Here is a 57,102-nt window from a genome sequence, read left to right on the forward strand (position 1 = left end):
TGCCATGGAACTACGACCAGGCAGTGTGACCGGCGCACCGCTTACTTCTTTCAGCGGGGGTGTTGACGAGCTCGGTGATCCGGGCAACCATATACCTACCTTACCGCTGAGTAAGCGGCATAGAGTACGTACGGAAATCACTGACAGCGCAAGCTATCGAGCTTTCTGACTATCACATTGCCGCCGGACAGGCGGAATTCTCCACGAAAGTGGAGATAAAAACGCGGAAAGCCGCTTCGAAAATGAGGTGGCTTTTTTGTTGTGTACGGAGTGGGGTTTCCTTCGCTTACTCCAAAACGATTTTTTCTGACACTCCGACCAATCCTTTTTCGAGCCACGTGTCTCGAAAAAAGAAGGGCTCCGTAGTCACAAAAAATAGTTCTGGAGCCTCTCGCTCAGTGACGATGTGAATGCCCGCTTTTCCGACTAAAGTCGCCGCCATGCCATACTGGCCTGGCGGATGAAAAGCCTATGCGGGCACTCCCATCGTCAACCCCATTCCTGATGGCGACCACGACGGGATGGGTGCTATCGGGAGGGTAATGCAGCCTTTCGTTTCACTGCGTTGCAATCGCTCGATCATTCTAAATGCGAGTCTGCCATGAACGCACGCATATCGCACCAAGTTGACGAAAGTCACTCTCTTCGAGCGGACTCTGACGTCTTCCTGATGCGGTATTCGGCGAGTGACTTCTGGTCATCCCTAGGCGAGCTTGCGCCCTCGGATTTTTCGCCGTGCGACTGCTTCGATCCAAAATTGCCGCAACCCGGCTTAGTGCCAGTGATACGCGAACAATTCAGACCGGGGACATCATAGCCAAGCCTGGAACCAGACCGGTGCCCCCTGTTAGTCTCAAACCACTCCTTAAACTTGTCCTCAACGGCGAGATGGTCCCCTTTCTTTCGACCACGCACCACCGTCATCAAATGCACCCCTTTTGCTGCGGTAATCGCAGCTGCCGTTTCTTCGCGCCAAAACCGATCCCCGCAGTCACGGCAAACCAGTACACCAACCGAAGTCTCAGGTGGGGCCAGCTTGCCTGCGCACCCTGGGCACAAGTTCCGTGCAGAAAAAGACGATACTGTGAGATAAGGTTGCCCGCCCTGGATTGAAGTGTGCCCGAGCATCCTGACCCTGTAGGCAACCCTTTTCTCCAGGGCGGCGTACTGCGCTCGCTGCAAGACGCGACGACGCCATGGCTGATGTGGGCCACCCTTAACCCTCATCAATCCGGACACATCTTCAAAAACGACCCTTGCATTAAACTGACGCGCAATGTCAGCGAGTAAATTTGCGGCTTTGTGGGTCTCTTCCTGAGCTGTCGCTGAGCGAGTTCTGGAGTAGTAGTGCTGCCCCTTGCGTTGCGAGGCTTTCTGATGAGCCTCCTCCCTCTTCTGTAGAGAGAGCAACTTATGGCCGTCCGCACGCCCGCTTGCCAACGGCTTCCCCTGATGATCGGTCACTGTCCACGCTATGAGTGGATCAACACCTCGATGAACCCCCAAGAAATTAGGTGTGTCGACAGCGGGCGCTTCAAACTTGAATGTAGCCGCGATGTAAAAGCCATCTTCGCTTTTGATCAGTCGCATCATCTGGAGCATGCCGCTACGAAGAAACTTATCTCTTTGCCAGGCCCCAAGCTCCAACGGTAGAAGAATTCCAGTGCGAAAAGAACCGCGAACCTCGGTACCGGTTCTAATATCTATCAACCCATCCAGAGTAACGACCCTGCCGCGACGCGCACCGCGCGGAAGGAGATTCATAAAAACAAACAGGCGACCCTTGCCATCTGAGAGCACGAGCGATCCGTCGGTCGGCCGATTTCTATAAAACGATAGTGGCCGCAATGAACCTGCCCGCTGCTGGCGCAACAAGGCATTTCGCGCTTGAATCTCTTCCTTCAAATCGCGGGCATCAACCAGCGCATCTAATGCCGTTTCCTGATGTGCCGCACCGGTACGAATACGTCGTGCGGAAGGATAAGCCTCAGCAACATTCTTATGACGGCTAGCTAGATACCCGTCGATCTGAGCAATCGCGTCAAGCACCACAGAGTGCTTTGCGCCGGATCCAAGGGGCATCGGCTTAACGTACTGTGACATTCGCTGCTGCAACTCCCGTAGCGCAGTCCGGCGCTTAGGAGCTGACAGTTGTATAGCCGCATCAGCGTCATCCGAGAATTTACGTAGCAACTTATCGAAAGCCAGGTGAGAGCGACGCATTGCGTCAAGCAGCAGCTGTCGCTTTCGCAGGGACGGGGCTTTTACCTTCAGCTTTGTCGTCAAATATGTGACGACAGTACTCTCGCTAGACGGAGACGCCTGAGGCGAGACGATCTCTTGAAAGGCCACTGACATCCGAACCCATAATAACAGGAGCACCGCTTAATCCAAACGCGCCACCCAGCCCGCAGCTCCGCAGGAAATGGAACCGTTGACTGGGGGCGCATCTCGACTGGAGGTCGAGAAACCCAATAAATCAGAACCAAACGCACCGGTCTATATCGCTTCAAGCCCCGAAAGCGGTCAATTCGTAAACAAGAGGTTAATGTCAGTGGAGGATGTGTAGCATTTTTGCCACGCCGTCGCCACATCCCCACCCAACTGCCGTCAATTTGGCTACCTAGTGCTTGCCTTCAACCGGTAGGCGATGATTAATGCCTCCGGAAAGAGGGGTGAATCACACGTCTTTTCACGGGGGTCTGGATTACAGGCTCTTCACTTTCGAATGTAAGTTTGACTTTGGAGGTCACACATGAAACTCAAGAGCCTTCTCATCGGCTCCGCAGCTCTCGCAGCTGCTGCCACCAGCGCCCACGCTGCTGATCCGATCATCGTTCCGGAGCCGGAGCCGATGGAATACGTTCGCGTTTGCGACGTCTACGGCGCAGGTTTCTTCTACATCCCGGGCACCGAAACCTGCCTGAAGATCAGCGGTATGGTTCGTTATCAGATCGGCTTTTCCGATGGTGATGTTTCCGACCAGGAGGGGTGGGATAAGTACGGTCGTGCCGAGATCAATCTCGATGCCCGTTCCGAGACGGAGTATGGTACGCTTGGCGCGTGGATCAAGCTGCGCGGCACCAGCAAGTCGACGGCTCCGACAAGCTTTGTCGGTTTGAATGATGGCGATGCTTACTCGCATGGTGTGACCAGTTCGGGTGTGGACCTGCAGCAGGCAGTGATCTCGCTCGGTGGCCTCTCCATGGGTATGTCCGACTCGATCTTCGATACCGGCCTTCACGGCGAACAGGATCTTGGCTTCGCACCGACGTCGCGCGTTCACTTCATTGGCTACAATTTCGCAGCAGGTAATGGCGTCACCTTTGCCGTTATGCTCGAAGAGGCTGACAAGAACTACGACTGGACCCCGAATGTTGTCGGTAAGGTTGGCATTGCGCAGGGCTGGGGCTCTGCAGACCTCTATGCCGCTTACGATGCAACGGCTGAAGAATTCGCAGTCAAGGGTATCGTCAAGGCGAACCTTACCGATCGCTTCTTCATCCAGGGTCTTGCTCAGTATGAAAGCGGCATCAGCTTCTATTCGGTTGATCCGTTTGACGGCGTCGTTCCCTTCGGCGCAAACGTCGGTGCTGAATGGTCGCTGGCTGGTGTGCTTGGCTTCAAGGCTACGCCGAAGCTGACCGCTTCGCTTGGCGGTGCCTACTACAGCGACGTTGCTCACGGTGTGTTCGGAGATGTCGACGCATGGAATATTGGCACGACCATCGACTATGAGATCGTCAAGAACTTCAATGCGAAGCTCGCAGTCAACTACACCCAGTTTGACACGCCAGTAGGCGATGTCGATCAGGTTCACGGCTTCCTGCGCTTCCAGCGCGACTTCTAATCAGAAGCTGCAGTGTTTTGAGAAAGGCTCGGCATTTGCCGGGCCTTTTTCTGTCTGAGGTAAATAGCATTGTTTTTGATTTCAGGTTGGAGATCCGTTGAACTCTAGAATAATTGTCATGCTTGACCTCAGCTAGACTGTGGGCGCTTGGTTTCTTGGCAACTCGCAGCGAGAAATGAAGCAAAAAGAGATCTCCGTACCTCGCCCTTGTTTTTGCTCACGGGTAAGAACGATATCTAGTATCCGCTGCTCCTAAGGGCTCTCAGGTAGGGGGCTTTGAGATGCTTTGAAATGATTCGCGTTATTCGGTAGAAACTCGGTAGGCGTTCGCAAATGGACGAATTTGAGCTCTAATGCGCACAGCCTATTTTATGTTTTTATATTTATTTTCAATTGTTTGAGTGGCGATCCCGACAGGATTCGAACCTGTGACCCTCAGATTAGGAATCTGATGCTCTATCCTGCTGAGCTACGGGACCGCTGACGCCTCTCATAACGCGATGAGGCCGCTTCGCCAAGAATGAAATGGCATGATCCCCCTGTGGCAGGCATTGCCTGCCACAGCCTTTATGGTCATGCGCTTTTCAGGAGCTTCAGGCCGCGAGCGCCTTTTCGGCGAGGCGCACCCAATAGCTCACGCCATGGGGAATCACTTCGTCGTTGAAGTCGTAGCGCGTGTTGTGAAGCGCTGCGCTGTCGCCGTTTCCGATGAAGATGAACGCGCCGGGGCGCGCCTCCAGCATGTAGGAAAAATCCTCGCCGCCCATGGTCGGGGTGACATTGGTGTCGACCTGCGCCGCACCCGCCACGTCGCTGGCGACGCCGCTGGCGAAAACCGTTTCCTCGGCATGGTTGAAGGTCACGGGATAGTTGGAATCATAATACACATCCACCTCCGCGCCATGGGCGGCGGCAACGCCTTCGCAGATGGTGCGCATGCGCTTTTCGGCGTCCGCGTTCACCTCTTTCTTGAGGGTGCGTACGGTGCCGGCAAGCTCCACCGTGTCGGGGATGACGTTCAGCGCATCGCCGGCATGGAACTTCGTCACCGACACGACGACCGAATCAAGCGGATGCACATTGCGTGATGCGATGCTCTGCAGCGCCGTCACGATCTGGCTGGCCGCCAGGATCGGGTCGACAACCATGTGCGGCATGGCGGCGTGTCCGCCGCGCCCTTTCACCGTGATCACGAACTCGGCCGTCGCCGCCATGATCGGGCCGGGGCAGATGGCGAACTCGCCGACCGGCAGGCCCGGCAGATTGTGCATGCCGAACACGCGCTCGATGGCGAAACGGTCCATCATCCCGTCCTTCACCATTTCGTTGCCGCCGCCGCCGCCCTCTTCGGCGGGCTGAAAGATCACCGCAACGCGGCCTTTGAAATTGCGCGTCTCGCTCAGATATTTTGCTGCGCCCAGAAGCATGGCCGTGTGCCCGTCATGGCCGCAGGCATGCATCTTGCCGGGCACGGTGGAAGCCCAGGGCTTGCCCGTCATCTCGGTCATCGGCAGGGCATCCATGTCGGCGCGCATGCCGATGGTGGGGCCTTCGCCGAGATTGCCCTGAATGATGCCGACCACGCCCGTCTGGCCGAGCCCGGTCACCACTTCATCGCAGCCGAATTCCGCGAGCTTCTCCGCCACGAAGGCGGCGGTGCGATGCACATCGAAGAGAAGTTCGGGATTGCGATGGAGATCGCGCCGCCATTCGGCGATTTCCGGCTGCAATTCGGCAGAACGGTTCAAAATGGGCATGACTTGCGGTTCCCTTCAAAATTTTGCCTGCATTCGGATTTCATTGTCGGCCGATTGTGGTCGTTCCGTTGGAATGCCGCATGGCGGGCTTTGCGGTGGCGTGGTTGTCGGATGGCGGCGCGCCCTGCCGGGACGTCTTTCCGAGATCGGGAATAGGTAAGATGTGGCGATGCCTGATTGCAAGCCGATCCGTTTGGACCAGACGGGGCTTTGCGTATTCGGGTATCGCAGGCATCGGCATTTCGGGCGACGGGATGCACGGTTTTTTGCTATAAGCTTCAGCTTCGCGTTAAATGCCCGGGCTGATCTGGACAGGCCGGACAGGATTGACGCCGCCCGTCGAAAAAGTGTCATCGGCACGTAGGACAACGAGAGCGCCTGACGATGCAGGCGGATATGAAATTCGGATAAAGCGCATGTGTTTCTCAAGGGTGGTCACGCCGATCGTGGCCGGGACTGTGGCCGGGACTGTGGCCGGGGCAGTGATGGGGATGGTGGCGGCAGTCGCACCGGCATCCGCCGGGCCGACGATCGTGATCGACGTCAACAGTGGCAGGGTTCTGTCGCATGAAGATGCGTTCCAGCGCTGGTACCCGGCTTCCATTACCAAGCTGATGACGGCCTATGTGGCCTTCGAGGCAGTGCAGAAGGGTGAGTTGCAGTTCAACTCGCCGATCACCATCAGCAAGAAAGCCACCCGCGAGCCCCCGAGCAAGATGGGCTATCCGGCGGGCTCTGTTCTGACCCTCGACAACGCCATCAAGCTGATCATGGTGAAGTCCGCCAACGACGTTTCGACGGCGATTGCCGAGAATGTCGGCGGATCGGTGGGCGCGTTTGCCGAGCGCATGAACGCCGCCGCCCGCAAGCTGGGCATGACCGGCACGAATTATGTGAACCCGCACGGCCTGTTCTCCACCGAGCAATACACGACGGCGCGTGATCTCGCCCTTCTGGTGCGCGCCATTCGCACCGAGTTTCCGCAGCATGCGCATTATTTCTCGATGGAAGCCGTGCGCGCTGGCGACAAGATTCTGCCGAACTACAACTGGCTGGTTGGCCGTTTCCCCGGCGCTGACGGCATGAAGACGGGCTATATCTGCTCGTCCGGGTTCAATCTGGCAGCCACGGCCACGCGCAACGGGCGCACACTGGCGACCATCGTTCTTGGCGCGCCCTCCCAGGTGGAGCGCGGCGAGGAGGCTGCACGCCTTCTGGCTGAAGGGTTCCAGATTCAGGGCGCGGTTGCGCCCTCGCTTCAGAATTTCGCACCCTATGGCAATGGCCGGAACGTCGCTGTCGACCTGCGACCGCAGATCTGCTCGGAAGCTGCGGTGAAGGCCCGTTATGAGCGCGGTGATGATGACGGCATGCTTGTGCAGCGTTCGCCCTATCTCACGGCGATGGATCATGAGCCGCGCGCCGTGACGATCGGTCTGGGCGGAGCGACCGGCCCTGCGCCTTCGGTGCCGCGTTTTGCAGATGTGCCCATCCCCACGCCACGGCCCGATTACCCGTTCAAGAGCGCCACGGCCGAAACGGGGCAGGGTGGCTGAGGCGATGGCCGCAAAAATAGCGCTCACGCTGGTCACCGGCTTTCTCGGGGCCGGCAAGACGACCCTGATCAACCGGTTGCTGCGCGATCCGGCTCTTTCCGATACCGCCGTCATCGTCAATGAATTCGGCGCAGTCGGCATCGATCACCTGCTGGTGGAAGAAGCGTCCGACGGTGTCATCGAACTCTCCGATGGATGTCTGTGCTGTACCGTGCGCGGGGCGCTGGTGGACACGCTTCTCGGGCTTGATGAGCGCCTGTCGGACGGGCGCGCGGATGCGTTGAAGCGCGTGGTGATCGAGACCACCGGCCTTGCCGATCCGGTGCCTGTGCTGCAGGCGCTGGCGGCGCATCCGGCGTTGGCCGCGCGCTTCCGGCTGGATGGCGTCGTGACGCTGGTTGATGCGGTGCATGGGCTGGAAACCCTGAAAGCGCATGAAGAGGCCCGCCATCAGGTGGCGGTGGCTGACAGGCTGCTCCTGACAAAGGTGGACATGGCCGATGCCGCGACCCTGTCTCGCCTGAAGGCGCAGCTTGCCACGCTTGCGCCCGGGCTCGAACCGCTCATTGCCGCCGAGCTGGAGCCGGTGGCGGTCATCGATTGCAGCGCGCTGGATATCGGTGCGCGCGCCGCCGAGGCGATGCACCATCACCATGGCCATGATCATCACGACCACGACCACGACCACGACCATGATCACGCGCACAGCGCGGCGTTCGACACGATCCTGCTCACGCATGACCGGCCTATCGGCGGCGCGGCGCTTGAAGGTTTTCTCGACCTCCTGCGCAGCCAGTGCGGGGCGCAGATCCTGCGGCTGAAAGGACTTGTCGAGCTGGTTGAAAATCCGGAAAGGCCGCTCGTGGTGCAGGGCGTTCGTCAGGTGCTGCACGAGCCGCGTTGGCTGCCTGCCTGGCCCGACGAGACACGCGGCGTGCGCCTGGTGATCATCGGAGCCGGACTGGACGAGCGCTATATACGCGGGCTGTTCTCAGCCTTTGTGGGCGAGGCAAGGGTGGATACGCCCGACAGGGCCGCGCTGGAAGACAACCCTCTCGCCATCGCCGGTTTCCGGCGCTGACAGACGCGCTCTCGCCTTCGATGCCCGATTAAGCGCTGATCGTCCCCCGTGGGGGAGACGGTGCGCGACAGCTGATACAGTGATGTCGTGCGTGGTTCGACAGGCTCACCATGAGGGATGGCATTGGATGAGGGATGGCGCTGGTTGTGAAACCTGCGGCGACGCCTCTGGTTGAGACGCTCTGTCAGGCTCTCCATCCCTCATGGTGAGCCTGTCGAACCACGCACGGCGATCTACAGCAGTTTCAGGAAAAGTGGGAACCGGTTTTCCGTCCGGAATTGCGCAAAAACAATAAATCAGAGCGTTTTCGCAATTCCAGCAAAAGCGGAAACGCTCTAGCCCCGCTCGATGAGAAAGCGGTGCCCGTCCGGCGTCGCTTCGCTCTCCACCAGCAGGTGCCCGCTCTCATTGCAAAAGGCGGGAATGTCGATCACGGCCAGCGGGTCGGTGGTTTCAAGCCACAGTTGCTCGCCCGTCGCCATGCCGGCAAGGCGCTTCCTGGCGCGGAGCACCGGCAAGGGGCAGTTCAGCCCCTTGAGGTCGTATGTTTCGGCGATGACCGTCACGCTCAGCGGCTGAACAGGTTCTGGATGCGCCGGCGCAGCGAGGTGCCCTGACTGCCCGCTTCGGGAGCCGGGACGGATGCCGTGCGTTCGGGGCTGGTGTTCGGCCGTGGTGCGGGGCTTGGAACCGTGCCCGCAGCCGGCGTCTCGGTCGCCGCGGTCGTCGTCTCTTCCTGCTGCTCGCCTGTCACGGCTTCCAGAGCCGTCTGAAGCCGCGAGGCAGGCTCGGCCGTGTAGGCAGAGGCCGTTGCCGCAACGGCTGGCGTGGGCGCTGCTTCCGGTGCTTCGGCAACGGCGGTTGGCGAAGGAATGTTCGGCGGCAGGCGCGAAACCTTCTCGCCGCGCGCGCGGCGCTTGCTCCAGTCAGCCACGAGGCGCGCCTCGCTGTGTCCGGCAATCGTCTCCGACTGCTTGGACGAGGACTGCTTCTTGAGCGCTGCATTGAAGGCGAAGTCGTATTTTGCCTGATGCTGCTTGTAGGCGGTCAGAAGCGATTCCGGCTGGCTCATCGGCGGGCAGGATGCCGCCGGCGAGAATTTGCCGCCATTTGCGGGCTCGCTGTTGAACACGTAGCGCTTGCCGCAGACATCCACCTTTGGCGGAACCTTGGTCAGCTCGAAATGGTCGTAGCCGACCTTGAGCATCTTCCAGAAATCGTAATTCGGGTCGTTGCGGTAGCGCGCCATGTTTTCCGCCGTCATGCGGAAGGGAAACGCCTGAACCTGAAACTCCCGCTGCCCGCCCTTGAAGGAATCGCGGGCAAACGCGTAGATCTCGGAAATCTGTTCGTCGGTCATCGAATAGCAGCCGGCCGAAGAGCAGGCGCCGTGCACCATCAGATGCTTGCCGGTGCGGCCGTTCGCCTGGTCATAGGCGTTCGGGAAGCCGATGTTGAAGGCGAGGTAATAGCTGGACTTCGGATTCATCTGCCCCGGACGGACGGTGTAGAAACCTTCCGGCGCCTGGCGGTCACCCTCGGTGAATTTCGGCCCGAGCTGGCCCGACCATTTGCAGATGTCATAGCTGGCGATGACGTCGTAGCGGCCATTCTGCTTGGCCTTCCAGACTTCCAGCTTTCCCTCTTCCTTGAAGATGCGCATCATCACGGGAGAGGTCTTGCTCATCCCCTTGGCCTTCATCGTCTGAACGACGCGAGACGGCAGCTGCCGCTCGGCCTTGGGCGCGATGTCTTCAAGCGTTTCGTTGCAGGCGGTCAGCGCAATCGCTGCCGACATGAGAAAGGCATATTTGATCAGGCGTGTCATGGGTATTTCGTGTCCCGCCTATTGGCCCCCGCGCGGAGAACTTAGATTGGCATTCTGCTTATAGAAAATGAAGCCTTATGCTTTCTAAAAGATTACCGATCGCACCATGCAATGAAGCCATGCTGTGACCATTTCGCGGCATTTTGTCTGTATTTATGGCCTTTTCGCGGCTTTTAGGCGAGGAAAGGCCTCCGTGCAAGCCTTGTCGTTAGCCGACGGTTGTGCGGAAGCCCGGTTGTCTGCGGGTTTGCGTCGCTATTCTGACGTTGAAAATATGCTCGCCGCTCCGCGCATGGTTGGGTGTGTTTTTCTCCATTTTGAAGCTTTCGACAAAATTTTTGCTTTCTGATTTCGCTGTATCGGCGACCCATAGAAAAATCTTCTCCAATCCCTATTTTCCCGGCACTCATCAATCGGATTGGCGCGCAACGCGCCCTGGAGAACTCAATGCGTAAACTGGCATTTGCAGCAGCCGTCCTCGCCGCCACCGTTTCGGCGTCTCATGCCGAGACGATCCGCGTCGGCATGTCCGGCGGCTATTTCCCCTTCACCTTCGTCAAGCAGGATAAGCTGCAGGGCTTCGAGGTCGATGTCCTGAACGCCGTCGCCGAGGAAACGGGCGATGAAGTTGAATTCGTCACGATGAGCTTTTCGGGTCTGATCGGCGCGCTCGAATCCAACCGGATCGACACCATCGCCAATCAGATCACCATCACGCCGGAGCGCGAGGCCAGGTTTGCCTTCTCGCAGCCCTATGTGATCGACGGTGCGCAGGTGGTGGTGAAGAAGGGCAACGAGACCGAGATCACCGGACCGGAAAGCCTGAAGGGGCGCACCGTGGCCGTCAACCTGGGCTCCAATTTCGAGGCGCTTCTGCGTGAACTGCCCTATGCCGACGAGATCGACATCAAGACCTATGAGAGCAATCTGGAGCAGGAGACGGCGCTCGGCCGTGTCGACGCTTTCGTCATGGACCGGGTCAGCGCCACCCAGGTGATCAAGGAAACGCCGCTGCCGCTGGCGCTCGCCGGCAAGCCCTTCTCCGAACTGCGCAACGCGCTTCCTTTCCGCAATGACGATGAGGGCAAGGCCCTGCGCGACCGCGTGAATGCGGCCATCGCCACGCTGAAGGAGAACGGCAAGCTCACCGAGATTTCGCAAAAATGGTTTGCCGCCGACATCACCCGATAGGTGATCAAGCCTGTCTATAGAGCATGAGAGGCGGGGACCATGAGGCCGCTTGATCTCGAATACATGCTGGGGCTTGTCCCCGTGCTTCTCAAATATGTGCCGCTGACGCTTGCCATGGCGTCGGTGGCCATGATCCTCGCGCTGGTGCTTGCCTCGCTCATGGCCGTTGTCCGCGTCATGCGTGTGCCGCTGCTCGATGGTTTCGTGCAGTTCTTCATCAGCTTCTTTCGCGGCACGCCGTTACTGGTGCAGCTGTTCCTGTTTTATTACGGCCTGCCGCAGGTCTTCTCGTCGCTGACCGCCATCAATGGCGTGACAGCTGCGATCATGGGCATCACGCTGCATTTCGCCGCCTACATGGCCGAGAGCATCCGCGCCGCCATTCTCGGCGTCGACCGCTCCCAGTGGGAAGCCTCTCTGTCCGTGGGCATGACCACGCCGCAGATGATGCGCCGCATCGTGTTGCCGCAGGCCGCGCGCATCGCCGCGCCCACGCTGGTCAATTACTTCGTCGATATCATCAAGAGCACATCGCTTGCCTTCACGCTGGGCGTGACGGAGCTGATGGGCGCGGCGCAGAAAGAGGCCGCCGGCAGCTTTCTCTATTTCGAGGCCTTCATCCTGGTGGCGCTCATCTACTGGGTGATTGTCGAGGCTCTGACGATCGTTCAGCGGCAGCTTGAGGCGCGGCTCGGAAAGGCGGTGGCGCGATGATTTCGGTCAAGGGGCTCACCAAGCGTTTCGGCGAGAACACCGTTCTCGATGGCATCGATCTCGATATCCAGGCGGGTGAACGGGTTGCCATCATCGGCCCGTCCGGCACCGGCAAGTCCACCCTGCTGCGCTCGCTGAATTTTTTGGAAACGCCCGATGCGGGAACGATCACGGTGGGGCCGGTCACGGTGGATGCGGCCAGCGCAAAACCTGCCGACAGGCTCGCCCTCAGGCGGCAGACATCCTTCGTGTTCCAGAACTACGCGCTGTTTGCCAACAAGACCGCGCGCGACAACATCGCCGAAGGGCTGATCACGGTTCGCGGCTGGGAAAAGGCGAGGGCCTATGCCCGCGCCGAAGAAATCCTCGCGACCATCGGTCTTGCCGACAAGGCGCAGAGCTATCCGGCCTCCCTGTCAGGCGGCCAGCAGCAGCGCGTCGGCATCGGCCGCGCCATGGCGGCGGAAGCCGAGATCATGCTGATCGATGAACCCACATCGGCGCTTGATCCGGAGTGGGTGGACGAAGTTCTTCAGCTTCTGAAACGCGTCGCGGATGCGCGCCAGACCATGCTGATCGTCACGCATGAGATGCAGTTTGCCCGCGACATTGCAGACCGCATTCTGTTCATGGATGGCGGGCGGATCGTCGAGCAGGGGCCGCCCGAGGCGATCTTCAGCAACCCGAAAGACCAACGCACCCGCGCATTCCTGCGCAAGGTTTTGCGATAGCCTCGATCCCGAAACCAGAACGGGCCGCGTTTCCATGAAACGCGGCCCGTTCTGTCATTTTCGTATTCACCGGGGGGCGGCAGGTGAGGTCGCCTGACCGCCGGGTGTCTTAGAGCGTGCGGCCGATGGCGAGGAACTTCTCGCGGCGGTGCTCGCGGTAATCCATCTCTTTGCCCGAAAGCTCGGCGAAGCCCTTCTCGATCTGGGCAGCCGTCGCCTCGAGCACCTTCTCCGGCCCGCGATGCGCGCCGCCGATGGGCTCGGGGATGATCCCGTCGATCACCTTCAGGTTCATGAGATCCTGCGCAGTGATCTTCATGTTGGTCGCCGCATCCTTGGCGCGCGATGCATCGCGCCACAGGATCGAGGCCGCGCCCTCGGGCGAGATCACCGAATAGATCGAATGCTCAAGCATGTAGACCTGGTTGGCGGTGGCGATGGCAATCGCGCCACCCGAGCCGCCTTCGCCGATGACGACGGCAATGTTCGGAACCTTGAGGCCAAGGGACCTGGAGGTCGACTGGGCGATGGCTTCGGCCTGGCCGCGCTCTTCCGCGCCAATGCCGGGATAAGCGCCGGTCGTGTCCACTATGCTGATCAGCGGAATGCCGAAGCGGTCGGCCAGGTCCATCACGCGCACCGCCTTGCGGTAGCCTTCGGGACGGGCCATGCCGAAATTGTGCTTCAGGCGGCTCTGCGTGTCATTGCCCTTTTCCTGACCGAGCACCGCAACGGACTCGCCGTTGAACCGGGCAAAGCCGGCGATGACGGCATTGTCTTCGCCATAGGCGCGGTCGCCGGCCAGCGGCGTGAAATCGGTGAACAGGCCGCGCACATAGTCAAGGCAATGCGGCCGGTCGGGATGGCGCGCCACCTGGGCCTTCTGCCACGGCGTCAGGGAGCGGTAGATTTCTATGAGCGCATCCTTGGAGCGCTTCTCAAGGCGTGCGATCTCGTCGGCAACGTCCACCGCTTCACCGCTTTCGGCGAGCTTTTTCAGTTCGAGGATCTGTCCTTCGAGATCGGCAACGGGCTTTTCAAAATCGAGATAGTTGTACATTCACTCGCCAAATCGAACACGAGACACTGCGATAAAGGCATCTCTAGGTTGAACACGGCCTGCCGCCGGTAATGTGACGCTCCACATAACGTTGATGAAGCTAATCGGCAAGCGGATGGTGCTTTTGAACCAGCTCGGCAAGGCGTTTTTCAAGCACATGCGTATAGATTTGCGTCGTTGATATGTCCGAATGGCCGAGCAATTCCTGTACTGCGCGCAGATCTGCGCCATTCTGCAGGAGATGGCTTGCAAAGGCGTGACGCAACACATGCGGAGAGATTTTGGAGGTCTCTATGCCTGCGCGCGCGGCGACTTTCTTCAACTCCCGCGCAAAGACCTGGCGCGGCAGATACCCGCTTTCCGAGCTTGCCGGAAACAGCCAGGTGCTCTCCGCACAGGCCGGTTTTTCGGCTCTTACGGAAAGCCAGGCCTGCATTGCGGTGCGGGCCTTTCCCGAAAGGGGCACGATGCGCTCCTTGCCGCCCTTGCCGCGCACGGCGAAGAAGCGCTCATCGCGCAGCGCAACGGTTACCGGCAGGCTTACCAGCTCCGAGACACGCAGACCCGAGGCATAGAGCACTTCCAGAAGCGCATGCAGCCTGACGGCGGCAAGATGCTCCGGCGCGCCTTTCGCGGCTTCGCGCGCTTCGGTCTCGGCCTGTTCGAGCAGGCGGCCGGTCTCTTCCTCGCTCAGCGTCTTTGGCAGGCCGCGCCCCTTTTTCGGGCTGTCCAGAACGCCCGTCGGGTCGTCGCCGCGCAGACCTTCCGCATAGAGGAACTGAAAGAACTGCCTTAGCGCAGAGAGCTTTCGCGTCTGCGTCGTGGCGGCAAACCCCTGTGCCGAAAGCGCGCCCAGAAAATCGCGCAGTTCGTCCGCGCCCGCATCCTGAAGGGCGTTTCCACCGGCGGCGATGTGCAGGGCGGCGTCTTCCAGATCGCGGCGATAGGAGGCCAGCGTGTTGTCGCTCGCACCGCGTTCGGCCGCCATCATTTCCAGAAAGGCTTCGATGCGCGCGCCGCTGCCGATCTTCATTGTCATTGCGTGGGGTTTAGCCTGTCCACGGGAACGCGTACGCTCATCTCGCCGGTCTCCGGTTCAACGAATGTCGCAAGTGCAATCATGGCGCCGTAAACAAGGCCAACCAGGATCGCCACGATAACCAAAAGCCGAAAAAGTGTCGGCATGCATCAAGACCCGATCTGTTTCTTCTGCCCCTGCGCGTTTTATGGGGTGCCGGCCCATTCATTGCAAGCATGTGGGAAAGTATCTGGACCGCCAGCCTGTCAATCGCTTGACGGATCACGGCTTTTGTGTCGAAACCGGCGCACAGAGGCGCGAGTATGACAGTCACCGAATACCCTTCCGTTCCCGATCCCGAGAAACTGGCCCGCCGGCTGGGCAGGCGGTCGCTTGTCTTCGTCGGTCTCATGGGCGCCGGCAAGACGGTGATCGGCCGTCGCGTCGCCGATGCGCTGAAACTTCCGTTCATAGACAGCGATCACGAGATCGAAACGGTCTCCCGCATGACGGTGCCGGATCTGTTCGCTACCTATGGCGAGGCCGAGTTCCGCTCGCTGGAGCGGCGCGTGATCGCCAGGCTTCTGAAGAGCGGCCCGCGCGTGGTCTCCACCGGCGGCGGCGCGTTCATGAACCCGCTGACGCGCCGTGCCGTTGCGCGCCGGGGCGTTTCCGTCTGGCTCAAGGCCGATCTGCCCACTTTGATGGAGCGGGTCAGCCGCCGTTCCCACCGGCCGCTCCTGAACAACAGCGATCCCGAAGGCGTGATGCGGCGTCTCATGGAAGAGCGCTATCCACTCTACGAGGAATCCGACATCACCGTGCACTCGCGCGATGAGGCCAAGGATGTCATCGTCAGCGAGGTCATCGTCGCGCTCGATGAGCATCTGCGCGAGCAGGCAAGGCGACGGGAAGAAGAAAAGCAGAAGGAAAGCCGGTCATGAACGATGCCACGAAGGCGCTTGCCACCGTCAATGTTTCGCTTGGTGCGCGCGCCTATGACATCCTGATCGGGCCCGGCCTTCTGCAGAGCGCGGGTGAGGAAATTGCACGCCGCCTTCCGGGCGTGCGCGCCGCCATTGTGACGGACAGCAATGTCGCGGAAGGTCACCTCGCCACGCTGCAGGCGGGGCTTGAAGCGGCCGGCATCGAGGCGACCGCCATCACCGTTGCGCCCGGCGAGCGCTCGAAGCGTTTCGCCACGCTTGAAGAGGTGGTGTCCGGCATTCTCGACGCCCGTCTGGAGCGCGGCGATATCGTCATTCCGCTGGGCGGTGGCGTTGTCGGCGATCTCGCGGGCTTCGCCGCAGGCATCGTGCGGCGTGGCATGCACTTCGTTCAGGCCCCGACATCGCTTCTCGCACAGGTGGATTCCTCGGTCGGCGGCAAGACCGGCATCAACACGGCGCATGGCAAGAACCTTGTGGGCGTCTTCCATCAGCCGCAGCTGGTCATCGCCGACACGGCGGTGCTCGACACGCTGCCACCGCGCGAATTTCGCGCCGGCTATGCCGAAGTCGCCAAATACGGGCTGATCGACCGGCCGGATTTCTTCGCCTGGCTGGAGAAGAACTGGCAGGCGGTGTTCGATGGCGGGCCTGAGCGCGTGGAAGCCATTGCGCAGTCCTGTCAGGCCAAGGCCGATGTGGTGGCGCGCGACGAGCTGGAGATGGGCGACCGCGCGCTGCTCAATCTCGGACACACTTTCGGTCACGCGCTGGAAGCGGCCACGGGCTATGACAGCGCGCGTCTGGTGCATGGCGAAGGCGTGGCTATCGGCATGGCGCTGGCGCATCGCTTCTCGGCCAGGCTCAATCTGGCGAGCCCCGACGATGCCGGGCGCGTTGAGGCGCATCTTTCAGCCGTTGGCCTGCCGACCCGGCTTTCCGATGTTCCCGGCGGCCTCCCTGGCGCGGAGCAGCTTTTGACCTATATCGCGCAGGACAAGAAGGTGTCGCGCGGGGCGCTCACCTTCATTCTCACTCGCGGCATCGGCCAGTCTTTCGTGGCGAAAGACGTGCCGACCAGCCAGGTTCTTTCCTTCCTTGAGGAGTCTCTTCCCCAATGACACCAGAGATGTGGATCACCGGCGGCATCATTCTGGGCCTGATCGCGCTCTCTTTCCTGTTTTCAGGAACCGAAACCGGCATGACCGCTGTCTCGCGGGCCAGGCTGCACACCATGGAGGCCAATGGCGACGCGCGCGCCGGTCTTGTCGACCGCCTGATCCAGCGTCGCGACCGCCTTGTCGGCGCATTGCTGATCGGCAACAATCTGGTCAACATCCTTGCCTCGGCGCTCACCACCAGCCTGTTCCTGAAGCTCTTCGGCGATGCCGGCGTGGTCTACGCCACCATCATCATGACCGTGCTTCTGGTGATCTTCGCGGAAATCCTGCCCAAGTCCTGGGCGCTTGCGAAGCCGGAGCAGTTCGCGCTCACCGTGTCGCCCTTCGCGCGCGTCGTGGTGATGATGTTCGGCCTCCTGTCGTCGCTCGCCAACGGCATTGTGCGGCTGCTCCTGTCCATCTTCGGGGTCGATCTGCAAAGCCGCGAATCCATGCTTTCCGCCCATGAGGAGCTGCGCGGCACCGTCGAGGTTCTGCATCGCGAGGGCGCGGTGGTGAAGCAGGATCGCGACCGCGTTGGCGGTCTGCTCGACCTGCACGAGCTGGAACTTTCCGACGTGATGATCCACCGCACCAACATGCGCTCCGTCAATGCCGACGAAGCGCCGGAAGTGGTGGTGCGTGAAATCCTGCGCAGCCCCTATACGCGCATTCCCATCTGGAAGGGCTCCACGGAAAACATCGTCGGCGTCGTCCACGCCAAGGATCTCCTGCGCGCGCTGGGCGATGTGCAGAACGATTATTCCAGGATCGACATTGCCAAGGTCGCTTCAAAGCCGTGGTTCGTGCCCGACACGACAACCCTGCAGGACCAGCTCAACGCCTTCCTGCGGCGCAAGGCGCACATCGCCATCGTCGTCGACGAATATGGCGAAGTGGAAGGCCTGGTCACGCTTGAGGACATCATCGAGGAAATCGTCGGCGATATTGCCGATGAGCACGATGTGGAGGTTCAGGGCGTCAAGCAGGAGGCCGATGGCTCCATCGTGGTCGAAGGCTCCGTGCCGATCCGCGACCTGAACCGCGCGCTCGACTGGAACCTGCCGGACGAGGAGGCAACCACGATTGCCGGTCTCGTCATCCACGAGACGCAGACCATTCCCGACGAGAAGCAGGCCTTCACCTTCTTCGGCAAGCGCTTCATCGTCATGAAGCGCGACAAGAACCGCATCACGAGACTTCGGATCAGGCCGCTCGCCTGATCCGGGCGATTGGACCTGTCAGTGATCGCTGCTCCTAAAATGACCATAGTCATTGCCTATGGTCATTTTCGTCTCTATCTTTCGACAGCAGACGCTGGAATATCGATATGACTGTTGAGATATCCAAATCCCGTTTCAAGGCGCGTGCACTTGAGTATTTCCGCGAGGTGGAAAGAACCGGTCAGCCGATAACCATTACGGATCACGGCAGGCCGACACTGGAAATCCGCGCGCTTGAGAAAAAGACAGGTGCGCGCGACGCGCTCGAGCGCCTCAGGGGATCGGTGAAATCCTACGAGCGCCCTTTCGAGCCCGTCGATGAGGCTGACTGGGATGCGTTGAATTGATCGGGATCGACACGCATGTGCTTGTCTGGTGGGCCAATGGCGACACCGACAGACTAAGCCCGGCGGCGCTTGATGCGCTTGATGCTGCTCTGTCGGGCGGAAAATCTTCATGTCGTCCATCACGGCATGGGAAAACGCCGTGCTGGCCGCCCGTGGCAGGCTCCTTCTATCGGAAGATGTCCGCCGCTGGCTGGATGTGGTCGCGGAGGTCCCTGCCGTCGAGTTTGTGCCCGTCGACAATGAGATCGCGGTTTTGAGCACCCGCCTCGGGGATGGCTTCCACCGCGATCCCGCAGACCGTTTTATCGTGGCGACATGCCAGAAGCTTGCGGTGCCTCTGGTTACAGCCGATGAGAAAATCAGGCGATACCCGCATCTCACCACAATCTGGTGACAACGAGCCTTACCAGCGCGTCGGTTCGCCCGGCGCTGCCGGTTCGATGGCGAGTGCGTGCACGCTGTCTTTCAGCTCTTCGGCGAGCAGTTCGTTGACGGCGCGGTGGCGCTCGACGCGGTTCATCTTCGCAAACGCATCGGCGACGATGCGCACGCGGAAATGCGTTTCGCCCGTGCCGTCGAAATGTTCCTGATGGCCCGCATGCAGGTGGCTCTCATTGATCACGGCAAGCCGCTCCGGCGAAAATGCATCCGTGAGCTTGCTTTCTATCGTCGACTGGATGGACAATGACGTCTCCTCACACCATATGGGGGCTATCCCCAAATTCACGTTCGATTCAAGCGCTAGGTCGAACTTTGGCCAAAAGTCAATTCTTGTATCCCGGCGCTGAGCGGCCATACTTCCACACTGATTTGGTGACACGCAGTCCGATATGAAACCCTACTCGAAATATTTCGAGAAAATTCGCATTCGACCCGACCCGCAGGCGGAGGCGAAATCTCGCGCGCCACGCTGCCAGTGGGATGGCTGTGATGAGCCGGGCATGCATCGCGCGCCTGTCGGGCGTCACGCGGAGGGGCAGTATTTCCGCTTCTGCGTCGATCACGCCCGGCAATACAACAAGGGCTACAACTATTTCTCCGGTCTCAGCGATTCCGAGGTTGCGCGCTATCAGAAGGAAGCGCTGACCGGCCACCGTCCGACCTGGAAAATGGGTGGCAGCGGAGAGACACGGGCTGCGGCTGATTTCTCCACCTATCGGTCGGGCCGCGCGGCCTATCACAACCGGGTGGGCGACCCGTTCAACATGTTTGGCGAGCAGCAGGCCGCGCGCAAGCCGCGCGAAAAGCGGTTGAAGCCGCTTGAGGCCAAGGCGCTCGAAACACTGGGCCTGGGCGCACAAGCGACTGGCGAACAGATCAAGTCGCGGTATAAGAACCTGGTGAAGCAGCACCATCCCGATGCGAATGGTGGCGACCGGGGTTCTGAAGACCGGCTCAGAAGCGTGCTTGAAGCATACCGTCTGTTGAAACAGGCGGGTTTCTGTTAAAGCGGGCGTCTGATAAGACGCGTTGAACAAAGTCTGATGAGACGCTCCGGAAAAACGAACAGTTCAAGCGATGCAGGCAAGGGCCTGGCCGCTGGAGGCATGATGAACAAGATTGACCGCGATATCGCCAATTTGCCCGATACGACCGTTTCGGTGAAAGACACGTTCGGCTTTGAGTCCGACATGGTTGTGCCAGCCTATTCCGTGGCCGATTCCCACGTGCCGGACGTCGATCCCGACTATCTGTTCGACAAGCAGACGACGCTCGCCATTCTGGCAGGCTTTGCGCACAATCGCCGCGTGATGGTTTCCGGCTATCACGGCACCGGCAAGTCGACCCATATCGAGCAGGTCGCCGCGCGTCTCAACTGGCCCTGCGTCCGCATCAATCTCGACAGCCATGTCAGCCGTATCGACCTCGTCGGCAAGGACGCCATCGTGGTCAAGGACGGCAAGCAGGTCACCGAGTTCAAGGACGGTATCCTGCCCTGGGCTTATCAGCACAATGTCGCGCTCGTTTTCGACGAGTATGACGCCGGCCGCCCGGATGTGATGTTCGTCATCCAGCGTGTTCTGGAATCGTCCGGCCGCCTGACCCTGCTCGACCAGAGCCGCGTCATCCGTCCGCATCCCGCCTTCCGCATCTTTGCCACGGCCAACACCGTCGGTCTTGGCGACACGACCGGCCTCTATCACGGCACGCAGCAGATCAACCAGGCGCAGATGGACCGCTGGTCCATCGTTACCACGCTCAACTATCTGCCGCATGACGACGAAGTCGCCATCGTTCAGGCGAAGAACAAGCACTTCCAGAACGAGAAGGGCCGCGAGACGATCTCGCGCATGGTGCGCGTCGCCGACCTCACGCGTTCGGCCTTCATGAATGGCGACCTGTCGACCGTCATGAGCCCGCGTACGGTGATCATGTGGGCCGAAAACGCCGAGATCTTTGGCGATGTCGGCTTCGCCTTCCGTCTCACCTTCCTGAACAAATGCGATGAGCTGGAGCGTGCGCTGGTCGCCGAGTTCTACCAGCGCGCCTTTGGCGAGGAACTGCCGGAGAGCGCTGCCAACGTCGCGCTGAGCTAAGGCGCACCGTCTAGATCGCGCTCTGCGTTCACCCGGACGCATGAGGTGCGGTCTAAATCATTGATGGAGCATCGGAATAGCCGAAGAACCGGATTCCGCTTTTCGGTCCGATGCTCCAGACCGAGAGAAGACGAACCGTGAGCCAGACCAACCGCAAGCCCGGACAACCCGCCGATGCGCCGCTTGATCCTTTCAAGCGGGCGACGACGGCATGCATGCGCGCCGTTGCCGGCGATCACGAGCTTGAGGTCTCCTTCTCCAAGGACAAGCCATCGCTCACGGGCAGCCGCGCGCGCCTGCCGGACCTGCCCAAGCGGGCGACGGCCGAGGCGCTGACCGTCACGCGTGGCATCGGCGATTCCATGGCGCTGCGCCGCGCCTGTCACGATATCGATCTGCACCGCCGCCTCGCGCCGGAAGGCAATGAGGCGCGCGCCATTTATGACGCCGTCGAGCAGGCCCGTGTCGAGGCCATCGGTTCGATTGCCATGCCGGGCATGGGCGACAACATCGCCGCCATGCTCGAGGACAAGTATGAGCGCGCCAATCTGGCCGAGGTTTCCGAAAAGGCCGATGCGCCGCTTGAGGAAGCCATTGCGCTGATGGTGCGCGAAAAGCTGACCGGCCGGCCCGTGCCGAAGAGCGGCGAAAAGCTCGTTTCACTCTGGCGCGACTGGGTTGAGGGCAAGGCCGGGGCCGACATCGACGCGCTTGCCGCACAAATTGAGGATCAGAACGGCTTCGCCCGCGCCGTGCGCGATCTCCTTTCGTCCATCGATCTCGGCGAGGAGCTTGCCGAGGAAGAGCAGACCGAGGAGAGCGAGGAAGACAGCGACGCGCCCGAGGCCCAGGAACAGGCCGAGCAGAGCGAGGACGACGAGTCGGGCGGTGAGGAAAGCGAGGGCGAGGAGTCCACGGGCGAGAGCGAGGACACCGAGACCGGCGAGAGCGAGGCCGGCGACACGACCGCCGACGATGTTTCCGAGGATGACGAACTGGATTCGGAGACGCCCGGCGAGGCGCGTCGTCCCGACAGCCCGTTCGATCAGGCCGCCCGCGATATCGACTACAAGGTCTTCACCACCGAGTTCGACGAAACGGTCGGCGCCGAAGATCTTTGCGACGAGGAAGAGCTCGACCGTCTGCGCGCGTTCCTCGACAAGCAGCTTGCCAATCTGCAGGGTGTGGTCGGGCGTCTCGCCAACCGTCTGCAGCGCCGCCTGATGGCGCAGCAGAACCGCTCCTGGGATTTCGATCTGGAAGAGGGGGTGCTCGATACGGCGCGGCTCGTGCGTCTGGTCATCGACCCCATGCAGCCGCTCTCCTTCAAGCAGGAGCGCGACACCAATTTCCGCGACACAGTGGTGACGCTGGTGCTCGACAATTCGGGCTCCATGCGCGGCCGGCCGATCACGGTGGCCGCCACCTGCGCCGACATTCTGGCCCGCACGCTGGAGCGTTGCGGCGTGCGCGTCGAGATCCTCGGCTTCACCACGCGTGCGTGGAAGGGCGGGCAGGCGCGCGAGAAATGGCTCAAGGAAGGCAAGCCCGCCAACCCGGGCCGCCTGAACGATCTGCGCCACATCATCTACAAGAGCGCCGATGCCCCCTGGCGTCGCGCCCGCCGCAATCTCGGCCTGATGATGCGCGAGGGGCTTCTGAAGGAAAACATCGACGGCGAGGCGCTTCTGTGGGCGCACCAGCGCCTGATGGCGCGGCCCGAGCAGCGCAAGATCATGATGATGATCTCCGATGGCGCGCCGGTCGACGATTCCACCCTGTCGGTCAATCCCGGCAATTATCTGGAACGGCATCTGCGCGGGGTCATCGACCTGATCGAGACCCGCTCGCCGGTCGAGCTTCTGGCCATCGGCATCGGCCACGACGTCACGCGCTACTATCGTCGCGCCGTCACCATCGTCGATGCGGAAGAGCTGGCCGGTGCTATGACCGAGCAGCTCGCCTCGCTCTTCGAGGAAGAGGGCGCGCGCCGTAGCGGCGGTGCGATGCGGCGTGCGGGCTAGAGCGTCTGACCGAAAAGCGGAACCCGGTTTTCGGTCATTCCGATGCTCCATCACGCGCGTTGATCATCCTTTGTGCGCCCGGATTGGCGCACGGCCAACCAATCTGTCCGCTTCTAGCCGCCTGCTTCCTGCGTGGCTCGTGCGATCTTTCGGTTTAACGATGCAGGGCGCGTGCCCACACGGCCCTCACGGCGCGCGCCTATACAGCCCCCAACGTGCGCGCCTACGCAGCCCTTATGGCGCGCGTCCACACAGCCCTCATGGTGAGCCTGTCGAACCACGGGGGCGGGGCGAGGGGCTGCGGCACAGCCTGCGCCTCTTCCTTGTGGCACTGGTCTTTGCCCTCGCTGCGCCGGCCTCCGCTCAGGAGCCGGCCATCTCCGTGCCGGTCAAGGCGAGCCCGATCCGTCACTTTGCTGTGGGCTCCCACGAAACCCGTTTTGGCCCGCTGGAATTTGCCGGTGGTCTTTCCATGACCTCGCCGGTGGACCATTTCGGCGCATTCTCCTCCTTCCGCTTCATGTCGCCTGGCGCTGATGTCATCGGCGTTTCCGACACCGGTTTCTGGTTCTTCGGAACGCTCACCCGCGACGCCGAGGGGCGGCCAGCGGGCTTTGCCGATTTCAGCATGCAGCCCATGGTGGACGGCGCAGGCAGTTCCACGCGCGAGAAATGGACCACCGATGCCGAAGGCATTGCGGTGAAGGATGATCTGGCGACAGTCAGCTTCGAGCGCGTGCAGCGCATTGCGGAATTCGGGATCGAGCGCGGAGCCATGGGGGCCGCGATCCGCGATCTCGACTTCCTCGTGCCGCGCCACGAGCTGCGCAACAATCGCGGTTTCGAGACCATCGCTTACGCGCCCCCGGCAGGGCGGCTCGACGGTGCGCGTGTCGTCGTGGCCGAGCGCAGCATTGACGAAAACGGCAATTGCTTTGCGGCCATTCTGGAAGGGCCGCACAAGGGCGTCTTCACCGTCGCCCGCTCGGACGGGTTTGACATCACGGATGGCGCATTCCTGCCTGATGGCGATCTGCTCTTGCTGGAGCGGCGCTTCACGCTCGCCCAGGGCGTCGCCATGCGCCTGCGCCGCATCGATGGCGCAACCATCGCGCCGGGCAGCGTCGCCGACGGGCCGGTGCTCTTCACCGCCGGCATGGATTATCAGATCGACAATATGGAAGCGCTGGATGTCTGGCAGCGCGCCGATGGCGCGACCATGGTGTCACTCATGTCCGACGACAACCATTCGCTCCTGCAGCGCAATCTCTATCTGGAATTCCGGCTGCTTGGGGAGTGAGCGGCGGCTGGGGCTCTGCCACGGAGAGCTTAGGCTCCAACGCCGCCGCCCCCTTCTCCCCGCAAGCGGGGAGAAGGGGGCATTGCCGCTGTTCGGTGCCAAGCGTCCCCGTCCTTCGACAGGCTCAGGATGAGGACTATTTTGCTGATCACGCCCGCAAATAACGGTTCGGAATGAAGCGCCCGCAAGCTCAACAGCCCTCATCCTGAGCCTGTCGAAGGGCGAGGGCGCTTGGCACTGCCCTCCCAACTACTGCGCTTCTTCAACGTCTCACTATCGGGTTTGAGTGCCGGCGCACGCCCCTCATCCCCCTGCCGGGACCTTCTCCCCGCAAGCGGGGAGAAGGAAGCGTTTCTGTTGTTCGGTGCCAGGCGCCCTCGCCCTTCGACAGGCTCAGGATGAGGACTACTGAGCTTGCGGTGTGGTTCATTCCGAACCGTTGTTTACGGGCGTCATCAGCAAAACAGCCCTCATCCTGAGCCTGTCGAAGGGCTGAGCCTGTCGAAGGGCGAGGGTGCTTGGCGCTGCCTCTCAACCGCCGCGCTTCGCCTGCGTGGCCGCTTCGTCCACCGTCATCCCGTCTGCGCTCAGAACAACGCCAAACAGGTCTTCGGCTTCCGCCGCCGTGTAATACCCCAGCGCCACATCCTGCAGCACGCTATCTGGCGCGCGGCGCAGCGGATCGCCATAGCCGCCGCCGCCCGGTGTTCCAACCGCAACACGGTCGCCGGCTTTGAGCGGAATGTCCTGTTCCTTGGAAAGGTGCGGCGGGACATGGGCTGCACCATCCTGCCAGACAATCACCGCGTTGACCTTGCCGTCCCGGCCGCCAAGCACGCCCTGCGGGCCGGTGCGGCCATGGTCCATCACGAAGGAGGCGCGGGCCTCGCCACGCAGAAGCTCCACCTCGTAGGAAAGGCCGAACCCGCCGCGATGCTCGCCGGCGCCGCCCGAGCCCTCGCGCAGCGCGTAGCGGCGGTAAAGCACGGGGAAAGCCTGTTCCATCACCTCCACCGGAGGCGATTTGGAGATGCCGATGGTGGAGCAGCCATTGGTCAGGCCGTCATGGTCGATATTGCCGCCATAGCCGCCGCCGGAAATCTGGTACATCACGAAATCGCGGCCGCGCGCCGGATCGTGTCCGCCAAGCGCAAAATTTCCGCTGGAGCCGGCGGGCGCGGCGGTGACCTTTTCCGGCAGCGCCTTCACCATGGCGGCGAACACGGCCTCCGCAATGCGCTGCGAGACTTCGGCCGCACAGCCCGACACCGGTCGCGGATAGCACGCGTCGAGAAACGTGCCTTCCGGCCGGTTGATGATCAGCGGCTCGAACGCGCCCGCGCTGAGCGGCACTTCCGGGAAAATGTGGCGCATCGCCAGATAGACGGAGGAAAGCGTGGTGGCGAGCACACTGTTCATCGGTCCCGCGCAGGGCGGGCTCGATCCCTCGAAGTCGAAGGTCAGCGTGTCGCCCTTCTTTTCGATGGCAAGCGCGATGGTCAGCGGGGCGTCCACCACGCCGTCTGAATCCACGAAAGCCGCGCCGCGATAGACCCCGTCGGGGATCGGCGCAATCAGCGCGCGCATCTGCGTGGCCGCACGCCTGCGCAGCTCCGCAATGGCCTGGCGCACCGTGTCGTCGCCATAGCGGTCGAGCACCTGGGCAAGCCGTTCCGCGCCCACTTCCAGGGCCGCGCCCTGCGCCCGGATATCGCCGATGCGCTGGTCCGCAACGCGGATGTTGGAGCAGATGATCGCGTAGATTTCCGGGTCGAGTTCGCCCTTCTTGAAAAGCTTCACAGGCGGCAGGCGCAGACCTTCCTGCTCCACCGCCGTGGCAGAGGCGGAAAAGCCGCCGGGAACCGCACCGCCAATGTCCGGCCAGTGGCCGGTGTTGGAGAGCCAGCAGAAGATACCGCCATCGCGCCACACGGGCATGGCGAAGCGCACATCCATGAGATGCGTGCCGCCCAGATAGGGGTCGTTGACGATGTAGATGTCGCCGGGTTCGGGCGCTGCCGTCTCGCCGCCCGCGATGCGCTCGATGAGCGTGCGCGTGGAATACTGCATCACGCCGACAAAGACCGGCAGCCCGGCCGAGCCCTGCGCGATCAGCGCGCCGTCTTCGGCGGCGTAGATGCCATCCGAACGGTCGTTTGCCTCGGCGATGACGGGAGAGAAGGCGGCGCGTGAGAAGGTCAGGTCCATCTCGTCGCACACCTGCTGGAGCGCGGCCTGAATAACCGAAAGCGTGATGGCGTCGAGGGCGGGGGTGTTCGTGTCAGTCATCCGTGCCTCCCTTTTGCGTTGCCGCCACGCCCCTCATCCCCCTGCCGGGACCTTCTCCCCGCCTGCGGGGAGAAGGAGGCTTTCATCGGCGTTGCAGCCATCGCCCTTCTCCCCGCAGGCGGGGAGAAGGTGCCGGCAGGCGGATGAGGGGCAGGCGCGGCGTTCATCAGCTCGCTCCCACCGTGATGATGATGTTCCCATCCGCATCGGATGCCGCCCGGTCTCCGGGTTCGATCACCGTTGTCGTGTCGAGCTGTTCGAGGATCGCCGGCCCCTCGATCACCGCATCGAGCGGCAGCTTTTCGCGGGCATAGACCGGGGTGTCGTGCCAGCTTCCCGAAAACCAGACCCGTCGCGTTTCGCTCAGCGCGTCGGCAAGTGTGGCCACGCGCCCGGCCGGATCAATCAGGCTGGCGAGATCGATATCCGCGCGCACACCGATCACCGACGTGTTGAGATTGACGAGATTGGCGCGGATCTCCGGCAGGCGCACCTTGAAGCGTTTGTAATAGGCGTCCTCGAAGAGCGCCTGCAGCCTGTCGCGGTCTATTTCGGGGCCGGGCAGTGGCACGTTGATGAGGTGCGTCTGGCCGACAAACTGCATGTCCGCCGTGTGCACGCATTCGATGCGCTCCGGCTGAACGGTCTCCTGCGCGATCAGCGCTTCGCCCTCGGCGCGCTGTTCATCCAGCACGCTTCTGACCAGCGCCACATCGAGGCTTGCGACAGGGCGGTTCACCGTGCGCACGAAATCGTGTCGCAGATCGGCCACCACGCAGCCAAGCGCATTGGTGATGCCGGGGCGCGCCGGCACCATCACGCGCGGAATGCCCAGTTCACGGGCAAGCGCTGCCGCGTGCAACGGTCCCGCGCCGCCGAAAGCGAACAGCGCAAAGTCACGCGGGTCGTGACCCTTGCCGAGCGACACCATGCGGATCGCGCCGGCCATCTTGATGTTGGCGATTTTCAGCACCGCACCGGCTGCTTCCACGCCTGAAAGGCCGAGATCAAACCCGAGTTTCTCGGCAAAAATTTCTTCGACATCGGCAACGGAAACCGGATTGTCGACCGAGAGCAGCTTTTTGGGGTTCAGCCTGCCCAGAAGAAGATTGGCGTCGGAAATGGTCGGCTCCACGCCGCCACGGCCATAGCAGATCGGGCCGGGCTTTGCGCCCGCGCTCTGCGGCCCCACTTCCAGAAGCCCCGCATCGCTGACGCGCGCGATCGAGCCGCCGCCCGCGCCCACCGTGTGCACATCCACCATGGGCACGTGGATCGGCATGGCGTATTCCACCTCGATCTCGTTGGAGACCGCGGGCCGTGCGCCGCGCACCAGCGCGACATCCGTGGACGTGCCGCCCATGTCGTAGGTGATGTGATTGTCGACGCCCGCCCGCCGCGCGGTGAAGGCGGCGGCCATCACGCCTGAAGCCGGGCCGGACATCACCGTCTTGGCCGCTTCGCGGGCCACATGGGCGGCGGAGATCATGCCGCCATTGCCGTTCATCACCAGGAAGTCGCGCGCATAGCCGAGGCCTCGCAGCTCATTCGAAAGCCGGGCGACATAGCGTTCGAGGATCGGCTGCACCGAGGCGTTGACGGCGGCGGTCACGCCACGTTCGAATTCGCGCGCTTCCGAGAGCAGGGCGTGTCCAGTGGTGATGTAATCGTTGGGCCAGAGTTCGGCGGCGATTTCGGCTGCGCGCTTCTCATGCGCCGGGTTCGCATAGGCATGCAGGAAATGGATCACCAGCGAAACGCAGCCCGCATCGAGCAGCGCCTTGACCGCTTCGCGCACGCCCTCCTCGTCGAGCGGGGTGAGCGCATTGCCGGCAGCGTCCATGCGCTCGCCCACCTCCAGCCGCAGATTGCGCGGCACAACGGGTTTGAACGTGCCCGTCATGCCATAGGCCTGCGGCCGCGTGCGGCGGCCAAGCTCGATGATGTCGCGGAAACCGGCGGTGGTGATCATGCCGGTTCGCGCAAGCTGTCGCTCCAGAACCGCATTGGTCGTGGTGGTCGTGCCGTGCACGATCAGGCCGATTTCGGAGGCCGGTACGCCCGTCTCCCGAATGGCGTTGACGACGCCGAAGGCCTGGTTCTCGATGGTGGTCGGGGTCTTGGCGACACGCACCCGGGGGCCCATATCGGTGCCTGAACGTGTGTCGATCAGGATCAGGTCAGTGAAGGTGCCGCCCACATCGATGCCGGCGACCACAGAACCCGAATTGATGCCATTTTTCTCAACCATTGGGAAAATCCGGAATGCGAAACCTTTTTTGACCCGACGATATGAAATAGGTGTCGAACGCTGGAAACTTGACGTCAAATTCATTTGTATACTAATAATCTCGGCAGGCAAGAGCCGCCATTAATGCCGTGATTTGAGTTTGCATCCGCACCCGAAACAGGCATAGAGACTTCCGACCGAACGAGGAAAGTACCGATGGACAGCGCTGCGCTCCGCGAGGCCGAGGCCGAAAAGACAACCGAATTCCCGATTCCCGCCGGCTGTTATGCCGAACGCGTGACGTCGGTGAAACACTACACGGACAAGCTGTTCTCGTTCCGCATCACGCGGCCGCAGAGCTTCCGTTTCCGCTCCGGCGAGTTCGTGATGATCGGTCTTCCCAATGCCGCCAAGCCGGTGTTCCGCGCCTATTCCATCGCCAGCCCCAACTGGGATGAAGAGATTGAATTCTTCTCCATCAAGGTGTCGGATGGTCCGCTGACCCAGCACCTGCAGAAGATCCAGCCGGGCGACACGGTGCTGATGCGCCAGAAGTCCACCGGCACGCTGGTCAACGATGCGCTGACGCCGGCGAAAAACCTCTACATGATCTCCACCGGCACGGGCATTGCGCCTTTCGCAAGCCTGATCCGCGATCCGGAGACCTATGACAAGTTCGAGAACATCATCCTGACCCATACCTGCCGCGAAGTGGCGGAGCTGGAATATGGCAAGGAGCTGGTGGCCGCGCTCAAGGACGATCCGCTGATCGGCGAGCTGGTCGAGGGACGTCTGACGCATTTCACCTCCACCACGCGCGAGACCTCGCCTGTCATGGGCCGCATCACGACGCTGATCGAGAATGGCGAGCTGTTCAAGGCGCTCGGCACCGAACCCTTCAACCGCGAAAACGATCGCGTGATGATCTGCGGTTCGATGGAGATGCTGAAGGACGTCAAGGCGCTGACCGAGAAGGCGGGCCTCAAGGAAGGCTCCAACGCCGAGCCGGCCGATTTCGTCGTCGAACGCGCCTTCGTCGGCTAAGTCCTCGTCTGTTTGTCTGCCAGCATGACTGATATCCTCCTTGTCTCGGCCTGCGGGGAGAAGGTGCCGGCAGGCGGATGAGGGGCGTGCGCCAGCGCTCAAACCCGGCAGTGAGACGTTGCAGAGGCGCGGCGGTTGCGAGGGTCGAGCCAAGCGCCCCCGTCCTTCGACAGGCTCAGGATGAGGACTACTGGGCTTGCGGTGTGGTTCATTCCGAACCGTTGTTTGCGGGCGTCATCAACTCAACAGCCCTCATCCTGAGCCTGTCGAAGGACGGGGGCGCTTGGCGCCGAACAACAGCAACGCTTCACTCTCCCCGTGCACGGGGAGAAGGGGGCATATGCGCCGCGCGCGGTTACACAGCCTGGCGCTGCTTTGACCACATGTTTCGTGGACAGGTCCGTTGAGAAAGCCAGCCGACTGCCAGGCAGGTCGCCCTTCACATCGCCGACAAACAAACCTCCTGCTCCCCAACCCGTCACCCCTTGACCTCACGCATCAGCCATGACAAAAGCCAATCCATAATATCGATAAATCCGGATATTTGGATAATGCAAAAGTCAGAGGCCATCGACGCGCTTGCTGCTCTTGGGCAGGAAACCCGTCTCGACGTGTTTCGTCTGCTTGTTCGGACCGGGCCTGAAGGTCTGCCGGCGGGCGAGGTCGCAGCGCGGCTGGGCGTGGTGCAGAACACCGCCTCCACCCATCTCAAGGTTTTGGCTCAGTCCGGCATGATCCGCGCGGAGCGGGAAGGGCGGGTCATTCGCTACAAGGCGGACATGACCGGCTTCCGCGATCTCCTGTCCTTCCTCATGGAAGACTGCTGCAACGGAAATCCGGATCTCTGCCGCCCCGCCATCGAGGCGGCGACCTGCCATTGCTAGGAGGCAAGACCATGCGTGATCAGCCCTTCAACGTGCTTTTCCTGTGCACCGGGAACTCGGCCCGCTCGATCCTTGCGGAAGCGGTCCTGAACCGGGTTGGCGCAGGCCGCTTCAAGGCCTATTCGGCAGGCTCACAGCCCAGGGGTGCGGTGCATCCCTATGCGCTGGAACTGCTGGAGCACATGAACCATGACGTTTCCTTCGCGCGCTCGAAGGACTGGCACGAGTTCGCAACGCCCGATGCGCCGAAGCTGGATTTCGTCTTCACCCTGTGCGATAGCGCCGCCGAGGAGGCCTGTCCGGTCTGGCCGGGCCAGCCGATGACGGCGCACTGGGGCCTGCCGGATCCGGCGGCAGCCACCGGCACCGAGGCTGAGAAGCATCTCGCCTTTGCCGATGCCTATCGCATGCTCAACAACCGCATTTCCATTTTCACCGCGCTGCCGCTCGCCTCGCTCGACCGGCTTTCCCTGCAGCGCCGCCTTGATGATATCGGCCGCACCCCGGCGCATTCCCAATAGGATCCAAGAACCATGACTGACCAAACCCTGGACCGCGCGGGCAAACCGGCTGGCGGGATCGGCTTCTTCGAAAAATATCTTTCCGTCTGGGTGGCGCTCTGCATCATTGCCGGCATCGCGCTCGGCAATCTGATGCCCGGCCTGTTCGGCTTTCTTGCCGGGCTTGAATACGCCTCGGTCAATCTGGTCGTTGCCGTGCTTATCTGGGCCATGGTCTTCCCGATGATGGTCAATGTCGATTTTGCGAGCCTCAGCCACATTGGCGACCGGCCGAAGGGCCTCGTTCTGACGCTCTTCGTCAACTGGCTCGTCAAGCCCTTCACCATGGCCGCGCTCGGCGTCCTGTTCTTCGAATATGTCTTTGCCCCGTGGATCGAGCCCGCCGATGCGCAGCAATACATTGCGGGCCTGATCCTTCTGGGCGCAGCGCCCTGCACGGCCATGGTCTTCGTGTGGAGCCAGCTCACCCGCGGCGACGCCACCTACACGCTGGTGCAGGTGTCGCTCAACGATGTGGTGATGATCTTCGCCTTCGCGCCCATCGTCGCCCTGTTGCTCGGCGTGACGGACATCGTCGTGCCCTGGGAGACGCTGCTACTGGCCACAGGCCTCTATGTTGTCATTCCACTGGTCGCCGGCGCCCTGACGCGCAAATGGCTGACCGGCCGCGCCTCTGGCGCAGAGGCTGAAAAGGCGGTCTCAAGCTTCACCGCGTCGCTGAAACCCGTTTCCGTGATCGGCCTTCTGGTCACCGTGGTTCTGCTGTTCGGCTTTCAGGGTCATGTCATCGTTGAACGGCCCATTCTGATCGTGCTGATCGCGGTGCCGCTTCTGATCCAGTCCTATGGCATCTTCTTCCTGACCTATTTCGCGGCTCGCATCTGGAAAGTGCCGTTCAATGTCGCCGCGCCCTGCGCCCTCATCGGCACGTCGAACTTCTTCGAACTTGCGGTGGCTGTGGCCATCAGCCTGTTCGGCTTGAATTCCGGCGCCGCACTTGCCACGGTGGTGGGCGTGCTGGTCGAGGTTCCGGTGATGCTGTCGCTGGTCGCCTTTGCCAACCGCACCCAGGACTGGTTCCCCAAAAGCTGAGTGAGAAAACCCGAGAGCCGAGCGAGCCCCCCGAGTGCCGAGCGAGAAAACCCCCGAGAGCGGAGCGAGAAAACAATGACCGCAACCATCTATCACAACCCCAAATGCGGCACCTCGCGAAACGTGCTGGCCATGCTTCGCGAAGCCGGTGAAGAGCCGGTGGTGATCGAATATCTCAAGACGCCGCCCGGCCGTGAGAAGCTGGTGTCGCTGATCGCCGCCATGGGCGTGTCGCCGCGCGCGATCCTGCGCCAGAAGGGCACGCCCTATGACGAGCTTGGTCTTGGCGAAGACAAGTGGAGCGATGACGAACTGATCGATTTCATGGTCGAACACCCGATCCTGATGAACCGTCCCATCGTTGAAACCCCGCTTGGGACGAAGCTCTGCCGTCCGTCTGAAACCGTGCTGGAACTCCTGCCGGAAGACGCGGTGAAATCCTTCACCAAGGAAGACGGCGAGGTGGTGAAGTAGCGCGGAAGGTTCGGTAACCGCGCGAAATCCTCCCTTCACCGCTGTACATTTGTCTTCGACGCGCGTAGTACGGCGCAAAAGCGTTGGCAGAATGGCCGCGCTGCGCGCCCGCCAGGCTATCTGCATCAGATGATCTCTTAGAGCGCGCTCATTTCCGAAAGAAGATGAATGACCGAGTTCGAAGGCATTGTGCCGGCGCTTGGCCGGGCGTTGGATAAGCGCGGCTATACCGAATTGACCCAGGTGCAGAAGGCTGTGCTGGAACTGGAGCCCGCTGGCGCGGATGCGCTCGTTTCCGCACAGACCGGCTCCGGCAAGACCGTCGCCTTCGGCATCGCGCTGGCGCCGAGCCTGCTCGATGGCGGGGAGCGCTTTGATCGCGCTGCCGCCCCGCTCGGTCTCGCCGTCGCGCCGACCCGCGAACTGGCGCTTCAGGTCAAGCGCGAGCTTGAATGGCTTTACGCCGAGACCGGCGCGGTCATCGCTTCCTGTGTCGGCGGCATGGACATCCGCACCGAGCGCCGTGCGCTTGAGCGCGGTGCGCATATCGTCGTCGGTACGCCGGGTCGCCTGTGCGACCATATCCGCCGCAATGCGCTGGACATGTCGGATCTGCGCGCCGTCGTGCTGGACGAGGCCGACGAGATGCTCGATCTCGGCTTCCGCGAAGATCTGGAGTTCATTCTCGACGCAGCCCCCGCCGAGCGTCGCACGCTGATGTTCTCGGCCACGGTTTCGCGCACCATCGCCAATCTGGCGAAGAACTATCAGCGCGATGCGGTGCGCATCACCACCGCCGCCGAGCAGAAGCAGCATGTCGATATCGATTATCGTGGCTTCCTGGCCGTGCCGCAGGAGCGCGAGAACGCCATCATCAACGTGCTGCGCTATTATGAGGCGCGCAACGCACTGGTGTTCTGCAACACGCGCGCCACCGTCAATCATCTGACCGCGCGCTTCAACAATCGCGGCTTCTCGGTCGTCGCCCTGTCGGGTGAGCTGAGCCAGAGCGAGCGCACCCATGCGCTGCAGGCCATGCGCGACGGACGCGCCCGCGTCTGCGTGGCGACGGATGTTGCCGCCCGTGGCATTGATCTGCCCAATCTGGAACTGGTGGTTCACGCCGACCTGCCCACCAACACCGAAACGCTTCTGCACCGCAGTGGCCGCACCGGCCGCGCCGGGCGCAAGGGCGTCAGCGCGCTCATCGTTGCCCCCAATGGCCGCCGCCGCGCCGAGCGCCTTCTGCGCGACGCCAAGGTGCGCCTCGAATGGGGCAGCCCGCCCTCCGCTGAAGAGGTTCTGCGCCGCGACGACGAACGTCTCATGGCCGATCCGAACCTTGATGAGCCGATCCAGGAAAACGAGACCGAGTTCGTCGAGGCGCTGCTCGCCAAACATGGCGCGGAGCAGGTGGCGGCGGCTTTCGTGCGCCTTCATCGCGGCAAGCTTTCCGCGCCTGAAGATGTAACGGAAGTCACGATCTTCGATTCCGGCAGCGCGCGTGAAGAGCGCAAGCCGCGCCGTGAGGACTTCGACCAGAGCACCTGGTTCTCGCTGTCCGTCGGACGCAAGCAGAATGCCGAGCCGCGCTGGCTCATCCCGCTTCTGTGCCGGGCCGGCGAACTCACCAAGAGTGAGATCGGCGCGATCAAGATGCAGCAGGACGAGACCTATGTGGAACTTGACGCTGCCTGCGTGCAGCGTTTCCTGTCGACCATCGGTCCGGACGCTCTGCTGGAGCGCAGCATCCGCGTGGTGCAGCTCGATGGCGTTCCCGAGTTTGCGCCGCGCAACGGGCCAAAGCCCTTCGGCGCAAAACGCAGGCCGGCCGGCAAGCCGCATCGCAAGGGCGGTGGCGGCGAGTGGCGCGACGACGCCAAGCCATGGGCCAAGAAGGACGGCAAACCCGGCAAGCCGAAATTCGGCAAGCCCGCCGGCGGCAAGAAGAAGCCCCGCAAGAAGCCGGACTGACGGGGCTTCCCTTCAGAGAATCAAGAATGTTGCGCCGCGGAAAGAAATCGGGTTAAACACCGCGCATCCGCTCTGGACCCGGTGAAATTCCGGGTGGCTCTGCCGGCCGCTGATCCGCCGGCGCAACCTTGATAGTTCCTGTCTTGCCCGGCCGCAGAAGACTGACGGTGGCCGGGAAGTCATGTTTTCTGAAGGTTCAATGTTCTCTCTTTCCCATTACCGCGAAGAGTGGTTCGGCAATGTCCGGGCCGATCTCCTTTCCGGGCTGGTCGTCGCTCTGGCGCTCATTCCCGAAGCCATCGCTTTCTCCATCATTGCCGGCGTCGATCCCAAGGTCGGGCTCTACGCCTCCTTCTCCATCGCCGTCATCACCGCAATTGCCGGTGGCCGCCCAGGCATGATCTCGGCCGCCACGGCTGCAACCGCCGTGCTCATGGTCACGCTGGTCAAGGATCACGGCCTGCAATATCTGCTTGCCGCCACAGTTCTGGCCGGCCTTTTGCAGATCGGCGCGGGCCTGCTCAAGCTCGGTTATCTGATGCGCTTCGTGTCGCGTTCGGTCATGACCGGCTTCGTCAACGCGCTGGCCATTCTCATCTTCATGGCGCAGCTGCCCGAGCTGATCGGCGTGCCGAACCTCACCTATGTGATGGTCGCAGCCGGTCTTGCCATCATCTATCTGTTCCCGCGCATCACCAAGGCCGTGCCGTCGCCGCTCATCTGCATCATCGTGCTGACGGCGCTTTCCATCGGCTTCGGTCTCGACGTGCGCACGGTTGGCGACATGGGCGAACTGCCCTCCACGCTGCCGGTCTTCCTGCTGCCGGACATCCCGCTCAATCTGGAAACGCTGCAGATCATCCTGCCCTATTCGGCAGCCGTGGCTGCCGTGGGTCTGCTGGAATCGCTGATGACCGCCTCGCTGGTGGATGAACTCACCGACACGCCGAGCGACAAGAACCAGGAGTGCATCGGTCAGGGCCTTGCCAACACGGCGACCGGCTTTATCGGCGGCATGGCTGGCTGCGCCATGATCGGCCAGTCCATGATCAATGTGAAATCCGGCGGTCGCGGGCGTCTTTCCTGCTTTGCGGCCGGCGTGCTTCTCCTGTTCATGATCGTGATCCTGGGCGACTGGGTGCGCCAGATCCCCATGCCGGCGCTCGTCGCCATCATGATCATGGTGTCCATCGGCACGTTCTCCTGGTCGTCGATCAAGAATTTGCGGGAGCATCCGCTGTCGTCTTCCGTGGTCATGGTCGCCACCGTCGTCTGCGTGGTCTTCACGCACAATCTGGCGATCGGCGTTCTGGTCGGCGTCCTGCTCTCCGGCATCTTCTTTGCCGCCAAGATCGCGCAGATCTTCCGTGTCACCTCCACCCTGTCGGAAGACGGACGTCAGCGCACCTATCGGGTTGAGGGCCAGCTCTTCTTCGCTTCGGTGGAAGACTTCAACGCCGCCTTCGATTTCAAGGAAGCGCTGGACAAGGTCGTCATCGATGTCTCTCACGCGCACATCTGGGACATTTCCAGTGTTGGCGCGCTCGACATGATCGTGCTCAAATTCCGCCGTGACGGCGCAGAGGTCGAACTTGTCGGCATGAACCGGGCGAGCGAGACCATCGTTGACAAGCTCGGTATCCACGACAAGCCGGGTGCGCTTGAAAAACTGATGGGGCATTAGGAGGTAGAGATGTCAAAGATCACTGCATTCATCGACGGCTCCATCTATTCGCAGAGCGTGTGCCAACACGCAGCCTGGATCGCCGGACGGCTCGATGCCTCCGTGGAGCTTCTTCACCTGCTGGGCCGGCACGAAACCGGCAGCGCGCCGTCCGATCTGTCGGGCAACATCGCGCTCGGCGCGCGTTCTTCGCTGCTCAAGGAGCTCTCAGAGCTTGATGAGCAGCGCGCGCGTCTCGCCATGAAGCGTGGCCGCGCCATCCTCGAAGACGGTGAAGCCGCCGTGCGCGCCGCAGGCGTCGAGGCTGTGTCGGGTCGTCTGCGCCATGGCGATGTGGTCGACACGGTCGCAGAGGTTGAGGCCGATTCCGACCTTCTGGTCATCGGCAAGCGCGGTGAGGCGGCGGATTTCGCCAAGCTTCATCTGGGCTCCAATCTCGAGCGTGTCGTTCGCGCAAGTCACAAGCCGGTCTTCGTCGCGGCCCGCGCCTTCAAGCCCATCGAAAAGGTGCTCGTCGCCTATGATGGCGGTGCGAGCAGCATCAAGGCGGTCGACGCCATTTCCCGTTCGCCTCTGTTTGCGGGGCTCACCGTCAAGCTTCTGATGGTCGGAACCGACAACACCGAGGCGCGCAACCGTCTTGCAGAAGCCGAGGCCGTTCTGCGCGGTGCCGGTGTCGCGGTGCAGGGCGAGGTCGTGGCGGGTCAGCCCGAAACCGTCATCTCCGAGCGCGTCGAGAGCGAGAATTTCGGCCTTCTGGTGATGGGAGCCTATGGCCATTCGCGCATCCGCAGCCTGATCATCGGCTCGACCACGACCGAGATGCTGCGCTCCTGCAAAATCCCGGTCATGCTGTTCCGCTAAAGCAATTCCAGGAAAAGCGGGAACCGGTTTTCCGTCCGGAATTGCGTAAGACAATGAATTAGACCGCTTTGCGTCCATACGGACGCACAAATGCACGGATCAACGAGATGACGGGCGCGGCAGCTCTTTCAGCGCCGCGCCCGTCATGTCATGAATGCCAGAACCTCATTCCAAGGAAAGGGCGCAAGCCATGGCCGAAACCTTCGTCATCGCCCAGGGCGGCGGTCCCACCGCCGTCATCAACCAGACCGTCGTTGGCGCAACGCTGGAAGCCATGAAGCGCTATCCCGGCTGTCGTGTGCTCGGTGCGCTGCACGGCGTGCGCGGCATTCGCGATGGACGCTTTGTCACCCTGTCCGATCTCTCCGAGAGCGAACTTCTGCGCATTGCCGCCACGCCAAGTGCTGCGCTGGGCTCCACCCGCGACAAGCCGAATGCGGCCTATTGCGAAGAGATCATGAAGGGGCTGAAAGCCGTCAGCGCGGACGCCTTCATCAACATTGGCGGCAATGACACGTCCGGCACCCAGGCCATCCTGCGCGATGCATCGGGCGGCGGCATGACCTTCATGCATGCTCCCAAGACCATCGACAATGATCTGATGGAAAACGATCACACGCCGGGCTTCATCTCCGCCGGTGAAATGGTGGCCGGCGCGTTCCTGAGCGTCGATCTGGATTTCCGCGCCCTGCCGGGTGTCTATGTGGGCATCGTCATGGGCCGCCACGCGGGCTTTCTCACGGCTGCCGCCGCTGCATGGGCGCTGGATGAGGAGAGCGGTCCGCATCTCGTCTATGTGCCCGAGCGCGCCTTCGAGCGCGGTCGTTTCATCGAAGACGTCAAGGCCACGGTCGCCCGCCATGGCCGCTGTGTCGTCGCCATGTCGGAAGGCGTTTCGGACGCCGATGGCCACTCGCTCATCGAAACGCTTGTGCCCGCCGAAATGCAGGAGCGCGATGCGCACGGCAATCTCAAGCTCTCCGGCAGCGATCTCGGTCAGGCCATCGAGCGCATTCTTGCCGAGGATCTCGCCGGTCAGCGCGCCCGTGTCGACACGTTCGGCTATCTGCCGCGCGGCAACATCGCCACGATCAGCGAAACCGATGCGCGCGAAGCCTTCGAGGCCGGTGCATTTGCCGTTGGCTCCGTGGAACAGGGCGATGGCTCTGTCGCCCTGCAGTTCGATGGCGAAAAGACGGTCTGCCGTCTGGTCGATCTCGATGCCGTCGCCGGCAAGACCCGCCACATGCCCGAGAGCTATCTCAAGCCGGATGAGAACCGTCTTTCCGACGAAGGCCTTGCCTATCTGCAGCGCCTCCTGCCGCGCCGCTTCGATCCGGCAAAGCCTTTCGTCTGACGAAAGAAGGCAGGCGGCGCATTTCTGTAGCCGCCTGTCGGTTCGGCAAGGGAGCGAACGTCCTCTGGAGGCACAGACAGAGCTTTAAGGGAGACGAATGATGATCGTCATTGCCGGCCATATGACCGTTTCGCCCGCAGCGCGGCATGCCCATGTCGCCGCCCACGCAGACATGATCCGCCGTGCGCGTAGCCACCCCGGCTGCGTCGATTTTGCGATCTGCGAAGACGCGCTCGATCCGGGCCGGGTGAACCTGTTCGAATTGTGGGAAAGTGAGGCGGCGCTGAATGCCTGGCGCCGTGTCGCGAACCCGCCTGCAGGCGATGTTCAGCTGTCTGCAATCGAGGTGCAGAAGCATCATGTCAGCCATTCCGGACCTCCATTCTGAGGCCCGGAAGGCTTGGTATGCGTGTTAGCGCTTGCGCACGAATTCCGTGCGAAGAACGAGACCCTTGATGCCTTCGTGGCGGCAGTCGATCTCTTCCTTGTTGTCCGTCAGGCGGATCGTCTTGATCACGGTGCCGCGCTTCAGCGTCTGGCCTGCGCCCTTCACCTTCAGATCCTTGATCAGCGTCACGGAATCGCCGTCCGCCAGCGGGTTTCCTTCCGCGTCGACGACCGCGCCGCGCTGTGCTTCAAGAGCGGCCATTTCCGAGGCCGGCATCCATTCGCCGGTCACGTCGTCATATACATAGTCGTCATTGCTGTCGGTCATATCGTGCCTTCTTCTGCACCGGGCCACGGGCCCGGCGCTTCCTCTAACCGGCGGCAGCGTCGTCGGATCTACTTCCGAACGAACGTGCCGTCCTTCAACTGGTCGAAATACTCCACGCGGACCTCTTTGGCCAGATCACCATCCATGCTGAATGTGACGGCCGAGACGGAGCCCGCCATGGCGTTCTCGTTGCGCGGGCGGAAAGTGAACGCATCGCCCGTCCAGTGCTCCAGCGGGAAGGTGCTGGACGTGCCTTCCACCTTCATGACGAGGCCGTCCTTGTCTTCCTCGACAATGAGGTTGCCGAAATAGTCATTGGCGAACGTGCCGGTGTAGGCGGCGTCTTCGCGCGCGGGCTTTGCGTCTTCAGGCGCTTTCTGTCCCGCAAGTTCGCCAAACGGCGCCAGCATCGGCGCGAAGGCGATGGGATACATGGCAAGCCAGTCGCGCTGCATCTCGCCAAACTGCACCAGATCCATGAAGCTCATGGAGATGCCTTCAGCCAGACCGATGGGCTGCGCATTGGTCAGGACCACGATGCCGATATCGGCGGAAGGGATCATGATGAAATTGGTTGCCGCACCGAGGGCAAAAGCGCCCGAATGGCTGATCATGACACGCCCTGCCGGCGAAACGCCGACACCAAAACCGTAACCGTAAAAGCTGGCGCGTGCAGCGGGTGTCGCGGGCTTGCCGGAAACCACCTGCGGGCTGAGAGCCGGCAGGAGAGCCTCGGCGTCGACAATGCTGCGACCGTCAAATTCGCCATTGCCGAGCACCATGCGCAGCCATTTCGCCATGTCGTTCACGCTGGCGCTCACACCGCCCGCCGGCGACTGCGCATCGGGATCGCGCTGGAAAAGCACCTCCCACGCATCGCCCTCGCGCATGTGGCCATGGGCGCGGTTGTCACGCGCCAGAAAATCCTTCAGCCGGGAGGAGGTGCTCTCCATGCCGAGCGGCTTGTAGATGGCATCGTCGCTGAGCGTTGCCCAGTCCTTGCCGGCCACGCCCGCCACGGCCTCTGCCGCAGCCGTCAGGCCGAAATTCGTATAGGCGTATTGCAGGCGGAACGCGCCGACTTTCAGATGCCGGAGCTGTTCCAGGATGACCTGGCGCGGAAAGCCCAGATCTTCGAGATCATCGCCCGCATGGTCGGGCAGGCCCGAGCGGTGCGCGTAAAGATCGCCAACGGTCAGGAGCGCCGTGCTGTTGGGATTGGAAAGCTTGAACCAGGGCAGGATGTCGGCCATCGGCGTGTTCCAGTCGACCACGCCTTCGCCCACCTGTTGCGCCACCACGGTCGCGCCAACGGATTTGGACAGCGAGGCAAGCTGGAACGCCGTGTCGGTGTCGACGGCTGCTTCCTCGCCTGCCTTGCGCACGCCATAGCCCTTGGCGAACAGGACCTCGTCCTTGCGCACCACGGCAACCGCGAGACCCGGCACGCCGGTCTCCTTCATGGCGTTCTGGATGAGGGCGTCGAGCGCCTCGACGGCCTTCTCGATCTGGCCATCGGGAATGGCGACGCCCGCAGTCTGTGCGGGTGGCGGCAGATCGTTGGCCAGCGCGGCTGCCGGCGCGGCGGTCAGGGCCAGCGCGGTTGCGGCTGCGAGAATGCGGGACGCCATGGTGAAATCTCCAGTGTGAACGGGTTGGGCCGCCAGTTGTGGCGACAAGTCTTTAACGAAATAAAAACGCCGGCTTAGCACCTGCCTCTAGCTGAACAGATGCCGCTCTTTTTCTACCAGCTCGCTGATGAAGGCTGCCGCCACCTGAATGCGGCGGGTGGGGCGCATGGATTCATGGTAGACGGTCCAGTAGCTGCGGCGGATCGGTCCCGCCCAGTCAATCGGCACAAGGTCATCGTGCCTGCGCGCGATGAAAGTGTGCAGAATGCCGATGCCCGCGCCGGCGCGCACGGCTTCCACCTGGCCCATGGCCGATGAAACGGCAAAGTCCGTTCTCCAGTTTTCGGAGACCTCGGCGGCGTAATCCAGTGTCGGGCTGAAAACCAGATCGGGCACATATCCCACCAGCCTGTGGGCGGAGAGATCGGCGGCCTGCTTCGGCAGGTCGTGTGCCTGCGCATAGTCTTTCGAGGCATAGAGACCGAGCGTGTAGTCCACCAGCTTTGCGGCCACCAGCCGGCCTTCCGTCGGGCGGTCCACGGTCACTGCAATGTCGGCCTCGCGGCGCGAAAGCGATAGCGAACGTGGAACGGGCACGAGCTGCACTGAAAGCCCCGGATGCCGCGCGGTCAGCGCGCCCAGCCGGGGCGCAAGAAAGGCAACGCCAAAACCGTCCGGGGCGCCGATCCGCACCGTCCCGGTCACGTCTTCGCTCTCGCCGGCAATCTCGGCGCGCGCGGCGATCATGTCGGCTTCCATGCGTTCCGCCGTTGCCAGCAATTGCTCGCCCGCCGCCGTCAACTCCGTGCCTGTCGTCAGGCGGTGAAAGAGCTTTGCGCCAATCGCATCCTCCAGCGCCGCCACCCGCCTTGAGACGGTTGCGTGATTGAGGCCGAGCCGCTTGGCCGCGCCCAGTATCTGGCCGGCCCGTGCAACGGCGAGAAACACGCGCACATCGTCCCAGTTCATGCCATTCCTCCCGGTTAGGCGTTTTCTGCACGGTATATCCTATTTCGACTTTAATTTTTGCACAACGGTTGCTGTTTGCATCGCGTTGCCAAACAGCCGTCGAGTGAAGACAATGCCGGCGACTTCATAACCAGGGAGAAGCCTCATGGAGGATTTCGGTCATTTCATCGGCGGCAAGCGCGTCGCCGGCACGAGCGGGCGCAGCCAGGACGTCATGCAGCCCATGGATGGCTCGGTGCGTGGCAAGGTCGCCCTTGCGAGCGCAGCCGAGGTGCGCGCCGCTGTCGAGAATGCGAAGGCGGCACAGCCGGGATGGGCGAACACCAATCCGCAGCGTCGCGTGCGCGTGCTGATGAAGTTCCTCGAGCTGGTCCACCGCGAGTATGACGAGCTGGCAGAACTGCTCGCCCGCGAGCATGGCAAGACCATTCCGGACGCCAAGGGCGATATCCAGCGTGGCCTCGAAGTGGTCGAGGTCTGCATCGGCGCGCCGCACATGATGAAGGGCGAATACACCGAAGGCGCAGGCCCCGGCATCGACGTCTATTCCATGCGTCAGCCGCTTGGTGTCGTCGCCGGCATCACGCCGTTCAACTTCCCGGCCATGATCCCGCTCTGGAAGATTGCTCCGGCCATCGCCTGCGGCAACGCCTTCATCCTGAAGCCGTCCGAGCGCGATCCGGGTGTGCCGATGCGCATTGCGGAGCTCTTCCTTGAGGCCGGTCTGCCCGAGGGCATTCTCAATGTCGTCAACGGCGACAAGGAAGCCGTCGATGCGATCCTCGACGATCCGGACATCAAGGCCGTCGGCTTTGTCGGCTCCACGCCCATCGCCCAGTACATCTATGGCCGCGCCACCGCCAACGGCAAGCGCGCCCAGTGCTTTGGCGGCGCGAAGAACCATCTCATCATCATGCCCGACGCCGACATGGACCAGACGGTCGATGCGCTGATCGGCGCTGGCTATGGTTCCGCCGGTGAGCGCTGCATGGCCGTTTCCGTCGCTGTTCCGGTGGGCCAGGAAACCGCCGACCGGCTGATCGAGAAGCTCATTCCGCGCGTCGAAAGCCTGAAGGTCGGTCCGTCGACAGACGCTGCCGCAGACTTCGGCCCGCTCGTCACCCGGCAGGCGCTGGAGCGCGTGAAGGGCTATGTCGATCTCGGCGTCGAGGAAGGTGCGAAGCTCGTCGTCGACGGCCGCGACTTCAAGATGCAGGGCTATGAAAACGGCTACTATATGGGCGGCTGCCTCTTCGACAATGTCACGAAGGACATGCGCATCTACAAGGAAGAGATCTTCGGTCCCGTCCTCTCCGTGGTGCGCGCCAATACTTATGAAGAAGCGCTCGCACTGCCCAACGATCACGAATACGGCAATGGTGTTTCCATCTTCACCCGCGACGGTGATGCCGCCCGTGACTTCGCCGCGCGCGTCAATGTCGGCATGGTGGGTGTGAATGTCCCCATTCCGGTGCCGATTGCGTATTATACTTTCGGAGGATGGAAGGCCTCTGCATTCGGCGATTTGAACCAGCACGGACCGGATGCATTCCGCTTCTACACGAAGACGAAAACGGTCACCTCGCGTTGGCCCTCTGGCGTCAAAGAAGGCGCAGAATTCGTCATTCCGACGATGAATTAGCCTGTTTTTCGCGTTTATCGCTCGATTTTGAAGACACCCGCATCGGTTCCCGGTGCGGGTGTTTTTGCATTTTGAAACAGACGATTTTATCCGGTCATTTTTGTCTCAAACTTGCAATAATGATGCGCGGTAACGGTAAATGCCGGGACGATCCGCCGATTTTTTCAAAATCGCGCCGTTCAATGCGATGACATTGCATTGGTCCAGTGCTAGCTTCCCGCGTCAAGAAGAGCTGGAAAAACCGGCCTCGGTCTGAAACCGGTCGTGGGAACTTTGACATTGCAATCGAATGTCGTTCCACTACGACTACCTAAGGGGAAACAATAAGAAATGCGCTTTACTGGCGACATTTCAGGGGAGTTGCATATCTCATGGAGTATTTTGTCCAGCAGCTTATTAACGGGCTGACGCTGGGTTCCATCTATGGGCTGATCGCCATTGGCTACACCATGGTCTATGGCATCATCGGAATGATCAATTTCGCACATGGCGACGTCTTCATGATCGGCGCGTTCATCGCTCTGGCGATGTTCCTGATCCTGACGACCGTGTTCGGCTTCGTGTTCCTGCCCGTGGTGTTGCTCATTGTGTTGATCGTGGCGATGATCTTCACATCCGCCTGGGGGTGGACGGTTGAACGTCTTGCCTATCGGCCTCTGCGCGGCTCGTTCCGCCTGGCGCCGTTGATCACGGCAATCGGCATGTCGATCGTGCTGCAGAATTTCGTTCAGATCACGCAGGGCGCGCGCGTCAAGCCGCTTCCGCCGCAGATCCAGGGCGGTATCACGCTGATGGAGGGAGGGGCGAACAGCATTTCCGTGCAGCTCTCCTACATGCAGATCATCATCATTCTGACGACCATTGTGTTGATGGCGGGCTTCACGCTTCTCATCACCCGCACCTCGCTTGGCCGCGCGCAGCGCGCCTGCGAGCAGGATCGCAAGATGGCCGCGCTGCTTGGCATCAATGTCGACCGCACCATTTCGCTGACCTTCGTGATGGGCGCGGCGCTGGCCGCCGTGGCCGGCCTGATGTTCCTTCTCCTCTACGGCGTGATCGATTTCTACATCGGCTTCCTCGCCGGGGTTAAGGCCTTCACCGCAGCCGTTCTGGGTGGCATCGGCTCGCTGCCGGGCGCCATGCTGGGCGGTCTCCTGATCGGCCTCATCGAGGTGTTCTGGTCCGGTTACTTCTCGGTCGAGTACAAGGACGTCGCGGCGTTCTCGATCCTCGCAATCGTGCTGATCTTCCTGCCCTCCGGTCTTCTCGGCCAGCCAGAAGTGGAGAAGGTCTGATGGCGATGAACGGTTCCAACAAGGCGGTCGGCACGCAGCCGGCCGACCCGAATTCCTTCGCGGCCTCGGTCAAGGATGCGGCCACCGCCGGCTTCCTGGTCGCGGTGCTCGGGTTCTTCTTCATCGGCGTGCGCACCGACATCGCGCCCGGTGGTCTTGATCTCAAGATGCGCTGGGGCGCGTGGATCGTCTCGATCCTCGTCGTCTTCGCCGGTCGGCTTCTGCTCAATCTGTTCGTCTTCAAGACCAACAGCCCGATCACGCAGAAATTCGCTTCCAGCATGCCCGGCAATGGCCGCTTCGCCGGCGCCGGCAAATGGATGATGCGGGCGCTTTTCGCTTTCGCGCTGATCCTGCCCTTCTTCTTCATCACCTTCTTCCCCAACAAGGACCGTCAGTTCATCGATCTGGCGATCCTGATCATGACCTACATCATGCTCGGCTGGGGGCTGAACATCGTGGTGGGTCTGGCGGGTCTGCTCGACCTCGGCTATGTCGCGTTCTATGCGGTTGGCGCATATTCCTTCGCGCTGCTCGCACAGTATCTCGACATCGGCTTCTGGTTCGCGTTGCCGCTCGCCGGCATTCTCGCCGCCTGCTGGGGCATCGTGCTCGGCTTCCCCGTGCTCAGGCTCAGGGGCGACTATCTGGCCATCGTCACGCTGGCCTTCGGTGAGATCATCCGCGTGGTGCTGTTGAACTGGTACGAGTTCACCAATGGACCGGATGGCATTTCGGGCATTCCGAAACCCACCTTCTTCGGTCTGGAACTGAAGCGGGGCGAGGGCGGCTTTGCCGACTTCTTCGGCATCGCCTACGATCCGATCCAGCGCTTCATCTTCCTCTACTACATCATCTTCGTTCTCGCGCTGATCACCAATTTCGTGACCATGCGTCTGCGCAGGCTGCCCATCGGGCGCGCCTGGGAGGCGTTGCGTGAAGATGAAATCGCCTGCCGTTCGCTGGGCATCAACACCCGCAACACGAAGCTGACGGCTTTCTCCATCGGCGCCATGTTCGGCGGTTTCGCCGGGTCCTTCTTCGCAACGCGACAGGGCTTCATTTCGCCGGAGAGCTTCACCTTCCTGGAATCGGCGATCATCCTCGCCATTGTGGTTCTGGGCGGTCTCGGCTCGCAGATCGGCGTTGTCATCGCCTCCATCGTCATGATTGGCGGCATCGAACTGCTGCGCAATCTCGGGTTCCTCCAGCAGATCTTCGGTTCGGGTTTCGACCCGGTTCAGTATCGTATGCTGATCTTCGGTCTCGCCATGGTTCTCATCATGGTGTGGAAGCCGCGTGGTCTCATATCGACCCGCGAACCGTCCGTGGCTCTGAAGGAAAAGAAACGCATTGGCGCCGATATGGTGGCTCAGGGTGAGGGACACTGATGGACGCGGCGACGAACATGAACAACAACGCTCAGGCGACGCCCAACTGGGACAAGGACCCGGTGCTCAGCGTCGAACATCTAACCATGCGCTTCGGCGGCCTCGTGGCCGTCGGAGACCTCTCCTTCAATGTCGGCCGGGGTGACATCACTGCCCTGATCGGCCCGAACGGAGCGGGCAAGACCACGGTCTTCAACTGCGTGACCGGCTTCTACAAGCCGACGGAAGGGCGCATCGTCATGCGTCACGGTCCGGGTCGCCAGCAGGAAGACGTGGATGCGTTGACCGATAGCGGCCAGCGCTGGAAGACCACCGGCAACGGCGCGGTCTACCTTCTGGAGCGCATGCCCGATCACGAGATCTCGCACAAGGCCAAGGTGGCGCGCACCTTCCAGAACATCCGCCTGTTCGGCGGCATGACCGTTCTGGAAAACCTGCTCGTTGCCCAGCACAATCCGCTGATGGTTGCGTCCGGTTTCTCGATCGGCGGCATTCTGGGGCTGCCCGGCTACAAGCACGCGCAGCAGGAGGCCATCGACAAGGCGGTCTACTGGCTGGAGCACACGAACCTCGTGGATCGCGCAGACGATCCGGCGGCTGATCTTCCCTATGGCGCGCAGCGCCGACTGGAAATCGCCCGCGCCATGTGCACGAGGCCGCAGCTTCTGTGTCTCGATGAGCCGGCAGCCGGCCTCAACCCGCGTGAATCGGCAGAACTCAACGAACTGCTGAAATACATTCGCGACGAGCACAAAGTGTCGGTTCTCCTGATCGAGCATGACATGGGCGTGGTGATGGAAATCTCCGACCATGTCATCGTGCTGGATTACGGTGTGAAGATCTCCGATGGCCCGGCCGAGTTCGTGAAGAACGATCCGAAGGTCATTGCCGCCTATCTGGGCGTCGATGACGAGGACGAGATCGACATGCCGGAGGTGCGTGAGGATATCGCCAGGGTCTCGAAGGACGAGCAGGCGGGCGATGCAGCCGCGCCCGCTGCCAAAAAGAAGGCGGCGGCGAAGAAGACGACCTCAAAGGCTGGATCGACAAAGAAAGCCTCTGCCGCGGGCGCTTCCGGCGCAAAGGCGGCCACGGCCAAGTCTTCACCCAAGGCACCCGCTGCGGCCAAGCCTGCGGCAGCGAAAAGCAAGGCTGCGAAGCCGGCTCCTGCTGCCAGTGAGGTGAAGATCGCCAATGCCGGAGACTACCCCGGCAGCCAGCCGCACGGTCTCAGGAAGGCGCGCGAGGGCGGGGCCAACAACCTCACCCGCGTGAAGGGCATCGGACCGGCCAGCGAGAAGAAGCTGAACGCGCTCGGGGTCTGGCACTTCGACCAGATCGCGGCGTGGAAGAAAGCCGAGGTGCAGTGGGTCGGTTCCTATCTTGCCTTCCCCGGTCGCATCGAACGGGAGGAGTGGGTCAAGCAGGCCAGGGTTCTCGCCAAGGGTGGCGAAACCGAATTCTCCAAACGCGTTGACAAGGGCGCTGTGCCCTCCAGCGTGCCCGGCAAACGCGGCGCCAAACCGGCCAGCAAGAAGACCACCGGCAAGGGAGGCAAGGCATGAGCGAGCAGAAGAACCCCTTGCTCTCGGTGCGTGGCGTCGAGACCTATTACGGCAACATCGTCGCGCTGCGTGGCGTCGACATGGATGTGCATCGCGGTGAGATCGTCACGATGATCGGAGCCAATGGCGCCGGCAAGTCGACGCTGATGATGACCATCTGCGGCGACCCGCGCGCCCGCAACGGCCAGATCGTCTATGATGGCGTCGACATCACCCAGATGCCGACGCACGAGATCGTCAGCCTCGGCATCGCGCAATCGCCGGAAGGGCGTCGGATCTTTCCGCGCATGACGGTGATGGAAAACCTGCAGATGGGGGCCGCACTCGTCGATCCCGAATTCTTCGACGAGGATCTCGCCAAGGTATTCAAGCTGTTTCCGCGTTTGAAGGAGCGTATCAGCCAGCGTGGCGGCACGCTCTCGGGTGGTGAGCAGCAGATGCTTGCCATTGCCCGCGCGCTGATGAGCCGGCCGAAGCTTCTGCTGCTGGACGAGCCGTCGCTTGGCCTTGCGCCGTTGATCGTGAAGCAGATCTTCGACGCCATTCGCGAGCTGAACGAAAAGGAAGGGCTTACGGTCTTCCTGGTCGAGCAGAACGCGTTCCACGCGCTGAAGCTCGCCCATCGCGGCTATGTCATGGTCAACGGCAATGTGACCATGAGCGGCACGGGCGCAGAACTTCTCAAGAAGGAAGAAGTCCGCGCTGCTTATCTGGAAGGCGGGAGGCACTGATGGAACACGCAAACGGACTGATCTGGGAAGTCTCTTTCTGGGAGTTCTTCTTTGTCACGGTTCTTCTGGCAGGGAGCGCCGCCTATCTGACGGGACGCGCCATGGCGCGCACCTGGCAGGCCGATGCGCATCTGGCGTTCTACATCGTGCTTCTGACGGCAGCCACGCGCTTCATCCATTTCGCTCTGTTCAGCGGCACGCTTCTGTCGCTGCACTATTACATCGTCGATCTGATCGTTCTGCTGATCATCGCCTTCGTCGGCAAGCGCATCACCCGCGCTGGCCAGATGGCGACACAGTATAGTTTTCAGTATCGGCGTAGTGGACCGCTCGGCTGGGAACGTTCCGGCTGACGGATTCATGGTTAAGCGGCATGAAGCCTTTATTTCTCTTTGGAATTGGGTTTTCATGCCGTTTAAGCGGGCACAATGGTCCGCATAGGCAAAACCGGGAAGCCAAACACCATTTCCGGAAAGCCAAGGGAACTTCTGGTGTTTTTTAAAGGGAGAAGTCATGAAAAAGGCACTTATGGCTGGCGCAGCACTCAGCCTGATGATGACGGGTTCCGCATGGGCGGACATCACCATCGCCGTTGCAGGCCCGATGACGGGCCAGTACGCCTCCTTCGGTGAGCAGATGAAGGCTGGCGCTGAGCAGGCCGTGGCCGACATCAATGAGGCCGGTGGCGTCAATGGCGAAATGCTGAAGCTGGAAGTGGGCGATGACGCCTGCGATCCCAAGCAGGCTGTCGCGGTCGCCAACCAGTTCGCCGGTTCCGGCGTATCCTTCGTGGCCGGCCACTTCTGCTCGGGTTCCTCGATCCCGGCTTCGTCGGTCTATGCCGAGGAAGGCATCATTCAGATTTCGCCGGCCTCCACCAACCCGGCCTTCACCGACAACCGTCCGGGTCCGGGCGTCTACCGCGTTTGCGGCCGCGATGACCAGCAGGGCGATGTTGCCGGCAAGTTCCTCGTAGAGAACTTCGGCGACAAGAAGGTGGCCTTCGTTCACGACAAGACCGCTTACGGCAAGGGTCTCGCAGACGCCACCATGGCGGCCTATGAGGCAGCAGGCGGCAAGCCGGCTCTGTACGAAGCCTACACCGCCGGTGAAAAGGACTACACGGCGCTCGTCTCCAAGCTGAAGCAGGAAGGCGTTGGCGTTCTCTATGTGGGCGGCTACCACACCGAAGCCGGCCTCATGGCCCGCCAGATGCGCGAGCAGGGCATGGACACGGTTCTCGTTTCCGGTGACGCGCTCGTCACCGACGAGTACTGGGCCATCACCGGCGATGCCGGCGAGGGCACGTTGATGACCTTCTCGCCCGATCCGCGCAAGAACGAGATCGCCAAGCCGGTCGTTGACAAGCTGCTTGCCGCCGGCAAGACGGCTGAAGGCTACGCGCTCTACACCTATGCCGCGATCCAGGCATGGAAGGCAGCCGTAGAGGCAGCCGGTTCCACCGATTACGATCCGGTTGTGGCCGCACTCAACGAAGGCGACTTCGCCACCGTTCTGGGTGACCTGTCCTTCGACGACAAGGGCGATGTCACGCTGCCGGGTTACGTCTTCTACGAGTGGAAGGGCGGCAAGTACGATTACCTCGAGCAGTAAGCTTCTGGCTTGACGAGAGGTTTGAGCGGTCCGGCAGCAATGCCGGGCCGTTTTTCGTTTCAGGGGTGATGAGACAAGCCCGCAGCTGGCCAGGATCAGACGCGCCATATGGTGTTTTCGCACCTGCACAGCTCTCCCAGCGTCAAGAAAGTTTGCACTGCAGCATTGTCCACGCTAATCATACCGCGTCTTTTTGGCGCGGGAGGGGAGGCTCGCGTCAGGCAATCCCGCACTCCCTCTCCCCATCCAGGAGCCGTTGCCAGTGCAGATTAAGAAGATCCTCGTCGCAAACCGTTCTGAAATCGCCATCCGCGTCTTTCGCGCAGCCAATGAACTCGACATCCGAACGGTGGCCATCTGGGCCGAAGAGGACAAATATTCACTGCACCGGTTCAAGGCGGATGAATCCTATCAGGTCGGGCGCGGCCCGCATCTGGAGCGCGATCTCGGCCCCATCGAGAGCTATCTTTCCATTGATGAGGTGATCCGCGTCGCCAAACTGTCCGGCGCAGACGCTATCCATCCGGGCTATGGCCTTCTGTCGGAAAGCCCGGAGTTTGCCGACGCCTGTGCCGAAAACGGCATCACCTTCATCGGCCCGAAGCCCGAGACCATGCGCCGTCTGGGCAACAAGGTCGCCGCGCGCAATCTGGCCATCGAGGTCGGCGTGCCGGTTGTGCCGGCAACCGAGCCGCTGCCGGATGACATGGCCAAAGTCGCCGAGATGGCTGAAGAGGTCGGCTTCCCGGTCATGCTCAAGGCATCCTGGGGCGGTGGCGGGCGCGGCATGCGCGTCATCCGCAGCCGCGACGATCTCGAAAACGAGGTCACCGAGGCAAAGCGCGAGGCCCGCGCCGCCTTCGGCAAGGACGAGGTCTATCTCGAAAAGCTGGTCGAGCGCGCCCGCCATGTGGAAGTGCAGGTTCTGGGCGACACCCACGGCAACGCCGTGCACCTGTTTGAGCGTGACTGCTCCATTCAGCGCCGCAACCAGAAGGTCGTCGAGCGCGCTCCCGCTCCCTATCTGAACGATGAGAAGCGCGCCGAGCTGTGCGGTTACGCGCTGAAGATCGCCGAGGCGACCGACTATATCGGCGCGGGCACCGTCGAGTTCCTCATGGATGCCGACACCGGCGCGTTCTACTTCATTGAGGTCAATCCGCGCATTCAGGTCGAGCACACGGTCACCGAGGAGGTGACCGGCGTCGATATCGTCAAGGCGCAGATCCACATCCTCGAAGGCAAGAAGATCGGCGACAAGGCGTCGGGTGTGCCGGCACAGGCTGATATCCGCCTCAATGGCGACGCCCTGCAGTGCCGCATCACGACTGAAGATCCGGAGCAGAACTTCATTCCCGATTACGGCCGCATCACCGCCTATCGCGGCGCGACCGGCTTCGGCATCCGGCTCGATGGCGGCACCGCTTATTCGGGCGCGGTCATCACCCGGTTCTACGATCCGCTTCTTGAAAAGGTCACTGCCTGGGCCCCGACGCCGGAAGAAGCGATTGCGCGCATGGACCGCGCGTTACGTGAGTTCCGCATCCGTGGCGTGGCCACGAACCTCACCTTCCTTGAAGCGATCATCAGCCACCCGAAATTCCGCGACGCTTCCTACACGACCCGCTTCATCGACGAGACGCCCGAGCTCTTCACCCAGATGAAGCGGCAGGACCGCGCGACAAAGCTCCTGAACTATCTGGCCGATGTCACCGTCAACGGTCACCCCGAGGCGCGGGGCCGCGCATTGCCCAATGCCGAGGCTGCGGCGCCCAGCGTCCCCTATGTCGACCAGCCCGTGCCGGACGGCTCCAGGCAGGCATTCGACCGGCTGGGGCCGGATGGCTTTGCAAAGTGGATGCGCGAACAGGAGCGGGTGCTTGTCACCGACACCACCATGCGCGATGCGCACCAGTCGCTGCTCGCCACACGCATGCGCACCTTCGACATGGCGCGGATCGCAGGCGTCTATGCGCGTGCGCTGCCCGAGCTTCTGTCGCTGGAGTGCTGGGGCGGGGCGACTTTCGATGTCTCCATGCGCTTCCTGACGGAAGACCCGTGGGAGCGTCTGTCGCGCATTCGCGAGGGCGCGCCGAACCTGCTCTTACAGATGCTCCTGCGCGGGGCGAACGGTGTTGGCTACACCAATTATCCCGACAATGTGGTGCAGCATTTCGTCAAACAGGCTGCGGACGGCGGCATCGATCTCTTCCGCGTGTTCGACTGCCTCAACTGGGTTGAGAACATGCGCGTGGCGATGGATGCCGTGCGCTCCGAAGGAAAGCTGTGCGAGGCCACGATCTGCTATACGGGCGATCTGCTGGATCCCGACCGCGCCAAGTATGACCTCAAATATTACGTGGGTCTTGCAGGCGAGCTTGAGGCTGCTGGCGCGAACATCATCGCCATCAAGGACATGGCCGGCCTCCTGAAGCCGGGCGCGGCGCGCGTTCTGTTCAAGGCGCTGCGCGAGGCGACGGATCTGCCGCTGCACTTCCACACGCATGACACGTCGGGCATTTCCGCAGCCACCGTGCTTGCCGCGGTGGAAAGCGGCGTCGATGCCGTGGATGCGGCCATGGACGCCTTGTCCGGCAACACCTCGCAGCCCTGCCTTGGCTCCATCGTCGAGGCGCTCAAGGGCGACGCCCGCGACACCGGGCTCGACCGCGAATGGGTGCGCCGCATCTCCTTCTACTGGGAGGCCGTGCGCAACCAGTACGCCGCCTTCGAGAGCGATCTCAAGGGGCCGGCTTCCGAGGTCTATCTGCACGAAATGCCGGGTGGCCAGTTCACCAATCTGAAGGAGCAGGCCCGCTCACTCGGTCTTGAGACCCGCTGGCACGAAGTCGCCCGCGCCTATCACGACGTCAACATGATGTTCGGTGACATCGTGAAGGTGACGCCATCCTCCAAGGTGGTGGGCGACATGGCGCTGATGATGGTTTCGCAGGATCTGACGGTCGCTGATGTCCAGAGCCCGGACAAGGATATCGCCTTCCCGGATTCGGTCGTCTCCATGCTGCATGGCGATCTCGGTCAGCCGCCGGCGGGCTGGCCACGGGCGTTGCAGAAAAAGGTGCTGAAGAACAGCGAGCCGATCACCGTTCGTCCGGGCTCTCTGCTGGAGCCGGCCGATCTGGAGCAGGATCGCAGGGCGCTCGAAGAGAAGCTCGGCCGCGAGGTCAGCGAGTTCGAATTCTCTTCCTGGCTCATGTATCCGAAGGTCTTCACGGACTTCGCCTCCGCATCGGAAAACTACGGTCCGGTAAGCGTCCTGCCCACGCCGGTCTATTTCTACGGCATGCAGCCGGAGGACGAGATCTTCGTCGATATCGAGCGCGGCAAAACGCTGGTCATCCGCTGTCTTGCGGTGGGCGACGTGGACGAGAAGGGCATGGTCACAGTGTTCTTCGAACTCAACGGCCAGCCACGCCGCGTCAAGGTGCCGGACCGTGCGCATGGCGCATCCGCTGCCGCCGCCCGGCGCAAGGCCGAGACCGGAAACGAGGCGCATATGGGCGCTCCGATGCCGGGTGTGGTTTCCACGCTGGCGGTCAGCCCCGGCCAGACCGTGAAGTCCGGCGATGTGATCCTGTCCATCGAGGCCATGAAGATGGAGACGGCCCTGCACGCCGAACGCGATGGCACGATTGCCGAAGTCCTGGTCAAGGCGGGCGACCAGATCGACGCGAAGGATCTTCTCGTCGTGTTTGGCGATGGCGACTGAGCCAATGGATTGCCCGGGTCTCAGGATTGATGGGCCTGAGGATTGACGGGCTCTCTTAAACCGATTTAACTGCGGCGCGGTCAGGGCATTCATTCCTGTCGCGCCGTTTCCTTTTGGAGCCCGTTATGTCTTTCCAGAATGCGTCCCTCGGGCGCTGGGCCGTGGCGGCCTGTTTCTTCGTCAATGGGTTCATGGTCGGTAGCTGGGCGCCGCAGATCCCCGTTGTCGCCTCCCGCTTCGAGCTGAGTGAAACGGCGCTTGGCCTTTTGATCCTCGTTTTCGGCTGTGGCGCGGTGTCGGTCATGCCCCTGTGCGGCTATCTGATCGGCCGCCTTGGCTCGCGCCGGGTGCTGCGCGTTGCCGCCGTCGTCTGCGCGCTTTCCTTTGCGGGCCTCGTGGCTGCCACGCAGATCTGGCAGATGGTGGCGGCCCTTTTGTTCTTTGGCGCGTTTCTGGGGGCGATGGACATTTCCATGAACGCCAACGCCGTGGCGGTGGAGCGCTCGCTCGGCCGCGCGGTCATGTCGTCTTCGCATGGGTTCTGGAGCCTTGGCGGCTTCGTCGGCGCAGGCCTCGGCGGCGTGCTTCTGGAGCGCTATGGCTACATGGCGCATGCGGGCATGGTCGTGGCGTTTGCCTTCGTGATCGCGCTCGCCATGCTGCCGTTTCTGATCGTCGAGGCGCGTCCGGTGGCAGGGCAGGCCGGTGGCGCGCGGGCAGGTTTCCCGCGCAACCTCATGGTCTATGTGACGGGCCTGGTGGCGCTCACCTGCATGCTGCCGGAAGGCGCGGTGCTCGACTGGGCGGCCCTCTATCTGCGGCAGGAAATGGGCGCCGGCATTGCCGAGGCAAGCCTCGCCTTCACGGCTTTTTCAGGAACCATGGCGGTGATGCGCTTTGCCGGCGACCGGCTGCGCAACCGTTTCGGTGCAGTGCGCACGCTGCGTTATTCGGGCATCGTGGCGACCATCGGCATGCTGGGGGCGGGGCTTGCGCCCACGCCGTCTCTCGCCATCATCGCCTTCGCGCTGAGCGGCATGGGCATCGCCAACATGGTGCCGATTGTCTTTTCCGCCGCCGGCAATCAGCCGGGGCTCTCGCCCGGCGCGGGGATGAGCGTGGCCACCACGATCGGCTACTCGGGCATGCTGGTTGCGCCATCGCTTGTCGGCTTCATCGCCGAGCGCACCGGTTTTGCGCCCATCTTCCTCGCCTTTTCGGTTCTGCTGGCCCTTGTCCTTTCCATGGCGGGGCTCGTTCGCTCGGCAGACACCATCGCGGCGCACACCTGAAAATCCTGACCCTAGATACTGCCCATCAACATCAGGATGAGCACGATCACGAGGAGAAGGCCGAGTATGCCGGATGGGCCATAACCCCAGCCGCGTGAATAGGGCCAGGCGGGAACAGCCCCCAGCAGGATCAGAATCAGGATGACAATGAGGATTGTCCCAAGCGACATGATGTTCTCCTCGCATTCTTGAAAACCGTGCAATTCAACGCATTTGGCGCGTGCTGGTTCCCAGAAAATGCAAACGGGCCGCCATGCGGTTCAGTGCATGGCGGCCCGTCTGTCTGTCTGCCCTGAATGCTGCCTATTCGGCGGCTTTCGTAAATGTCTCTCCGGGCATATCGGTGTTTGCGGGGTCGTGTTCCTCGTTCTTCCGGCGGCGGAAGAGACGTGCAAAGAGGCCCCGGCGCTGATGGCCTGCAGGCAGCGTTTCGCGCGTGAACACCATCAGCGCCGAGGGCGTGACGATCAGCGTGAGCGCCGTTGCAAAGGTCAGGCCGAAGACAATCGCGCTCGACAGCGAGACCCACCACTGCGTCGAGGGCGCGCCGATGGTCACCTCCTGATGGAACAGCTCAAGCCCAAGCCCGAAGGCGATGGGCAGAACGCCCAGAACGGCGGAGATGGCTGTCAGCATTACCGGGCGCGCACGCTCGCGGCAGGTCTGCAGAATGGCTTCCTGCTTCTTCCAGCCCTCGCGCCGCAACCGGTCATAGGTGTCGATCAGAACGATGTTGTTGTTCACCACGACGCCGGCCAGCGCGATGACGCCGATGCCCGACATGACGATGCCGAATGGCTGCCCGGTGATGAGCAGGCCAAGGAACACGCCGATGGTCGCCATCACCACGGTCATCAGCACCAGGAAAACACTGGTGAACTTGTTGAACTGGGCAAGCAGCACCACGAAGATCAGGAAGATCGCCGCGCCGAACGCCTTCATGAGGAAGGCGCTTGCCTCTTCGCTTTCCTCGTTCGAACCGGCAAGCTTCCAGCGGCTCTCGCCCAGATCCATGTCGCTCAGGGCGTTGATCACCTCCGCCTGCACGGCAGCGACCTGATAGCCGCTCGCCACATTGGCGCTGATCACGATGGTGCGCTGGCCGTCGATGCGGTTGAGCGTGCCGGTGGCGCGCTCCGGCTCGCGGGTCACGAAGTTGGAAATCGGTACCGGCCCCTGCGCCGTCTGCACGCGCAGCTGGTCGAGTGTCGAAAGCGTGCGCCGGTCTTCCGGCAGGCGCAGGCGAATGTCGACCGCGTCATCGACGCCGGCAGGGCGGTATTCCGAAAGCTTCAGACCATTGGTCACGAGCTGCACGACCGTGCCCACCGAGACGGGGCTGATGCCATATTGCGCGGCCTTCGCCCGGTCCACCTTGATCGCCCAGTCGATGCCGGGCGGGGGCAGGCCGTCGGAAATGTCGATCACACCCGGCACCTTTGCGATGGCCTGCGCGATTTCCGCAGCCTGATCGTTCAGGGGTGCCGGATCGGCAGCCGAAAGGCGGATCTGGATCGGCTGTCCGGTGGGCGGACCGGCATCGGGCACGCGAACCTCGATCTCGACGCCCGGCGTGCCGGCAAGCTCCTTGCGCAGATCGTCGAGAATCTCGCTTGCCGGTGCACGCTCGCGCCAGTCGATGAACTCGTACTGGATGACGCTGATGACATCCTCATCGATATCCTGCCCGCCACCCTGTGTCTTGCCGACGCGCGTGTAGACGGATTCGATGCCCGGCCAGTTGAGCAGTTTTTCTTCAGCCGGCCTTGTCAGGCGGTCCATTTCTTCAA

The 57,102-nt window shown here is 62.0% G+C and carries 49 protein-coding genes, 1 tRNA gene and 1 other annotated feature (1 of these 51 only partly in view); of the genes, 34 read left to right on the forward strand and 16 right to left on the reverse strand.

All coding sequences use genetic code 11. The features are described 5' to 3' along the window. Positions 1-636: 636 nt before the first annotated feature. Positions 637-2,103 carry a hypothetical protein gene (locus NDI72_RS05770; protein WP_283799911.1) on the reverse strand — a complete coding sequence of 489 codons (1,467 nt, stop codon included), beginning with the start codon at positions 2,101-2,103 and terminating at the stop codon, positions 637-639. A gap of 652 nt (positions 2,104-2,755) precedes the next feature. Here NDI72_RS05770 and NDI72_RS05775 point away from each other — a divergent pair. After that, on the forward strand, positions 2,756-3,850 hold the full coding sequence (locus NDI72_RS05775; RefSeq protein ID WP_283799912.1) for a porin: 1,095 nt from the start codon (positions 2,756-2,758) through the stop codon (positions 3,848-3,850). Between the two features lie 402 nt (positions 3,851-4,252). Here the strand turns inward: NDI72_RS05775 and NDI72_RS05780 are convergent. Further along, positions 4,253-4,329, reverse strand: a tRNA-Arg gene (locus NDI72_RS05780). A gap of 114 nt (positions 4,330-4,443) precedes the next feature. Then, positions 4,444-5,607, reverse strand: a complete 1,164-nt coding sequence (locus NDI72_RS05785) for a M20 aminoacylase family protein (protein WP_206994962.1) — start codon at positions 5,605-5,607, stop codon at positions 4,444-4,446. A gap of 416 nt (positions 5,608-6,023) precedes the next feature. Between NDI72_RS05785 and NDI72_RS05790 the strand changes: the two genes are divergently transcribed. Next, positions 6,024-7,163 carry a D-alanyl-D-alanine carboxypeptidase family protein gene (locus NDI72_RS05790; protein ID WP_283799913.1) on the forward strand — a complete coding sequence of 380 codons (1,140 nt, stop codon included), beginning with the start codon at positions 6,024-6,026 and terminating at the stop codon, positions 7,161-7,163. A 4-nt stretch (positions 7,164-7,167) separates the two neighbouring features. Continuing rightward, complete coding sequence (locus NDI72_RS05795; RefSeq protein WP_283799914.1) at positions 7,168-8,244, forward strand: CobW family GTP-binding protein; 1,077 nt, start codon at positions 7,168-7,170, stop codon at positions 8,242-8,244. Positions 8,245-8,579: 335 nt separating this feature from the next. On the opposite strand, the gene NDI72_RS05800 is transcribed toward NDI72_RS05795, so the two are convergent. The 3 genes from NDI72_RS05800 to NDI72_RS05810 all read right to left on the reverse strand — a co-directional run bounded on the left by NDI72_RS05800 (position 8,580) and on the right by NDI72_RS05810 (position 10,460). After that, the gene (locus tag NDI72_RS05800) at positions 8,580-8,810 is read right to left on the reverse strand and encodes a sulfurtransferase TusA family protein (RefSeq protein WP_283799915.1); all 231 of its coding nucleotides are present in this window, start codon (positions 8,808-8,810) and stop codon (positions 8,580-8,582) included. Between the two features lie 2 nt (positions 8,811-8,812). Then, the gene (locus tag NDI72_RS05805; protein ID WP_283799916.1) at positions 8,813-10,072 is read right to left on the reverse strand and encodes a L,D-transpeptidase family protein; all 1,260 of its coding nucleotides are present in this window, start codon (positions 10,070-10,072) and stop codon (positions 8,813-8,815) included. Positions 10,073-10,280: 208 nt separating this feature from the next. Beyond that, positions 10,281-10,460 (reverse strand): hypothetical protein, encoded by a 180-nt coding sequence (locus NDI72_RS05810; protein WP_283799917.1) that lies wholly within the window; start codon positions 10,458-10,460, stop codon positions 10,281-10,283. A gap of 59 nt (positions 10,461-10,519) precedes the next feature. On the opposite strand from NDI72_RS05810, the gene NDI72_RS05815 reads away from it, so the two are divergent. Genes NDI72_RS05815 through NDI72_RS05825 form a run of 3 tightly spaced genes read left to right on the forward strand, consistent with a single transcriptional unit; the run spans position 10,520 to position 12,708 of the window. Further along, positions 10,520-11,263, forward strand: a complete 744-nt coding sequence (locus NDI72_RS05815; RefSeq protein ID WP_113153340.1) for an amino acid ABC transporter substrate-binding protein — start codon at positions 10,520-10,522, stop codon at positions 11,261-11,263. 39 nt (positions 11,264-11,302) lie between these two features. After that, positions 11,303-11,977, forward strand: a complete 675-nt coding sequence (locus tag NDI72_RS05820; protein ID WP_113153339.1) for an amino acid ABC transporter permease — start codon at positions 11,303-11,305, stop codon at positions 11,975-11,977. Beyond that, positions 11,974-12,708 carry an amino acid ABC transporter ATP-binding protein gene (locus tag NDI72_RS05825; protein WP_283799918.1) on the forward strand — a complete coding sequence of 245 codons (735 nt, stop codon included), beginning with the start codon at positions 11,974-11,976 and terminating at the stop codon, positions 12,706-12,708. The genes NDI72_RS05820 and NDI72_RS05825 overlap by 4 nt, the downstream gene beginning before the upstream one ends. Before the next feature lie 109 nt (positions 12,709-12,817). Here the strand turns inward: NDI72_RS05825 and NDI72_RS05830 are convergent, their stop codons facing one another. Both NDI72_RS05830 and NDI72_RS05835 read right to left on the reverse strand, forming a co-directional pair. Continuing rightward, positions 12,818-13,768, reverse strand: coding sequence for an acetyl-CoA carboxylase carboxyltransferase subunit alpha (locus NDI72_RS05830; protein WP_113153337.1), 951 nt, complete (start codon positions 13,766-13,768; stop codon positions 12,818-12,820). A gap of 100 nt (positions 13,769-13,868) precedes the next feature. Beyond that, positions 13,869-14,795, reverse strand: coding sequence for a site-specific tyrosine recombinase XerD (locus tag NDI72_RS05835; protein WP_162742365.1), 927 nt, complete (start codon positions 14,793-14,795; stop codon positions 13,869-13,871). A 314-nt stretch (positions 14,796-15,109) separates the two neighbouring features. Here NDI72_RS05835 and NDI72_RS05845 point away from each other — a divergent pair, with 314 nt between their 5' ends. From NDI72_RS05845 to NDI72_RS05865, 5 genes are all read left to right on the forward strand, one after another. Beyond that, a complete protein-coding gene (locus NDI72_RS05845; protein ID WP_113153334.1) occupies positions 15,110-15,730 on the forward strand; it encodes a shikimate kinase in 621 nt (206 codons plus the stop codon). After that, complete coding sequence (aroB, locus tag NDI72_RS05850; RefSeq protein ID WP_113153333.1) at positions 15,727-16,854, forward strand: 3-dehydroquinate synthase; 1,128 nt, start codon at positions 15,727-15,729, stop codon at positions 16,852-16,854. The genes NDI72_RS05845 and aroB overlap by 4 nt, the downstream gene beginning before the upstream one ends. Beyond that, positions 16,851-18,116, forward strand: a complete 1,266-nt coding sequence (locus NDI72_RS05855; protein ID WP_113153332.1) for an HlyC/CorC family transporter — start codon at positions 16,851-16,853, stop codon at positions 18,114-18,116. Before aroB ends, NDI72_RS05855 begins: the two co-directional genes overlap by 4 nt. A 107-nt stretch (positions 18,117-18,223) precedes the next feature. After that, positions 18,224-18,463 (forward strand): type II toxin-antitoxin system Phd/YefM family antitoxin, encoded by a 240-nt coding sequence (locus NDI72_RS05860; protein WP_113153331.1) that lies wholly within the window; start codon positions 18,224-18,226, stop codon positions 18,461-18,463. 109 nt (positions 18,464-18,572) lie between these two features. Continuing rightward, positions 18,573-18,857, forward strand: coding sequence for a type II toxin-antitoxin system VapC family toxin (locus NDI72_RS05865; protein ID WP_283799919.1), 285 nt, complete (start codon positions 18,573-18,575; stop codon positions 18,855-18,857). Between the two features lie 9 nt (positions 18,858-18,866). Here NDI72_RS05865 and NDI72_RS05870 read toward each other — a convergent pair whose 3' ends face one another. Further along, positions 18,867-19,148 carry a BolA family protein gene (locus NDI72_RS05870; RefSeq protein WP_113153329.1) on the reverse strand — a complete coding sequence of 94 codons (282 nt, stop codon included), beginning with the start codon at positions 19,146-19,148 and terminating at the stop codon, positions 18,867-18,869. Between the two features lie 145 nt (positions 19,149-19,293). Here NDI72_RS05870 and NDI72_RS05875 point away from each other — a divergent pair, with 145 nt between their 5' ends. The 4 genes from NDI72_RS05875 to NDI72_RS05890 all read left to right on the forward strand — a co-directional run bounded on the left by NDI72_RS05875 (position 19,294) and on the right by NDI72_RS05890 (position 24,324). Then, positions 19,294-19,911 (forward strand): J domain-containing protein, encoded by a 618-nt coding sequence (locus tag NDI72_RS05875; protein WP_206546079.1) that lies wholly within the window; start codon positions 19,294-19,296, stop codon positions 19,909-19,911. Positions 19,912-20,013: 102 nt separating this feature from the next. Further along, positions 20,014-21,000, forward strand: coding sequence for a cobaltochelatase subunit CobS (cobS, locus tag NDI72_RS05880; protein WP_206546232.1), 987 nt, complete (start codon positions 20,014-20,016; stop codon positions 20,998-21,000). 110 nt (positions 21,001-21,110) lie between these two features. Beyond that, a complete protein-coding gene (gene cobT / locus NDI72_RS05885; protein WP_283799920.1) occupies positions 21,111-23,024 on the forward strand; it encodes a cobaltochelatase subunit CobT in 1,914 nt (637 codons plus the stop codon). 331 nt (positions 23,025-23,355) lie between these two features. Beyond that, positions 23,356-24,324 (forward strand): esterase-like activity of phytase family protein, encoded by a 969-nt coding sequence (locus NDI72_RS05890; protein WP_502888376.1) that lies wholly within the window; start codon positions 23,356-23,358, stop codon positions 24,322-24,324. A 531-nt stretch (positions 24,325-24,855) separates the two neighbouring features. Here the strand turns inward: NDI72_RS05890 and NDI72_RS05895 are convergent. Continuing rightward, the gene (locus NDI72_RS05895) at positions 24,856-26,613 is read right to left on the reverse strand and encodes a hydantoinase B/oxoprolinase family protein (protein WP_283799922.1); all 1,758 of its coding nucleotides are present in this window, start codon (positions 26,611-26,613) and stop codon (positions 24,856-24,858) included. Positions 26,614-26,779: 166 nt separating this feature from the next. Next, complete coding sequence (locus tag NDI72_RS05900; RefSeq protein WP_283799923.1) at positions 26,780-28,864, reverse strand: hydantoinase/oxoprolinase family protein; 2,085 nt, start codon at positions 28,862-28,864, stop codon at positions 26,780-26,782. 195 nt (positions 28,865-29,059) lie between these two features. Between NDI72_RS05900 and NDI72_RS05905 the strand changes: the two genes are divergently transcribed. The 10 genes from NDI72_RS05905 to NDI72_RS05950 all read left to right on the forward strand — a co-directional run bounded on the left by NDI72_RS05905 (position 29,060) and on the right by NDI72_RS05950 (position 39,125). Then, positions 29,060-29,887, forward strand: a complete 828-nt coding sequence (locus NDI72_RS05905; RefSeq protein ID WP_283799924.1) for a ferredoxin--NADP reductase — start codon at positions 29,060-29,062, stop codon at positions 29,885-29,887. Between the two features lie 551 nt (positions 29,888-30,438). Then, a complete protein-coding gene (locus NDI72_RS05910; protein ID WP_206548431.1) occupies positions 30,439-30,771 on the forward strand; it encodes an ArsR/SmtB family transcription factor in 333 nt (110 codons plus the stop codon). A gap of 11 nt (positions 30,772-30,782) precedes the next feature. Further along, complete coding sequence (locus tag NDI72_RS05915; RefSeq protein WP_283799925.1) at positions 30,783-31,292, forward strand: arsenate reductase ArsC; 510 nt, start codon at positions 30,783-30,785, stop codon at positions 31,290-31,292. A gap of 12 nt (positions 31,293-31,304) precedes the next feature. Beyond that, positions 31,305-32,384, forward strand: a complete 1,080-nt coding sequence (gene arsB, locus NDI72_RS05920; RefSeq protein WP_206546086.1) for an ACR3 family arsenite efflux transporter — start codon at positions 31,305-31,307, stop codon at positions 32,382-32,384. Positions 32,385-32,459: 75 nt separating this feature from the next. After that, complete coding sequence (arsC, locus tag NDI72_RS05925; protein ID WP_113153320.1) at positions 32,460-32,858, forward strand: arsenate reductase (glutaredoxin); 399 nt, start codon at positions 32,460-32,462, stop codon at positions 32,856-32,858. 168 nt (positions 32,859-33,026) lie between these two features. After that, positions 33,027-34,832, forward strand: a complete 1,806-nt coding sequence (locus NDI72_RS05930; RefSeq protein WP_206548429.1) for a DEAD/DEAH box helicase — start codon at positions 33,027-33,029, stop codon at positions 34,830-34,832. 71 nt (positions 34,833-34,903) lie between these two features. Beyond that, positions 34,904-34,959: a sequence feature (sul1 is cis-regulatory element that is thought to sense ions involved in sulfur or methionine metabolism; They are found in Alphaproteobacteria), on the forward strand. 72 nt (positions 34,960-35,031) lie between these two features. Then, a complete protein-coding gene (locus NDI72_RS05935; RefSeq protein ID WP_283799926.1) occupies positions 35,032-36,516 on the forward strand; it encodes a SulP family inorganic anion transporter in 1,485 nt (494 codons plus the stop codon). 9 nt (positions 36,517-36,525) lie between these two features. Then, positions 36,526-37,380, forward strand: a complete 855-nt coding sequence (locus NDI72_RS05940) for a universal stress protein (protein WP_283799927.1) — start codon at positions 36,526-36,528, stop codon at positions 37,378-37,380. A gap of 190 nt (positions 37,381-37,570) precedes the next feature. After that, positions 37,571-38,737 (forward strand): diphosphate--fructose-6-phosphate 1-phosphotransferase, encoded by a 1,167-nt coding sequence (locus NDI72_RS05945; RefSeq protein ID WP_206548427.1) that lies wholly within the window; start codon positions 37,571-37,573, stop codon positions 38,735-38,737. A 100-nt stretch (positions 38,738-38,837) separates the two neighbouring features. Next, entirely contained in the window at positions 38,838-39,125 is a 288-nt protein-coding gene (locus NDI72_RS05950; RefSeq protein WP_283799928.1) for a putative quinol monooxygenase, read from the forward strand. 24 nt (positions 39,126-39,149) lie between these two features. Here NDI72_RS05950 and NDI72_RS05955 read toward each other — a convergent pair whose 3' ends face one another. The 3 genes from NDI72_RS05955 to NDI72_RS05965 form a co-directional block, all read right to left on the reverse strand. After that, the gene (locus NDI72_RS05955) at positions 39,150-39,452 is read right to left on the reverse strand and encodes an alkylphosphonate utilization protein (protein ID WP_113153315.1); all 303 of its coding nucleotides are present in this window, start codon (positions 39,450-39,452) and stop codon (positions 39,150-39,152) included. Between the two features lie 68 nt (positions 39,453-39,520). Continuing rightward, positions 39,521-41,083: a serine hydrolase gene (locus NDI72_RS05960; RefSeq protein ID WP_283799929.1), complete on the reverse strand. Its 1,563-nt coding sequence runs from the start codon at positions 41,081-41,083 to the stop codon at positions 39,521-39,523. Between the two features lie 87 nt (positions 41,084-41,170). Continuing rightward, positions 41,171-42,052: a LysR family transcriptional regulator gene (locus NDI72_RS05965; RefSeq protein WP_113153313.1), complete on the reverse strand. Its 882-nt coding sequence runs from the start codon at positions 42,050-42,052 to the stop codon at positions 41,171-41,173. Positions 42,053-42,197: 145 nt separating this feature from the next. On the opposite strand from NDI72_RS05965, the gene NDI72_RS05970 reads away from it, so the two are divergent. The 9 genes from NDI72_RS05970 to NDI72_RS06010 all read left to right on the forward strand — a co-directional run bounded on the left by NDI72_RS05970 (position 42,198) and on the right by NDI72_RS06010 (position 55,312). Then, positions 42,198-43,694, forward strand: coding sequence for a CoA-acylating methylmalonate-semialdehyde dehydrogenase (locus NDI72_RS05970; protein WP_283799930.1), 1,497 nt, complete (start codon positions 42,198-42,200; stop codon positions 43,692-43,694). A 371-nt stretch (positions 43,695-44,065) separates the two neighbouring features. After that, positions 44,066-44,989 (forward strand): ABC transporter permease subunit, encoded by a 924-nt coding sequence (locus NDI72_RS05975; RefSeq protein ID WP_113153311.1) that lies wholly within the window; start codon positions 44,066-44,068, stop codon positions 44,987-44,989. Next, the gene (gene livM, locus NDI72_RS05980; protein ID WP_113153310.1) at positions 44,989-46,380 is read left to right on the forward strand and encodes a high-affinity branched-chain amino acid ABC transporter permease LivM; all 1,392 of its coding nucleotides are present in this window, start codon (positions 44,989-44,991) and stop codon (positions 46,378-46,380) included. Before NDI72_RS05975 ends, livM begins: the two co-directional genes overlap by 1 nt. Next, positions 46,380-47,945 carry a helix-hairpin-helix domain-containing protein gene (locus NDI72_RS05985; protein WP_394374070.1) on the forward strand — a complete coding sequence of 522 codons (1,566 nt, stop codon included), beginning with the start codon at positions 46,380-46,382 and terminating at the stop codon, positions 47,943-47,945. Before livM ends, NDI72_RS05985 begins: the two co-directional genes overlap by 1 nt. Next, positions 47,942-48,676 (forward strand): ABC transporter ATP-binding protein, encoded by a 735-nt coding sequence (locus tag NDI72_RS05990; protein WP_113153308.1) that lies wholly within the window; start codon positions 47,942-47,944, stop codon positions 48,674-48,676. Before NDI72_RS05985 ends, NDI72_RS05990 begins: the two co-directional genes overlap by 4 nt. After that, the gene (locus NDI72_RS05995) at positions 48,676-49,029 is read left to right on the forward strand and encodes a DUF6867 family protein (RefSeq protein ID WP_206546094.1); all 354 of its coding nucleotides are present in this window, start codon (positions 48,676-48,678) and stop codon (positions 49,027-49,029) included. Before NDI72_RS05990 ends, NDI72_RS05995 begins: the two co-directional genes overlap by 1 nt. 160 nt (positions 49,030-49,189) lie before the next feature. Then, complete coding sequence (locus NDI72_RS06000) at positions 49,190-50,290, forward strand: branched-chain amino acid ABC transporter substrate-binding protein (RefSeq protein ID WP_113153306.1); 1,101 nt, start codon at positions 49,190-49,192, stop codon at positions 50,288-50,290. Between the two features lie 262 nt (positions 50,291-50,552). Beyond that, on the forward strand, positions 50,553-54,020 hold the full coding sequence (gene pyc / locus NDI72_RS06005; RefSeq protein ID WP_283799932.1) for a pyruvate carboxylase: 3,468 nt from the start codon (positions 50,553-50,555) through the stop codon (positions 54,018-54,020). 125 nt (positions 54,021-54,145) lie between these two features. After that, the gene (locus NDI72_RS06010) at positions 54,146-55,312 is read left to right on the forward strand and encodes an MFS transporter (RefSeq protein ID WP_283799933.1); all 1,167 of its coding nucleotides are present in this window, start codon (positions 54,146-54,148) and stop codon (positions 55,310-55,312) included. An 11-nt stretch (positions 55,313-55,323) separates the two neighbouring features. Here the strand turns inward: NDI72_RS06010 and NDI72_RS06015 are convergent, their stop codons facing one another. Continuing rightward, positions 55,324-55,482, reverse strand: coding sequence for a DUF3309 family protein (locus NDI72_RS06015; RefSeq protein WP_206994939.1), 159 nt, complete (start codon positions 55,480-55,482; stop codon positions 55,324-55,326). A gap of 133 nt (positions 55,483-55,615) precedes the next feature. Beyond that, a protein-coding gene (locus NDI72_RS06020; protein WP_206546098.1) for an efflux RND transporter permease subunit crosses the window boundary here: on the reverse strand, positions 55,616-57,102 show its final stretch. The gene runs 1,675 nt beyond the window's last position; 1,487 of the gene's 3,162 nt are visible here — the last part of the coding sequence; its start codon lies beyond the right edge, outside the window — the gene reads right to left on this strand; it ends in the stop codon at positions 55,616-55,618.

Origin of the sequence: Nitratireductor sp. GZWM139 (assembly GCF_030068685.1) — a bacterium.
GTDB lineage: Bacteria > Pseudomonadota > Alphaproteobacteria > Rhizobiales > Rhizobiaceae > Nitratireductor > Nitratireductor aquimarinus.

Excerpts from the sequence above, each read along its gene's own strand:
- NDI72_RS05770 (WP_283799911.1), bottom strand. The coding sequence starts at position 2,103 with ATGTCACAGTACGTTAAGCCGATGCCCCTTGGATCCGGCGCAAAGCAC.
- NDI72_RS05775 (WP_283799912.1), top strand. The coding sequence starts at position 2,756 with ATGAAACTCAAGAGCCTTCTCATCGGCTCCGCAGCTCTCGCAGCTGCT.
- NDI72_RS05785 (WP_206994962.1), bottom strand. The coding sequence starts at position 5,607 with ATGCCCATTTTGAACCGTTCTGCCGAATTGCAGCCGGAAATCGCCGAA.
- NDI72_RS05790 (WP_283799913.1), top strand. The coding sequence starts at position 6,024 with ATGTGTTTCTCAAGGGTGGTCACGCCGATCGTGGCCGGGACTGTGGCC.
- NDI72_RS05795 (WP_283799914.1), top strand. The coding sequence starts at position 7,168 with ATGGCCGCAAAAATAGCGCTCACGCTGGTCACCGGCTTTCTCGGGGCC.
- NDI72_RS05805 (WP_283799916.1), bottom strand. The coding sequence starts at position 10,072 with ATGACACGCCTGATCAAATATGCCTTTCTCATGTCGGCAGCGATTGCG.
- NDI72_RS05815 (WP_113153340.1), top strand. The coding sequence starts at position 10,520 with ATGCGTAAACTGGCATTTGCAGCAGCCGTCCTCGCCGCCACCGTTTCG.
- NDI72_RS05820 (WP_113153339.1), top strand. The coding sequence starts at position 11,303 with ATGAGGCCGCTTGATCTCGAATACATGCTGGGGCTTGTCCCCGTGCTT.
- NDI72_RS05825 (WP_283799918.1), top strand. The coding sequence starts at position 11,974 with ATGATTTCGGTCAAGGGGCTCACCAAGCGTTTCGGCGAGAACACCGTT.
- NDI72_RS05830 (WP_113153337.1), bottom strand. The coding sequence starts at position 13,768 with ATGTACAACTATCTCGATTTTGAAAAGCCCGTTGCCGATCTCGAAGGA.
- NDI72_RS05845 (WP_113153334.1), top strand. The coding sequence starts at position 15,110 with ATGACAGTCACCGAATACCCTTCCGTTCCCGATCCCGAGAAACTGGCC.
- aroB (WP_113153333.1), top strand. The coding sequence starts at position 15,727 with ATGAACGATGCCACGAAGGCGCTTGCCACCGTCAATGTTTCGCTTGGT.
- NDI72_RS05855 (WP_113153332.1), top strand. The coding sequence starts at position 16,851 with ATGACACCAGAGATGTGGATCACCGGCGGCATCATTCTGGGCCTGATC.
- NDI72_RS05860 (WP_113153331.1), top strand. The coding sequence starts at position 18,224 with ATGACTGTTGAGATATCCAAATCCCGTTTCAAGGCGCGTGCACTTGAG.
- NDI72_RS05865 (WP_283799919.1), top strand. The coding sequence starts at position 18,573 with ATGTCGTCCATCACGGCATGGGAAAACGCCGTGCTGGCCGCCCGTGGC.
- NDI72_RS05875 (WP_206546079.1), top strand. The coding sequence starts at position 19,294 with ATGAAACCCTACTCGAAATATTTCGAGAAAATTCGCATTCGACCCGAC.
- cobS (WP_206546232.1), top strand. The coding sequence starts at position 20,014 with ATGAACAAGATTGACCGCGATATCGCCAATTTGCCCGATACGACCGTT.
- cobT (WP_283799920.1), top strand. The coding sequence starts at position 21,111 with ATGCTCCAGACCGAGAGAAGACGAACCGTGAGCCAGACCAACCGCAAG.
- NDI72_RS05895 (WP_283799922.1), bottom strand. The coding sequence starts at position 26,613 with ATGACTGACACGAACACCCCCGCCCTCGACGCCATCACGCTTTCGGTT.
- NDI72_RS05900 (WP_283799923.1), bottom strand. The coding sequence starts at position 28,864 with ATGGTTGAGAAAAATGGCATCAATTCGGGTTCTGTGGTCGCCGGCATC.
- NDI72_RS05905 (WP_283799924.1), top strand. The coding sequence starts at position 29,060 with ATGGACAGCGCTGCGCTCCGCGAGGCCGAGGCCGAAAAGACAACCGAA.
- NDI72_RS05910 (WP_206548431.1), top strand. The coding sequence starts at position 30,439 with ATGCAAAAGTCAGAGGCCATCGACGCGCTTGCTGCTCTTGGGCAGGAA.
- NDI72_RS05915 (WP_283799925.1), top strand. The coding sequence starts at position 30,783 with ATGCGTGATCAGCCCTTCAACGTGCTTTTCCTGTGCACCGGGAACTCG.
- arsB (WP_206546086.1), top strand. The coding sequence starts at position 31,305 with ATGACTGACCAAACCCTGGACCGCGCGGGCAAACCGGCTGGCGGGATC.
- arsC (WP_113153320.1), top strand. The coding sequence starts at position 32,460 with ATGACCGCAACCATCTATCACAACCCCAAATGCGGCACCTCGCGAAAC.
- NDI72_RS05930 (WP_206548429.1), top strand. The coding sequence starts at position 33,027 with ATGACCGAGTTCGAAGGCATTGTGCCGGCGCTTGGCCGGGCGTTGGAT.
- NDI72_RS05935 (WP_283799926.1), top strand. The coding sequence starts at position 35,032 with ATGTTCTCTCTTTCCCATTACCGCGAAGAGTGGTTCGGCAATGTCCGG.
- NDI72_RS05940 (WP_283799927.1), top strand. The coding sequence starts at position 36,526 with ATGTCAAAGATCACTGCATTCATCGACGGCTCCATCTATTCGCAGAGC.
- NDI72_RS05945 (WP_206548427.1), top strand. The coding sequence starts at position 37,571 with ATGGCCGAAACCTTCGTCATCGCCCAGGGCGGCGGTCCCACCGCCGTC.
- NDI72_RS05950 (WP_283799928.1), top strand. The coding sequence starts at position 38,838 with ATGATCGTCATTGCCGGCCATATGACCGTTTCGCCCGCAGCGCGGCAT.
- NDI72_RS05955 (WP_113153315.1), bottom strand. The coding sequence starts at position 39,452 with ATGACCGACAGCAATGACGACTATGTATATGACGACGTGACCGGCGAA.
- NDI72_RS05960 (WP_283799929.1), bottom strand. The coding sequence starts at position 41,083 with ATGGCGTCCCGCATTCTCGCAGCCGCAACCGCGCTGGCCCTGACCGCC.
- NDI72_RS05965 (WP_113153313.1), bottom strand. The coding sequence starts at position 42,052 with ATGAACTGGGACGATGTGCGCGTGTTTCTCGCCGTTGCACGGGCCGGC.
- NDI72_RS05970 (WP_283799930.1), top strand. The coding sequence starts at position 42,198 with ATGGAGGATTTCGGTCATTTCATCGGCGGCAAGCGCGTCGCCGGCACG.
- NDI72_RS05975 (WP_113153311.1), top strand. The coding sequence starts at position 44,066 with ATGGAGTATTTTGTCCAGCAGCTTATTAACGGGCTGACGCTGGGTTCC.
- livM (WP_113153310.1), top strand. The coding sequence starts at position 44,989 with ATGGCGATGAACGGTTCCAACAAGGCGGTCGGCACGCAGCCGGCCGAC.
- NDI72_RS05985 (WP_394374070.1), top strand. The coding sequence starts at position 46,380 with ATGGACGCGGCGACGAACATGAACAACAACGCTCAGGCGACGCCCAAC.
- NDI72_RS05990 (WP_113153308.1), top strand. The coding sequence starts at position 47,942 with ATGAGCGAGCAGAAGAACCCCTTGCTCTCGGTGCGTGGCGTCGAGACC.
- NDI72_RS05995 (WP_206546094.1), top strand. The coding sequence starts at position 48,676 with ATGGAACACGCAAACGGACTGATCTGGGAAGTCTCTTTCTGGGAGTTC.
- NDI72_RS06000 (WP_113153306.1), top strand. The coding sequence starts at position 49,190 with ATGAAAAAGGCACTTATGGCTGGCGCAGCACTCAGCCTGATGATGACG.
- NDI72_RS06010 (WP_283799933.1), top strand. The coding sequence starts at position 54,146 with ATGTCTTTCCAGAATGCGTCCCTCGGGCGCTGGGCCGTGGCGGCCTGT.
- NDI72_RS06015 (WP_206994939.1), bottom strand. The coding sequence starts at position 55,482 with ATGTCGCTTGGGACAATCCTCATTGTCATCCTGATTCTGATCCTGCTG.